We start from the raw sequence: 57,671 nt of genomic DNA on the forward strand, positions 1-57,671 counted from the left end.
CACGCGCCGCAACGACACGCACAGAAAAGCCGATCACGGCCACCGTCAACCATCAGCTGGGATCGAACTGTCAAGCATCACCCGGGATCGGACAGCGTAGGCCAGCGCGAGCTGTTACAGGTTTCTCTACATCATCAAGTGCCCGCGCGAGCGCGGGCTGGCCCTTGGGCTTTGGCCCCTCTGCGCCTTCGGCGCCGGGGCCAAGCCCCGGGCCGCAGCGAGTGCGGGCCCGAGTCGAGAACGGTAACCACGCTGTGGGCCGGTCGGCTCCGAGACTTTAGGCAGCCACCATGGGGCGAGCCTCGAAGATCATGGCCCCAACGTCGTGCTTTAACGGGCAGGTCCACAGACTGCCCGACTCGCCGGAAGCTTACGGGGCCATGATCACTCGCCCCATGGCAGCTCCCGCCCAAAGTCTCGGAGCCGACCTCTCGACATCGTCAGCAACAGGCCAACAGCCCTACTCGCCCGTGCTCCCCTTGCTAGTCGCGGGCTTGGTCTGCTGGTAAATATCGGCTCCGAACCCTTGCCAATCGACGGTCATGGCGTCCTTGGTCAGCCCGTACACCCGCCCCACAGTCCGGTCGGTATTGCCGTCATCGCACTTAACCCTGATGACGTGCAGTCCATCCTCTTTGGAGGCTTTGCCTCGACAGCGGTGCTTGCCGATCAGTTCGACTTGCCGGCCATCGATGAGGAGCTTCACGAAGCCTCCGCGGTCGAGATAGACCCAGCTGCCAGTGAGCGCCGGATCGGCTTCGCCGTTGGTCCCCGCAGCGCTGGACGTGTCGGTCTGGCTGTCAGAGCTTGCAGTCGCAGTCGCTCTATGTGTCGAGGGGGGCTTCGCTTCTTCGGACTTCGTACCGCCGCATCCGGACAAGGCGACGGCCGCCACCAGGACCATCCCGGCGACGCTTTGTACTCGCTTGATCACGTAATCCCCTCGAAAGACCCGCCTGTACGCACGAGAGGCGGCAGGTCGGCAGCGGATCATAGCTTTCGAGGAAACCCATGGCACAGCCTCAGCTCACCAGGTCAGGACCGCCACGCGCTGACATCAGCGGCTGACACCAACAAGCACGAACAACGGCGGTCGAGGCCGGACCCCAGGCGCCGATCAGGCAAGGCGCCCAGGCGGTTGACTGGCGCTGATAGGCCCCTGTGATCGACCTGATAAGGATGAGGCCACAGGTTCAAGTCGCCGTGCCCCTACATCCCAATCAGGTGGCATCCGTAGCCGTGCTCACTACAGTGCGGATCACCACTACGAGGGGGGACAATGCCGGACTACGAGACTCACGCGAGCAAGGCCCAGGAACTCTTGGACACGGTTCACGCCAAGGACTTCCAGCGCTCCGGAACACTCGCCATCGCCGCAGCTCAGGTGCAGGCAATCCTCGCCTTGGCTGCAGCGGTCGACCACCAGAGCCGCGTCGACAGGGGCGGGGCCAGGTGATGGCACGCCCCCGCAGCGTTCCACTCTCGCGCCAGAACGGACGGGGCAAAAGGTGGCCACGGCCCGGATTCGAACCGGGGTTTCTGCGTCGGGTGAACCCGAGCGCAGGGTCTTAGGCCGCTAGAGGACTCATGGCCAGGCGGACCATACCAACTCGAAGACAGGCCAGCCCAGTTTTTCCCGGGCGCCACCTCAGGCCACCCGGCACGGGACGGCTGAGAACGAGTCCGAATCGCGACCTACTCGAATCCGGTCGGAATCAACCACACTTGAACACATGGGGGGTTTATCCGATCAATCCCAGTTCGCATGTGATCGTTGTGGTGCCGCCGGCTCCACCGTGCGCGAGCGAGGGCGCATCGACCTCATGGCCAAGCTGTGCGATGTCTGCTGGAACACCATCGCCAACGAGATGGCCGAAGTCGACGGGGCCACGGCTGCCCCTCGACCCGATCCCGACCCGGACGACGTGTCATGGATCGAGCCACCCACTTGCCCAACATGCGGCGCATTGGTTCAGGTATGTCCCACGAACTACGACCGCTGGGTCAGCCTCGCCACCGTGGAGTTGCCCGCCAAGGACGTCCCAGAGCCCTTCCGGTGGCGTTTGACGAAGCTCCCGGCCCTATCCCCCATCGTCACGGACATCGTCGCCGTACGGGTCCGTGGAGTCGATCCGCTCCCGGGTGAGCCCGTCGTGCCGGCCCACCGCATGATGTGCGTCCCCGAGTAGCGTGAGACGTCGATCACAACGCGAGGGCCGCGGACTGCCGTGCCCGCTGCGTGCCCGATCGAGCGGCGACCGGCGGGGAGTCACGGGGAACGTCGGCGAGCGGCGTGAGATCCCGCACGTCAGGGTCTCGCCAGCTCAGCCCGGACCCTCGTACGCGATCTTCCAAACTAGCTACGCGGGTTCGATTCCCGTCGCCCGCTCCAAAAGACGTAGAGCCAGGCCGGGGAACGGATTCCCCGCCTGGCTCTCGTCGTTTCCGGGGGCGTTCCGGTCCGCCCGGGTTTCGGGCCGGTCCGCCGGAGTTCCGGGCGCGGGGATCTCCGCGGGCGGCGCGCGGTCGACGGCGCGCGCCCGGCGTGGACCGTGCGGCGCCCGTCCCCGATCCGGCGAAGGGCGCTTTCCGTCGCGTCCCGTTCAGAAGCTGATCGAGTTGATGGTCTCCGCTATCGAGTCGAGGAACCGGTTGATGGAGGGAGCCATACCGGTCGACGCGAGGAAGAAGCCGAAGAGCACCGCCACGATGGCGGGTCCCGGCTTGATGGATCCCCCTCGGATCAACACCACGAGGATGATCGCCAACAGCAGCACCACTGACAGCGAAATGGCCACAACTGATCACACCCTACGGTCGGTCCGCTCTCCCGGCCCGGGGGTGCAGCCCCGCACACCCCCGCCAGAACCATCGTGCCACCAACCGGCCACTCGTATGCGACAGGTGACGCATCGTCGGCCGACGCCCGGCACCGGAGTGGGCCGGCGCCCCACCGGAGCCACGCCGCACCACCGCGCCCGGGCCGCGCGGGAACACAGCGGGGACACTGCCCCGTGGCGCAATTCGAAGGCGTGCCGTACAGCGAATTCCCGGCGACGGTTGCCATGTCCACACATCCTGTTCGCAAGCAATTCGAATTGTTGCCACAGGCACACCGCGACCATGCCGCACGGGTCACCAAAAACCCTTGAATCGGACATATCTCCAGAGTCGCCCGCGGGCGTTATGCGCCGCTAAGTCAGTATGAATCAGGACAGAACGGCCTTCGCCGGTAAGCGAATCGATATACGGAACCACTTGCGGATCGGCAGGCACACATCTCCGAATCCGGGGTACGCGCAGGCGATAAGCAGGAATCACATCGGGCGTTTTACGAGAACGCACAGACGACGCTAGGGTGCCTCAGATGTTCCACGCCGCCACGCCCCCCGATCGCGCAGCGAGGTCCAGAAACATCTCCCGGAGTTCCTGGCGGGAGGGCCTGTGACCAACTCGCTCCGACCCCACGACCACCACAGATCACCACTCCCCCCGGCCCAGCGGCCGGCGGACGGAGTGCCGAGTCCGCGCTCGCCCCGGACGTCCGCCACGGCGGTCGCGACCACGGGCACCGCACCGGGCGGCAAGCCCGCCAAGCAGCGCGACGCCTTCTTCGACAACGCCAAGTACCTGGCGATCGTGCTCGTGGCCATGGGTCACGCGTGGGAGCCGCTGAAGGGCCAGAGCCGCGTCCTGGAAGCGATGTACACGGTCGTCTACACCTTCCACATGCCGGCCTTCATCATCATCTCCGGCTATTTCTCGCGCAGTTTCGACATGCGCCCCGACCGCCTGAAGCGGCTGGTCACCGGTGTCCTCGTCCCGTACGTCCTGTTCGAGACGGCGTACTCGCTCTTCGACCGCTTCGCCGGGGGCGACCCGGACCAGGCGATCAGCCTGCTCGACCCCTGGTACCTCACCTGGTTCCTGGTCGCGCTGTTCATCTGGCGGCTGACGACCCCGCTGTGGAAGCTGGTCCGCTGGCCGGTCCCGGTGGCGGTGTGCCTCGCGCTGCTCGCGTCCGTGTCCCCCGAGATCGGTGACGACCTGGATCTCCAGCGGGTGCTGCAGTTCCTGCCGTTCTTCGTCCTCGGCCTGTTCATGAAGCCCGAGCACTTCCAGATGGTGCGCCGCCGCGCGGTGCGCGTCCTGTCGGTGCCGGTCTTCGCCGCCGCGCTGCTCGTGGGCTGGTGGGCGGTGCCCCGGATGAACACGGCCTGGTTCTTCCACCGCGACAGCGCGCAGGAGCTGGGCGCCCCCTGGTGGGCCGGCGTCGTCATGACGCTCGCGCTCTACGGCTGTTCGCTGGTGCTCACGGCCTGCTTCTTCGCCTGGGTGCCGCGGCGCACGTTCTGGTTCACGGCGCTGGGCGCGGGCACGCTGTACGGCTACCTGCTGCACGGTTTCGTCGTCAAGGCGTCCGAGTACTGGGGCTGGTTCGACCACGGGTGGCTGCACAAGCCGGTCGGCGAGATGCTCGTGACGGTGTTCGCGGCCGCGCTCGTCACCGTCCTGTGCACCCGGCCGGTCCAGCGGATCTTCCGGTTCTCGATGGAGCCGGAGATGGCGTGGGCGTTCAAGCGGGACCCGGCGGAGGCCGCCCGGGAGCGGGCCAAGGCCACCGCGTAGGCGGCCGGCGGGCGAGAAGCGTGCGAGAAGGGCGGGACCGGACACTCCGGGCCCGCCCTTCTCGTGTGCCGGCGTTCAGTCCGGCGGCAGCCCCAGCAGGGCGCGCATCGTCTCGTACTTCCTCGTCAGCCGGGCCCGGGTGAGTTCGTCGAGGACCGCGAGGCGCCGCGGGTCGGAGTTGTGCGCCAGGTCGGACGCCTTGACCAGCAGGGCGCCCCGGGTGGTGCGGACGCGTCGCGCGTACGCCTCCGGGGCCTCGCCTTCCGCCTTGGTGAGCGCCCGCACGATGTCCTTCGTACGGGGGCTCAGCGCGGCCTCGTCCAGCCACTCCCCGGAAAGGGCGTCGTCCTCGACGGCGTCGTGCAGCCAGGCCGCGGCTATCTGGTCGTCGTCGCCGCCGCGCTCGCGGACGCCGTCGGCGACGGCCTGGAGGTGCTCGGCGTAGGGCCGGCCGGCCTTGTCGGTCTGGGTGGCGTGCGCCGCGCGGGCGAGCGCTTCGACTTCGGCCAGGGTCAGGAGAGGTCGGGTCACGCGATCAGTGTCTCCTCGGTACGGGCCGCCGCCTGCGTCGCGGGAACCGCGGGGGCGGTCAGCGTACCGGGGCCAGGGCGTCGCGGCAGATGAGCAGGAGGGCCCGGTCGTCGTTGACGTCCCTGGCGACCGCCTCGATGAGGTGCCAGGCGGCGCCGTGGAAGCCGCCGGCGACATAGCGGTCGGCCTCGCCGGTGAGCCGGTCGATGCCTTCGACGATGTCCCGGTCGGCCGTCTCGACCAGACCGTCCGTGAACAGCATGAGCACGTCCCCGGGCCGCAGCGAGCCCTTCACCGGGTCGAACTGGGCGCCGTCGTACACACCGAGCAGGGGGCCTTCGGCGGCCTTCTCCTCCCAGCGGCCGCTGCCCGCGCTGAGCTGAAGGCCCGGCGGGTGTCCGGCGGAGAAGAGTTCGTAGTCGCCCGAGTCGAGGTCGAGCACCAGGTGGATCGAGGTGGCGAAGCCCTCGTCCCAGTCCTGGCGGAGCAGATAGCCGTTCGCGGCGGGCAGGAAGGCGTGCGGGGGCAGGGAGCCGAGGAGTCCGCCGAAGGCCCCGGACAGCAGCAGGGCGCGGGATCCCGCGTCCATTCCCTTGCCGGAGACGTCGGTGAGGACGACTTCGAGGGTCCGGCCGCCGTTCGTCCGGGCGGCCACGACGAAGTCCCCGGAGAAGGACTGGCCGCCCGCCGGGCGCAGCGCCATCTCGCGGTGCCAGCCCACCGGCAGCTTGGGCAGCTTGCTCTGCACGCGGATGCGTTCGCGCAGGTCGAAGAGCATGGTGCCGCCGCGCCGCCAGGGCACGCCCACGCGGCTGCGGAACTGTGCGATCAGCAGTCCGAAGAAGCCGCAGGCCGCGACGACCAGGACCACGCCGGGTGTCACCCGGGAGGGGCCCTCGGTGTACGGGCCGAGCTTCACGGACTCCACTATCAGCGCGGTGGCGGCGGCCGCGTACAGCCCGAGCAGGCTGGCGGGCCGCAGGAGCAGGCCGCCGGCCACGATCGGCAGGACCAGGGCGGCGGGTGAGCACCACACCGAGTTGACCAGGGTCGTGGAGGCGATCACCGGGATCATGATCAGCAGGCCGGCCAGCGCGATCCAGTCGGAGCCGTCCCCGCGGAAGTAGTCGACGGCGGATCTGCGCAGCGCTGTGCGGGCCCGGTGCCATTGCATCTTCAACCGGGCCGTGAACGTATCGGCTTCAGCGCGCCGCTCTCGTCCTGCTGCCATTAGTTCGGGACCCTATCCATCGGACCAGGCGCTTGGCACGGGAGGTCCTACTTGTCCCCCCTCCGAGCGCTCAACTTCACAGAGAACCACGCCGGCACCTGCGTGCCGGGGCCCCGCGGACGGGCGAAATTCCCTCGCTCGTACCGCATTGCCCTGGTAGGCATGGGCTATGACGACTGACGTTCGGGTGCTGCGGCAGGCCGACTGGGACGAATGGTACGAGAACCTGATCCGCGCGTTCGGAGGTGTGGCGGAGTCGTCCGAGGAGCGCGAACTGTGGAACGCGCTCACAGAGTACGACCGTTCGCTGGGCGTGTGGGACGGGGAGAACTGTGTGGGCACCGCGGGGGCCTTCTCGTTCCGTGTGACGGTCCCGGGCGGCGCCCCGGTGCCGGCGGCGGGGGTCACGATGGTGAGCGTCGCGGCCACGCACCGTCGCCGCGGGGTGCTGACCGCGATGATGCGCCGCCAGCTGGACGACGTCCGCGCCAGGGGTGAGGCGCTGGCCGTCCTGGTCGCCTCGGAGCCGGTGATCTACGGGCGCTTCGGCTACGGCATCGCGAGCTCGTCGGTCAGCGCGGAGATCGACACCGCCCGGGTCCATCTGTCCGTACCGCCCGGTACCGACGACGTACGGCTGCGCTACGCGGTTCCGGCGGAGGTGCTGGACGCGTGCGAGGCGGTGTACGCGCGGCTGGTACCGCTGCGGCCCGGGATGCTGGAGCGCAGGCCCGGCTGGGAGCGGCTCATGCTGCTCGACCCGGAGAGCGAGCGCGGCGGTGCCTCGCCGTTGCAGTGCGTGGTCGCCGAGCGGGACGGCGAGATCGTCGGGTTCACGCGGTTCCGGGTCAAGCCGGAGTGGGGCCCGGCCGGGCACAACGGCGCGGTGTCGATGGTGGATCTCGAGGGGCTGGACCCGGCGGCGCGGGCCGCGCTGTGGCGGTTCCTCTTCGACGTGGACCTGACGTCCACGCTGCGGACCCGGGGGCGCCCGCTGGACGACGCCTGGCAGCACCTGGTCTCGGACATCCGCCGCTGCCAGCTGCGGGTGAAGGACTCGCTGCACGTGCGGCTCGTCGACGTCGGCGCGGCGCTGGAGGCGCGGACCTACCAGGCTCCGGTGGACGTGGTGTTCGAGGTCGAGGACTCCTTCTGCCCCTGGAACGAGGGGCGTTGGCGGCTCACCGGCGACACCAAGGGAGCGGTGTGCGTGCGGACCGAGGACGCCCCCGATCTCGCCCTGACCGTACGGGAGTTCGGGGCCGCCTATCTGGGCGGTGTCTCCCTGGCCTCGCTCGCGACCGCCGGCCGGGTGCGTGAACTGCGGCAAGGGGCGCTGGCGGAGGCGTCGACGGCGTTCTCCTCGGCGCTCGCCCCCTGGCTGCCGCACGGGTTCTAGGCCGGACACGACCCGGGACCCGGCGCTCCCGCGGGGGCGCTCAGGCCTTCTGGCAGGCCGGGCACCAGAAGAGATTGCGGGCGGCGAGATCGGCGGTGCTGATCTCGCCGCCACAGATGTGGCAGGGCAGATGGGCCCTGCGGTAGACGTAGACCTCGCCGCCGTGGTCGTCCACGCGCGGCGGACGGCCCATGGCCTCGGGGGTGTGCTCCGGCCTGACCGTGTCGATGCGGTTGTTGCGGACGCCCTCGCGCATGAGGTCCACGAGGTCGGCCCAGATCGCGTCCCACTCCGCGGCGCCGAGATCCTTGCCGGCGCGGTACGGGTCGATGCCGTGCCGGAAGAGGACCTCCGCGCGGTAGACGTTGCCCACGCCCGCGACGACCTTCTGGTCCATCAGCAGCGCGGCGATCGTCGTACGGCTGCGGGACACCCGGCGGTACGCCGCGGCGGGATCGGCGTCCGGGCGCAGCGGGTCCGGGCCGAGGCGGTCGTGTATCGCGCGTTTCTCGTCGTCCGTGATCAGCGCGCAGGTGGTGGGACCGCGCAGGTCGACGTACGCGGTCTCGTTGACGAGTCGCAGGCGGACGGTGTCGGTGGGCGGCGGGGCGGGTGTGCCGCCGAATCCCACCTTGCCGAAGAGGCCGAGGTGGATGTGGATCCACCGCCCGGGACGGAACCCCAGGAAGAGGTGCTTGCCGTGGGCCTGCGTCTCGGTCAGGACCGATCCGTCGAGGAGGACCGCGGCGTCTTCGAACCGGCCCTGGGGGCTGGTGACGCGGACGCCGCGGCCACCGAACGCGGCGAGGTAGTCCTCCGCGAGCCGGTGAATGGTGTGCCCCTCGGGCACCGTTCCTCCTGCTGTCTCTCACGTCCGACGGCCGGCGGCCCGGCGGCGCGGCGGTTCACCGGCCCCCGGGTCCGCGGCACGCGGTCCGTCGGTGTCAGGCCTGCGGCTGCTGCGGGTGGTGGGCCGGGATCGGGGGGAGTTCCCGGGTCTTCTCGTAGTCCGCGAGCATCTCGATGCGGCGGACGTGGCGCTCCTCGCCGGTGAAGGGCGTGCCCAGGAAGGTCTCGACGAACTTCGTCGCCTCTTCCTCGGTGTGCATGCGGGCGCCGACGGAGATGACGTTCGCGTTGTTGTGCTCGCGGCCGAGCGCTGCGGTCTCCGCACTCCAGGCGAGGACGGCCCGTACGCCGGCGACCTTGTTCGCGGCGATCTGCTCGCCGTTGCCGGAGCCGCCGATGACGACGCCGAGGGCGCCCGGGTCGGCCACCGTGCGCTCCGCGGCGCGGAGGCAGAACGGCGGGTAGTCGTCCTGGGCGTCGTAGATGTGGGGCCCGCAGTCGACGGGCTCGTGGCCGGCGGCCTTGAGCCACTCGACGAGGTGGTTCTTCAGTTCGAGACCGGCATGGTCGGATCCGAGATACACGCGCATGGTCCGAGTGTGACACGGCCGTTTCGGGGCAGTCGCGCCGGGTCCCGCCGCACAAAACTGTGACTCAGCCTACAGAACCTCAAGGAAACCTCAAGTAACGATCTGGATTCAAAGGTTCACGAATCCGATCGCCTCCGTTTCACTGGACCAACTTGTACGCCGCCCCTCACATCGGGGTCGGTGCGCGCCCCGTACACCGCTCGTACGGGTCGGGCGCTTCGTACGGGAATCTGCTCATCCGGCGCAAAGGAACCCACCTCATGACCTCGCAGCCGACCCCCACTAAGGCCGCACAGGCCACCGGAGGCCCCGGAGAACCCGGTGGCGGCCTCCAGGCCGGACTCAAGAACCGCCATCTGTCGATGATCGCCATCGGCGGCGTCATCGGAGCCGGACTCTTCGTCGGCTCCAAGGCCGGCATCGCCACGACGGGCCCCGGCATCCTTCTCTCGTACGCCCTCGTCGGCACGCTCGTGGTGCTGGTGATGCGGATGCTCGGTGAGATGTCCGCCGCCAACCCGACCTCGGGCTCGTTCTCCGCGCACGCCGACCGCGCGCTCGGCCGCTGGGCCGGCTTCTCCATCGGCTGGCTGTACTGGTTCTTCTGGGTCGTGGTGCTGGCCGTGGAGGCCACCGCAGGCGCGGACATCCTCGAAGGCTGGATCCCCGCGGTACCGCAGTGGGGCTGGGCGCTCATCGTGATGGTCGTGCTGACGGCCACCAACCTGGTCTCCGTCGGCTCGTACGGCGAGTTCGAGTTCTGGTTCGCCGGGATCAAGGTCGTCGCGATCGGCGCGTTCATCGTCGTCGGCGGTCTGGCCATCTTCGGGCTGCTGCCCGGTGTCGACGCCGAGAAGGCGGGACTGGGCAATCTGACCGACCACGGCGGATTCCTGCCGCACGGACCCGGCGCGGTCCTCACCGGTGTGCTCCTGGTCGTCTTCTCCTTCATGGGCAGCGAGATCGCGACGCTGGCCGCCGGCGAGTCCGAGGACCCGCAGCGGGCCGTCACCAAGTCGACGAACAGCATCATCTGGCGTATCGCCGTCTTCTACCTGGGCTCGATCCTCGTCGTCGTCACCCTGCTGCCGTGGAACGACCCGGCCATCGAGGACAAGGGCTCGTACGTCGCCGCCCTCGACTCGCTCGGCATCGCGCACGCCGGCGAGATCATGAACTTCATCGTGCTGACGTCCGTGCTGTCCTGCCTCAACTCGGGCCTGTACACCGCCTCCCGCATGGCCTTCTCGCTCGGTGAGCGCGGGGACGCGCCGAAGGCGTTCGCCAGGACCACCCGGCGCGGTGTGCCGATGACCGCCATCATCGTCTCGGTCGTGTTCGGCTTCGTCGCCGTCTTCTTCAACTACAAGTTCCCGGACTCGGTGTTCCTCTTCCTGGTCAACTCCTCCGGTGCGGTGGCCCTGTTCGTGTGGCTCGTCATCTGCTTCTCGCAGCTGCGGATGCGGAAGATCATCCAGCGCGAGGCGCCGGAGAAGCTCGTCGTGAAGATGTGGCTCTACCCGTATCTGACCTGGGCGACGGCCGCGATGATCGTCTTCGTGCTCGGCTACATGCTGACCGACACCGAGCACGACGGCCGCGAGACCGTGCTGCTGTCGCTGCTCGTCGCGGCGGTCGTGCTGGTCATCGCCTTCGTCCGGCAGAAGACCGGCGCGGGCTCCCGTTCTTCCGCGCAGCAGCCGGTCGCCGGCGACTCGCGCGAGGAGGCCCGGGCCGAGGTCGGCGCCTGACCCGCCCCCGAAGCCCGAGTGAGGAGGGGCCCGCGGCACACCGCCGCGGGCCCCTCCTTCCTTTCACAGCACGGTGAAGCTGTCCTTGACCCGGTCGTAGACCGTGAGGGCCCGGTCCTCGACGTCCTGGTGGTACCAGGTGCTGATCTGGAACGACTTCCCGTCGGTGTCGAAGCCGAGCAGCCGGGCGTGCCAGCTCACCCCCCTGAGCGTGAAGGTGTACTCCCAGACGACCGCGGTCCGGCCGCGGAACATCGTCTGCTCCAGCCGGATCTTCCGGTAGTCCCGCCCCTGGTGGGCGTTGCGCTCGGAGGTCGTCCAGGTGGCCAGGAGATTCCCCCTGGCGATGGACGACTTGGCCGCCAGTTCCTGGGTGCCGTCGGGCGAGGTGTAGTGCACCTCGGAACCGGTCTGCGGATCGCGCCGCCAGCCCTTGGGCGTCACCCAGGCGTAGCCGCCGGCCTCCCGGCGCGCTCCCGCGGGCAGGCTGGGCGGACGGGAGGTGCCGGCGACGGTGGGCGCCGGGGACGAGGGGTCTTCGGTACCGGAGGCGGACGTCGGGGACGAGCCCGCGGCGGCACCCGCGCCGCCCGGTGATCCGCCGGTCATGGCCACGACGGCCCAGGCGACGGCCGCCGCGGCGACGACCCCGGCGGCGGCGAACGCGATACGACGCCGGGCACCGGACAGACTCCTGTCCCGGTGCCGGTCCCGACCCTGGCCCCGGTCCCGGCCCTGGCTCTCGCTCCGGCCCCGGCCTTCGCTCCGGCTCTCGCCCCGGCGCCGGCCGGTACTCCGGCGTCCGCCGCCCGCGGAGCCTGGAGGCACGCCGGAGCCGGACGGTACGGAGGAGCCGGACGGCACGGCGGGCTCCGGGAGTTCGTCCGGCTCCGGCACCACGGGCACGGGCACCGTGGGCAGCCGGGAGGGTACGCCGGAGCCTGGCTCCGTACGCGGTCCGGAGGAGGACTCGGTGGATGCGTTGGCCGCTCCGGACGCCCCGGGCTCCGGTGCGGCGACTTCGGTTCCGGGGTCCGGATCGCGCGGCGGGCCGGGTTCTCGGCGCGGGTCGGGCACGGTGGGTTGCGGGACGGGCGCGCGTTTCAGGACGGGGCGCGGGTCTGGGGCGGGGCGCGGGTCGGGGACGGGGGCGGGACGCGGGTCGGGGACGGAACGCGGGTCAGGGGCGGGCGCGAAGGCGGCGAGTGCCGCTTCCAGGTCCTCCAGGCCGGGCCGCGCGGCCGGGTCCTTCTTCAGGAGGGCGGTCAGGATCTCCCGCAACTCCCCGGCTCCGGAGGTGAGTTCGGGTTCCTCGTAGAGAACCGCGTGCAGGGTCGCGAGGGTCGTGGACCGGGAGAAGGGGGAACGGCCGCCGAGGGCCGCGCAGAGCGTGGCGCCCAGCGACCACACGTCGGAGGGCGGCCCCTGGGGGCGGCCGGAGACCCGCTCGGGCGCCATGTAGTCGGGGGAACCGACCAGCATCCCGGCCATGGTGAGCGCCTCGGCGTCCTGCAGTGCTGCGATGCCGAAGTCGGTGAGGACGACACGGTTCCGTCCGGCGCTCTCGACCAGCACGTTGCCCGGCTTGATGTCGCGGTGCAGCACCCCCTGCGCGTGCACCTGCCGCAGCGCCCCGACCAGTTCGAGGCCGACGCGGGCCGCCTCGCGCGTGTCCAGCGGTCCGTCCTCGGACACGATCCGTTCGAGCGAGCGGCCGGCGACGAGTTCCATGACGATCCACAGCCGCTCGCCTGCGTCCACGACGTCGTAGACGCGGACGACGCCGGGATGGTCGATCCGGGCCGTCGCCCTCGCTTCGCGCAGGGTGCGTTCCCGGCGGGTCCCGGTGTCCTCGGGATCGAATCCGTCCATGCGCATTTCCTTGACCGCGACCTGCCGGTCGAGCATTTCGTCGGCGGCTCGCCACACCCGCCCCATTCCCCCCTGCCCAATACTCTCGACCAGCCGATAACGTCCGGTCACCAATAATCCCGGAACACCACCCTGTACGTTCGCCGACATTTTCCGCACCCCCCTCACCATCAGCCACGATCGCCCGTCACAACAGAGCCACAATGGTCACGCTTCAGGCCGTACCAGCATAGTGCGGAGAAATCTTGTGGTACCTCTTCAAGTACTGCGAATTCAGGCGCAGCCAAGGGGGCGAACATGAGTTCTCGTCGGGCGACCACCATTACGGGATCCCTGCTCACGGCATGTTTCTCGACCGTGATGATCCTTTCCTACTCCGCCGTCGCGGACGACCAGGGGCCGGGGAGCGGCAAGGGCGGAAAGGCGGTGGACGAAGCCCCGGCGGGCGTGAAGGTGACCACGCTGCTGCCGGAGAAGATCTCGGTCGACAACAGTACTCAAAAGACGGCCTTTTCCGCCACGGTGAAGAACGAGGGAAACAAGGAGAGCGGCGATATCAGGCTGCTGGTGGTCGGATTCGACGGCCTGAAGGTCAAGAACGTCGAAGGCTGCACCGCCATGGCCGAAAAGAATCTCCCCGCGGGTTCGAACAGCGGTTTCATCTGTTCCACGGGGAATCTCGCGGCCGGTGAATCGAAATCGTACGACGTCGAGGCGACGTTCGATCCGAGCCGGACGGGCAAGATCTGCCTTCCGGTCCAGACCCGCGACGGGAAGAAGACGTACTGGCAGCAGGGCCCGGTCCCGTTCGGTACGACGAACCCGTCCCCGAACGCCCCGGCGACCCCGCTGCTGCTGGGCACCGACAACAAGCCGGTGGCACCGGGCGGCGACGAACTGCCGAAGACCGGGCCCGGAGCCGGTGCCGTGCCGCTCGGCCTCGCGGGCGCGGCGCTGATGTCGGCCGGCGCGGCGGGGCTGTGGTGGGCCGGCCGCAGGCCGCGACGGGAACACTGAGCGCCGGGCACGGTCCCGGCCCGGAACACGCGAAGGCCCGCCGGGTGCGGTCGGAAACCGACCCGGCGGGCCTCGACGTCATCGCCTCGACGGCGTGGACGTCACTTCTTGTCGACGAGCTTCCACGCGGTGGGCAGGATGCCCATCGCCAGGGCGGCCTTGAGGGCGTCGCCGATCAGGAACGGGGTGAGGCCCGCCGCGACGGCCGCGCTCGCCGACATGCCGGTGGCCAGGGCCAGGTAGGGGACGCCGATCGCGTAGATGATCGCCTCGCCGAGCAGCATCGTGCCCGCCATGCGCAGCACGGAGCGGTCGGCGCCGCGGCGGGCCAGGGCACCCACGACGGTCGAGGCGAGCAGCATGCCGAGGATGTAGCCGAAGGACGGGGCCGAGGCGCCGGAGCTGCCCTGCGCGAACCACGGGACGCCGGCCATGCCCACGAGCGCGTACACCGCGAGCGACAGGAAGCCGCGGCGGGCGCCGAGCGCCGTGCCGACGAGCAGCGCGGCGAAGGTCTGGCCGGTCACCGGCACCGGGGAACCCGGGACGGGCAGCGAGATCTGGGCGGCGAGACCGGTGAGCGCGGCACCGCCGAGCACGAGGGCGGCGTCACGGACGCGGGAGGCCGGGAGAAGGTCGGCGAGGACCTCGCCGGGGCGGGAGGGCGTGGCGACAGCGGTGCTCATGAGGACTCCGGCGAACAGGGGTTGCCCCCTCGGCCCATGGAGAGCCCGGGGGAGGACAAGGTCGGAACACGGCGACGCTATCCCAGCGGCCCGCGGGTGATCACCGTCAGCGCTCGACAAAGCGCGGATCAACGGCTTGGTGGGCTCCTTACAAAGAGTGCCTGGTACACCCGCCCGAAGGTGATGCTGGTCACTGAGGTGAAGTCGTTTTCGCTACGGGAGACTTCGGGGCCGGGACTGTGGAGACTCACCAAAGACTCCGCCGGGCGTTTCCCCGCCGGGCGGACCCGGTGTCCGGTCCGTGGGCGCATCTGGCAGGTCCCCCCGGCCAGCCCCTACCCTTCACCCCATGGTTCCCCAGGCCCTGAACTTCTCGTCGCGTCGCTATGTCGACCTGCGACGCCAGGGCACGGCCACCTGTCGCCGGCCCTCCTGAGGCGGGGCGGAGCGGATCCGGCCCGCCGGGACGAGACCACAGCGGACCACACCAGGCCCTGTCGCACCCGCTGCGGCGTGGCGTACGTGACGGCGCTCGGCCGGACCAGCTCCCGAGGATGAACTCCATGGCCAGTACGGTGGCACCCCCTTCCCTGTCCCTTCCCTCCCCCGTTCTCGACCGGCGCCGGGCGAGCGCCAGCGTGATCCTGCGGTCGGTGCTGGAGCACGGGCCGGTCGCCCGCAGCACCATCTCGCGGCTGACCGGCCTGTCCCCGGCGTCGGTGACCGACTACTGCGCCCGCTTCACCGAGCGGGGCCTGATCCGGGAGGCCGCCGCACCCCACCGGTCGGGCGGGGTCGGGCGGCCACATCTCCCGGTCGACCTGGACCGCTCCCGGTTCGTGGTCGGCGGGGTGCACGTGGCCGTGCCGTACACGACCGTCGCACTGCTCGACCTGCGCGGACGGGTTCTCGCCGAGAGGCGGCTTCGGCACGACCGCACCGAGCCGGGCCCGGTGCTCGCGAACGCCGCCGACGCGATCACCGCGCTTCTCGCCGGTGTCCCCGGCCGTACCGCTCTCGGCATCGGTGTGGCGGCCGGTGGCTGGGTGGACGCCGAGTCCGGCACGATCGTGGAGCACCCGCTGCTGGGCTGGCGCGACGTGGCCGTCCGTGAGGCCGTCGGCGCGCGCACGGGACTGCCGGTCCATGTGGACGGCCACGCGCGGGCGCTGGTCAACGGTGAGCGGCTGTTCGGGCGGGCCAGGGGCAGCCGGAGCGTGCTGCATCTGTTCGCCGGCAATGTGGTGGACGCCGCCTTCGCCACCCACGACCAGGTGCACCACGGGCCCCGCTCACAGGCCGGTGCGATCGCCCATCTGCCCCTGACCGGCGGGTCGGAGCGGTGCGACTGCGGCCGGACGGGGTGCCTCCAGGCCGAGCTCAGTGAACGGACGCTGAGCCGGCGGGCGCGGGAACTCGGTGTCACGGACGGCTCGAACCCGATGCACGTGGTGTCCGCGGCGGCCGCCGGCGACCCGGTGGCCGTGCGGCTGCTGACGGAGCGGTCCCGGATGGTGGGGCGGGCGGCGGCGCTGCTGCTCGACGTGCTCAACCCGGAGACGGTCGTCGTCACCGAGATAGGCGCCATCCACCGGGAGGACTGCCTGGGGGCGCTGCGCGAGGCGGTGGGACCGGAGCGGGCGTCCGCCGTCGTCCCCACGAGCTTCCCCGATTCGGTGCTCGCCGTGGCGGGCGGATCGGTCGTGCTCGACGTCCTGTACCGCGACCCGCTGGGTTCCCCGGGCCGCTCACCGGCAGTCATTTAATTCAGAAAGTCGGAATGTTGACAGGGCTCGTTCCCGGACAGGAGCATCGAGGGCATGAGCAGCGCGCGGGTGCAGGTTCCGCTCACCAAGTGCCGTGTGGTCGACCTGATGCGGGTCGCACGCACACGTTGTTGCTGACCTCCTGTCGCTGACCGGTCGCCGCCGGCCCCATCGTCACCGGCACCGTGTCACCGAATCCTTTGAGACGCCGATCCGCTGACGCGCCGGTCCGCTGACACGCCGGTCCGCCGGCCGGGCGGGCCCTTCTCCGGCCGATCCGCCGGCGGACGGGGTTCGCCCGGCGGCGCCGCCCGAGGGGCACCCGGCCGCCGTCACGCCCCTCACGCGTCACACCGCCGTACGCGGGACCGGCCGGCCGACGCCCTTCGCGGCGCGGGCCGTCCGGCCGTCGTCATCCCTGGTCGCCCGTCTCTTCAAGCACGCCACCGGCGTGTGTCCCTCCGGCGCGCCCGCGTCCCCTCCGGCTTCGCCCTGCCCGGAACCCGGCGCGCCCTCCCGCCACTTGGAATCCCCGGAGTCCTTCCATGCCACCACTGTCCGCACGGTCAACGCGTTCCTCCTCTCCCCTGTCCACGTCCGGTGTCGACCGGCGCGTGTTCCTGTCCTCCCTCGCCGGTGTCGCGGCCGCCGCCGGGCTGAGCGGCTGCGCCGGTGCGAGCGCGGCCGGCAGCCGGTCCCAGGGGGATCTGTCGGCGCCGCTGTCCGACAAGGTCCCGAAGGGCACCGAGCTCAAGATCGCCTCCTACCAGGGCGTCCAGGAACTCCAGTTCAAGCTGGCGGGGCTGGCCGGTCTGCCGTTCACCGTCTCCGACTGGGTGAACATCGGCGCAGGACCCGATGTCATCAACGCCTTCCGCGCCAAGTCCCTGGACGTCGGCAACAACGCGGGCATCCCGCCGATCCAGGCGCACTTCCAGGGATTCGACGCGAAGATCGTCGCGATCAACATCACCCGCAAGCCCAACTACCTGTTCGCCACGAAGCCCGGCAGCGACATCAAGGACGTCCAGGACTTCAAGGGCAGGAAGCTGGCCTTCTCCCAGGGACAGGCGCAGGGAGTCGTCCTGCTGCGGGCCCTGAAGCAGGCCGGCATCGCCTACGACGACGTGAACCTCGTACCGCTGACCAGCAATCAGTTCCTCACGGCGCTCCAGGCGGGCCAGGTGGACATCGCCCCGCTCGCGAACAGCCAGGCGCCGGCCTATCTCAAGCAGTACGGGCCCAAGGGTGCCCACACCATCACCACCGACGTGGTGGACCTGCTCAATCTGCTCTGGGCGCCGACGTCGGTACTGGCCGACAGGGCCAAGGCGGCCGCGGTCGCCGCGTACATCCCGCGCTGGGCGAAGGGCCAGGTGTGGGCGTACGAGCACCCCGACGCCTGGAACGAGGAGTTCTACGTCAAGACGCAGAACCTGACCCTCGCGCAGGCGCAGGCGATCACCGCCCTGGCCAACAAGCCGCTGTTCCCGCCGAACTGGGACGAGGCCGTCAAGTGGGAGCAGGAGACCGCCGATCTGCTGGCGGAGGGCGGCTTCGTGAAGGGTTTCAAGGTCGGCTCGCTCTTCGACCGGCGCTTCGAGGCCATCGCGGCCAGGGCCGTCCCCGCGGAATACCGGAAGTGACGGCCATGACGACAAGGACCACGACCACGGCTCCGGCCGCACCGGGGACAGAGCCCGCGGCCCCGACGGCCCCCGGGAACGGAACCGCGGCTGCCGCCACACCAGCGAACGGGACCACAACCCCGGCCACACCCGGATCCCGGACCACCCACCCGGCCACGGCAGGCACCGAGACCGCCGGTCCGGCCTCGACCTCACCCGGGCCCGGAACCGGAACCGCGGCTGCCGCCACACCCGCGAACGGGATCACAATCCCGACCACACCCGGGACCCGGACCACCCACCCGGCCACGGCGGACACCGAGACCGCCGGCCCGGCCGCGACCGCACCCGGGGCCACGGCTCCGGTCGCACCGGGGAGCGGGTCCACCGACCCGGCCACGGCACCCGCCGAGGCCACGGGCCTGACCTCGTCCGCGGTCGCGGACGCCTCGGGCACGGCCACGAGCACGAAGGGTGCCGGGCCCGGCGGCCGGTGGTTCGGGCGGGCTCCCCGTGCCCGGCGCCGGGGGCTGGCGCCCGGCAAGCGGCTGCCCGCCTCCCGGCTCATCGGTCCGGCGCTGTTCCTCGCCCTGTGGGCCGCCGCGTCCGCCGCCGGACAGCTCGATCCCGGCGCGATCCCCGCGCCCTGGACGGTGCTGCGGACCACCGGTCACCTGTGGACCGACGGCACCTTGCCCACCGACGTGCTCACCTCCCTGGAACGCGCGGCGTACGGCTTCGCGTTCGGCCTGACCGCCGGCGTCCTCCTCGCCCTCGCCTCCGGGCTCAGCCGCGTCGGCGAGGCGCTGATCGACGGGACCGTGCAGCTCAACCGGGCGATCCCGACCCTCGGTCTGATCCCGCTGTTCATCCTCTGGCTGGGCATCGGCGAGACCTTCAAGATCGCGATCATCGCCATCGTCGTCTACATCCCGATCTATCTGAACCTGCACTCCGCACTGTCCGGCATCGACCACCGGTTCGTGGAACTCGCCGAGGTACAGGGGCTGTCGAGGCTCCGCTTCATCCGGGAGATCGTGATCCCCGGCGCGCTGCCCGGCTTCTTCGTCGGGCTGCGGCTCGGCGTGACCGGCTCCTGGCTCTCCCTGGTCGTCCTGGAGCAGATCAACGCCACCAGCGGCCTCGGCTACATGATGTTCCAGGCCCAGAACTACGGCCGGACCGACATCATCCTCGTCGGCCTGCTGATCTACGGCATCTTCGGGCTCGTCTCCGACAGCGCGGTTCGTCTCGTCGAACGAAAGGTGCTGTCATGGCGACGCACGCTCAGCAGCTGACCCGCCCCCACACGGTCCGACTGCGCGGCCTCACTCGGTCGTTCGAGGGCCGCACGGTGCTCGACGGAATCGACCTGGACCTCCCCGCGGGCCAGTTCACCGCCCTGCTGGGCCACAGCGGCTCCGGCAAGAGCACCCTGCTGCGCGCCATCGCCGGCCTCGATCACGGCGTCGCCGGGAGCGGGGAACTCGCCGCCCCGGAAAGGGTGTCGGTCGTCTTCCAGGACTCGCGGCTGCTGCCGTGGCGCCGCGTCCTCGACAACGTCCTGCTGGGCGCGGACGGCCGGGAGGCGGCGGAGAGGGGCCGCTCGGCCCTGGCCGAGGTGGGACTCGCGGGGCGTGAACGGGCCTGGCCCAACGAGCTGTCCGGCGGTGAGGCACAACGCGCCGCCCTGGCCCGCTCCCTCGTCCGCGAACCCGAATTGCTTCTGGCAGACGAGCCGTTCGGGGCGCTGGACGCGCTCACCCGGATCCGCATGCATGTGCTGCTGCGCGAACTGTGGGAGCGCCACCGGCCGTCCGTGCTGCTCGTGACGCACGACGTGGACGAGGCGATCGTGCTCGCCGACCGGGTGCTCGTGCTCGACCACGGCCGTATCGGCGTCGATCTGACCATCGACCGTCCGCACCCCCGCTCGTACCGCGATCCCCTGCTCGGCGAGTACCGCGAGCGGCTGCTGAACGCCCTCGGGGTGACCGAGGACCTGACAGGAGCGCCGGACAACGGCGCGGCCGGGCCGGACGCGTCCGCGCACCAGAAGGAGAAGCACCTGTGACCAGCCCGCGCCGGCTCCATCTCAACGCCTTCCTGATGAGCACCGGTCACCACGAGGCCTCCTGGCGGCTCCCGGAGAGCGACCCGTACGCCCACGTCGACACGGCCCACTACGTGCGGCTCGCGCGGATCGCCGAACGCGGCACCTTCGACTCCCTCTTCCTCGCCGACGGCCCGGTCCTGTTCAACAGCGTGGGCCAGCGCCCCTCCGGCGCGCTCGAACCCATCACCCTGCTCACCGCGCTGGCGACCGCGACCGAGCACATCGGCCTGATCGCGACGGCTTCCACGTCCTACAACTCCCCCTACAACCTGGCCCGCAGACTCGCCTCCCTCGACCACATCAGCGGCGGCCGCGCGGGCTGGAACATCGTGACCACCGCGGGCGCGGAGGCCGCCCGCAACTTCGGCCTGGACGACGAGCCTGCCCACGCCACCCGCTACCGCCGCGCCGCAGAGTTCCTGGACGTGGCGCTCAAGCTCTGGGACAGCTGGGAGGACGACCTCGTCGTCGCCGACAAGGCGGCGGGCGTCTGGGGCGACCCCGGCAAGATCCATCCCGCGCGCCACAGGGGCACGTACTTCAGTGTGGAGGGCGCCCTCAACGTGCCCCGCACACCCCAGGGTCACCCGCTTCTCGTGCAGGCGGGCTCCTCGCAGGACGGCAAGCACTTCGCGGCCCGGTACGCGGAGGCGGTGTTCACCGCCCAGCAGACCCTCGCGGACGCCCAGGACTTCTACGCCGACCTCAGGTCCCGTACCGAGCGGGCCGGCCGGAACCCGGACCACGTCAAGGTCCTGCCCGGCATCGTCCCGGTCATCGGCTCGACCGAGGCGGAGGCGCGCGCCCACGAGCGCGTCCTGGAGGACCACATCGTGTACGAGCACGGCGTGAGCCACCTGGAGCGTCTGCTGCGCCTGGAGCCCGGCACGCTCGGCCTCGACGCGCCGCTGCCCGACGATCTGCCTCCGGAGAGCGCGATCGAGGGGGCCAAGAGCCGCTACACCCTCGTCGTGGAGCTCGCCCGGCGCGAGCGGCTCACCGTCCGCGAGCTGATCGGCCGGCTCGGCGGCGGGCGGGGTCATCTGACCTTCGCCGGGACGCCCGAGCAGGTCGCCGACACGATCGAGGAGTGGTTCCGCGGCGGCGCCGCCGACGGCTTCAACATCATGCCCGCCGTGCTGCCGTCCGGCCTCGACCTGTTCGTCGACCACGTGGTGCCGATCCTGCGCGAGCGGGGTCTGCTCCGTCGTGAGTACGGGCCCCGGCAGACCCTGCGGGAGCGCTACGGGCTTCCGCGCCCGGCCAACCGGTACACGGCGGCGGCCGCGACGGCGACGGCGGCCACGCTCCCGGCGGCGGCACCGGCACCCGCACCGGCGGCCGCGTCCGCCCTCTCCTGAACCGGCTCGCACCGCCAGGACCGTCCACCCCCGAGCCGCCGGATGTCCGAACCTCCGGCCTCCGAACGCCCGGCCTCCGAACCTCCGAACGTGCATTCCAGAACGCCGCATTTAGAACCGAAAGGACCCGTACCCATGTCGGACATCGAGATCCAGAAGGTCACCGCGCACATCGGTGCCCGCGTCCTGGGCGTCGACATCTCCAAGCCCCTGGACGACATCACCGCCGCCGCCCTGCGCACCGCCCTCAACGAGCACAAGGCGCTGGTCTTCGACGACGTCGACCTGGACGACGAGGGCCAGCAGGCCTTCGCCCGCCACTTCGGCGACCTCACCACGGCGCACCCCACCGTTCCCGCCGTGGACGGCGCCCCGAACGTACTGCCCGTCGACAGCGAGCGGGGCCGCGCCAACCACTGGCACACCGACGTGACCTTCGTGGTCAACCCGCCGCAGGCCAGCACCCTGCGCAGCATCACCGTGCCGCCGTACGGCGGCGAGACGCTGATCGCCAACTCCGCGGCCGCCTACCGGGATCTGCCCGAACCGCTCCGCGCGTTCGCCGACACCCTGTGGGCCGAGCACACCAACGACTACGACTACGCGGTGCCGGACGAGAGCATCGACGAGGAACAGGCCGCGCAGCGCGCGCAGTTCACGTCCATCACGTTCCGCACCGCTCACCCGGTCGTCCGGGTGCACCCGCTGACCGGTGAACGCGGCCTGTTCATCGGCGGGTTCGCACAGCGGATCGTCGGTCTGTCGGTGTCCGAGTCCCGCAAGATCCTCGACCTGCTCCAGGCGTACGTGACACGGCCCGAGAACGTCCTGCGCTGGCGCTGGTCTCCCAACCAGCTCGTCCTGTTCGACAACCGCATCACCCAGCACTACGCGATCGACAACTACGACGGCCTGCCGCGGCGGCTGCACCGGGTGACGGTCGCCGGTGACGTGCCGGTCGGCGTCGAGGGGAAGGAGAGCCGTTCGATCGAGGGAGACGCCTCGCACTACACGCCGGTGGCCTCGTGACGCCGTACCGGCTCGGGTGACGGACGGCGGACGAGGAACGACGGACGACGGACGACGAACGACGGACGACGGACGACGGGAAGGCCCCCGCGAGGATCCCCCTCGCGGGGGCCCTCCGTCACGGCCCGCACGGCACGTTGAGCGAGAGCAGGGCCACGGTCCCGTCCTCCACCCGGAGTTCGCTGATCGCCGCGTTGCGCAGGGCCGGCAGGACACGGCGGTACTCGCCCAGCGGGATGGACAGCGCGGTGCACAGCACCAGCCGCAGCAGGGTGTTGTGGGCGACGACCAGGACGCGTTCGCCCGGGTGGGCCTCGGCGATGCGGCGCAGGGCGCGGGTTCCCCGGGCCGCCGCCGTGCGCGGATCCTCCGCCTCGGGGAACGGGTAGGACACCGGATCGGCGCGGAACGCCTTGGCCCGGACCGGGTTCTCCCGCTCGAACTCGGCGAGCGTGCGGCCCTCCAGCACCCCGAAGTCGCACTCGCGCAGGGCGGGTTCACGCCGGGCGACCAGCCCGAGGGCCCGGCACGCGGGCTCGGCGGTGGCGACGGCGCGGGACAGGGTCGAGGTCCAGATCGCGTCGACGGGGTGCGCGGCGGCCCAGCGGCCGAGGGTCTCGGCCTCGGCGCGGCCCTCCTCGGTGAGGTGGACGTCGCTCACTCCGGCGTAGCGGTTCTCCGCGTGCCAGACGGTCTGCCCGTGCCGGGCCAGGAGGAGGGCGGTACTGCGGCTCGTAGTACTCATGAGGCCGCAGTATCCAGGTCGGGCCGGGCCCGCGGGCGCGCCACGACGGGTCCGGTACGGGGCCGGGTAAGAAGCGCCCGGCGCGCGGGCCCGGCGCGCGGAACGGGCCGGCGCGCCGGGGTCCGCGTGGACTACAGGTTGCTGAAGTCCGGTCCCGCCGTACGCGTGCGCTTGATCTCGTAGAAGCCCGGCACCGAGGCGACCATGAGCGTGCCGTCCCAGAGCTTGGCGGCCTCCTCGCCCTTGGGGGCGGGGGTGACGACCGGGCCGAAGAAGGCGATCTGCTCGCCGTCGGCGCCGGGGACCGCGATGACGGGGGTGCCGACGTCCTGGCCGACCTTGTCGATGCCCTCCTTGTGGGAGGCGCGCAGTTCGGCGTCGAACTCGAAGTTCTCCTGGTCGGCGTAGTCGATCAGGTCGGCGGGCAGTCCCACCTCTTCGAGGGCGCCGGCTATCGCCTCCTTGGTCGGGCCCGCGCCGTCGTTGTGGAAGCGGGTGCCGAGCGCGGTGTACAGCGGGCCGAGGACGTCGTCGCCGTGCTTCTGCCAGGCGGCGGTGACCACCCGGACGGACTGCCACGCCGTCGTCGCGAGCATCTCGCGGTACTGGTCGGGAAGCTCGTCGAGCTTGGGCTCGTTCAGTACGGCGAGGCTCATGATGTGCCAGCGGACCTCGATGTCGCGGACCTTCTCCACTTCCAGCACCCATCGCGAGGTCATCCAGGCCCAGGGGCACAGCGGGTCGAACCAGAAGTCGACGGGGGTCTTGCCGGAACTGGTCTGAGCGGTCTGCTCGGGCATGGCTCTCCTCGGAACGCGGTGTTTCCCGTGGCAACACCGGCACGCGTCCGCACCATTCCCGCGCATCCGTGCGATTCCAGGGTCGCCATGGGGATTCCCCTGTGTCGCCGTCGCCGCGCTGCCCACCGTAAGGAGCACATGGCAGGATCGGCCCTGTTCGCACATGTCTATGACGCCATGAGGGAGTGCCGCCGTGCCCGGTGAGAATCTGTCCCGCGACGAGGCCCAGGAGCGGGCGGCGCTGCTGTCCGTCGACAGCTACGACGTCTTCCTCGACCTGCGCTCGGCCGTCGGGGAGACGGAGCCCGGCGGAGCGGCCGGGGAACCCCGCACCTTCCGTTCGGTCACCACGCTCCGCTTCCGCTGCGCCGAGCCGGGCGCCGCGAGCTTCGCGGACCTGATCGCGCCGGGTGTGACGGCCGTCTCCCTCAACGGGCGGGACCTGGACCCGGGTGAGGTGTTCGACGGCTCCCGGATCCGCCTGGAGGACCTGGCGGCGGAGAACGAGCTCGTCGTGGACGCCCTGTGCGCCTACTCCCGGACCGGCGAGGGCATGCACCGCTTCGTCGACCCCGAGGACGGCGAGGTGTACCTGTACACGCAGTACGAGCCCGCCGACTCGCGGCGCGTCTTCGCGAACTTCGAGCAGCCGGACCTCAAGGCGCCGTTCCGCTTCGAGGTGCGGGCTCCGGAGGGCTGGACCGCCTGGAGCAACGGCGCCGGCGAACTCGTCGACGGCGTGTGGAAGTTCGCCGAGACCAAGCCGATCTCGACGTACATCACCGCGGTCGTGGCGGGCCCGTACCACTATGTGACGGACTCCTACGCGCGCACCTTCGACGACGGTACGACGCTGGAGATCCCGCTCGGCGCGATGTGCCGCAAGGGCCTGGCCCCGTACTTCGACGCCGACGACGTGTTCCTGGTGACCAAGCAGGGCCTGGACTTCTTCCACGACCACTTCGACTACCCGTACCCCTTCGGGAAGTACGACCAGGCGTTCGTGCCCGAGTACAACCTCGGCGCGATGGAGAACCCGGGGCTCGTCACCTTCCGTGAGGAGTACATCTTCCGCGGGAAGGTGACGCAGGCGTCGTACGAGGCGCGGGCGAACGTCATCCTGCACGAGATGGCGCACATGTGGTTCGGCGACCTCGTCACCATGGTCTGGTGGGACGACCTGTGGCTGAAGGAGTCCTTCGCCGACTTCATGGGCACGTTCGCGAACGTCGGCGCGACCCGCTTCACCGACGCCTGGATCACGTTCGCCAACCGCCGCAAGGCCTGGGCCTACCGCGCGGACCAGCTCCCGTCCACCCACCCGATCACGGCCGACATCCGTGACCTGCAGGACGCCAAGCTCAACTTCGACGGCATCACCTACGCCAAGGGCGCGTCCGTCCTCAAGCAGCTGGTGGCGTACGCCGGGCAGGACGCCTTCCTGGAGGGCGCCCGCCGCTACTTCAAGCGGAACGCGTACGGGAACACCCGCCTCGGCGATCTGCTGTCGGCCCTGGAGGAGACGAGCGGACGGGACATGACCTCCTGGTCCCGGTCCTGGCTCCAGACCGCGGGCGTCAACTCCCTCACCCCGCAGGTGATCCTGAGCGCGGAGGGACGGATCGCCGAGCTCGCGGTGCTCCAGGAGGCGCCGGAGTCGCACCCCGAACTGCGCCCGCACCGGGTGGCCGTGGGCCTGTACCACCGTGCGGACGGCGACGGCCCGCTCGTGCGGTACGCGCGCGCCGAGGTGGACATCGACGGGCCGCGCACGGTCATCTCCGAGCTGGCGGGAGCGGAGGCACCGGCGCTCGTCCTCGTCAACGACGACGACCTCACGTACTGCAAGATCCGCTTCGACGAGGGTTCGCTGGCCACGCTGCGCGACGCGCTCGGCGAGATCACCGACCCGCTCGCGCGGGCGCTGTGCTGGTCGGCGCTGTGGAATCTCACGCGCGACGCGATCGTGCCCGCCCGGGACTTCATCGCCCTGGTGCTGCGTTTCGCGGGCCGCGAGTCCGACATCGGCGTCCTGCAGATGCTGCAGGCCTGGACGAACTCCGCGCTCGTGAACTACGCGGCGCCCGACTGGCGCGAGGAGGGCGGAGCGCTGCTGGCCGAGGGGGCGCTGGCGGAACTGCGCCTCGCCGAGCCGGGCGGCGAGCACCAGCTCGCCTGGGCCCGCTTCTTCGCCACCGTCGCCTCCGGCGAGGCCGATCTCCAGCTCCTCCAGGGTCTGCTGGACGGGACGGCGAAGATCGACGGCCTGGAGGTCGACCAGGAGCTGCGCTGGGCGTTCCTGGAACCGCTGGCCGCCCGGGGCGCGGCCGACGAGTCCGTCCTCGCCGCCGAACTCGCCCGTGACGACACTGCGTCCGGCAAGCGGCACCAGGTCCGCTGTCTGGCCGCCCGGCCCTCGGCCGCGGTCAAGGCGCAGGCCTGGGCGGCCGTCGTGGAGTCCGACGCGCTGTCCAACGCCCTCGTCGAGGCGACGATCTCCGGCTTCGGCCAGCCGTCCCGGCGCGACCTGCTGGAGCCGTACACCGCGAAGTACTTCGCCGCCATCGAGCGCGTCTGGGCGGAGCGTTCCATCCAGATCGGCATGGACGTGGTCAGGGGCCTGTTCCCCTCGCTCCAGGACTCCCCGGAGACCCTGGCCGCGACGGACGCGTGGCTCGCGGCGCACGAGGACGCGCCGCCGGCGCTGCGGCGGCTGGTGCTGGAGTCGCGCGACGATCTGGCGCGGGCGCTGCGGGGGCAGGCCTGTGACATCGCCGCCGCGGGCTGATCACCCGTCCTGAGCGGACCCGGAGGGAGAGGGCACCGGCGCCACGGGCGTCGGTGCCCTCTCCCGTGAGCCGGGCCGGGCCGGGCCGGGCGACGGCGTCTCCGGCGGACCGGGGCCGCCGCCACGCCCGCGGTGTCGGGAGCCGGTGGGGTCTCCGGTGCGCTGATCCGATCCAGGATCGGCCGGTTGATCCGATCCACGCATCGGCCGGTTGATCCGATCCGCCCATTGGTCGACTGATCGGATGCCCGCACTGATCGACTCATCCGATGCGCGCATTCGTCGACTGATCCGATGCGCGCACTGGTTACAAAATGGAGGTATTCACACCCGTAACCCCTATGAACACGCACGCGGACCAGCACCGTTCTCCGGTCGAACGCGCGTGCTTTCGGGAGAGGTTGTCCCGATTCGCCGACGGACGGGTAACAGCCGTTAGAAGTCGGCTTCCCGGCGGAAAACCCCGGACCATGAGTCACAGCGCCCCCATCTCCCCCCGCACCCTCCGCACCTCGTCCCCCGTACGGGAGCGGGTCCTGACCGCCGCCCAGTTGCGCGTCCGCGGCGTGACCGCCGCGGACGCCAACGAGCGGTGCCGGCCCGGCGGACCCTGGCAGCGGATCCTTCCCGGCGTCTTCCTGCTGCGTCCAGGGCCGCCCACGCCCGAGGAGCGGCTGCACGCGGCGCTGCTCTACACGGCCCGGCCCCCCTCCGCCCGCACGGCACCCCGCATCCCGGCCCAGCCCCGCTCCGCGGAACCGCGCGACGACCGGCCCGTCGCGGACGCGCTGATCACCGGCCTGGCCGCGCTGGCCCTGCACGGCTTCTCCTGCGCTCCGCCGCTGTCCTCCCTCGACACCATCGACGTGCTCGTCCCCCGGCTGCGCCGGCTGCGCTCGGCAGGCTGCGTCCGCATCGTGCGGACGACCGTGCTGCCGGCGCCCGCGTACGTGGCCGGGGTCCCGGTCGCCGCCGTCCCCCGCGCGCTGGCCGACGCGGTCGCCGGGCTGACCGACGCGGAGGCCGTGCGCGCGCTGCTGACGGAGGCGGTGCGCCGCGGCTACTGCGAACCCCGCTCGGTGGTGGAGGAGCTGACGGCGGCCCGGCTGCTCGACCGCCCGCACGTGGTGGACGCCGTGGACTCGCTGGTGGCGGAGGGCAGGGCGATCGCGGAGAACCGTCTGTACCGGATGGTCTTCGAGCACGGCCTGCCCGACCCGGTCTGGAACGTCGACCTGCGGCTGCCCGGAGGCCCCCACCTCGGCACGCTCGACGCCTACTGGCCCGAGCAGGCGGTGGCGGTCGAGCTGGAGACGCGGAGCCCGCTCCAGGAGGCGGACGACGCCCGGGCCTGCGAGCGGACCCGCAGGCGCGAGCATCTGGAGCGGCTGGGCGTCACCGTCGTCCACATCACCCCGCGAAGGCTCAGGGACGCGATGGAACAGCAGGCGGCGGTCGTACGGACCGCGCTCATGGCCGCGAACGACCGCGATCCGGCCGCTTATGTCGTGGTGCTGCCCAGGTCGTGACGGACAGGGCCGCGCCCGGAGGGGAGGGAGGGGGCCCACGAGTCGTTCTCGCGGGCCTCCTCCCGGGTTCCGGTGGCGTTGTCAGTGCCCGCATCTACTGTGGGGCGGGCAGGGGCTTCCCGGCCGGACGCTTCTGCCGTGACGAGCCGGACCAACGACAGGAGAGTGTGATGACGACCCTGCCCGACCGCCCGAACACGGCGCTGCTGGTGATCGACATGCAGCACGGAGCGGTGGACGGCGCCCACGACCTCGCGGGCGTGATCGCGAACATCGAAAAGCTCGTCGCCAGGGCCCGCGCCGAGGCGGTGCCGGTGATCTGGGTGCAGCACTCCGACGGTCAGATGAAGTACGGCAGCGAATCCTGGCAGTACGTGCCGGAACTGGTCCGCGAGGAGGCGGAGCCCGTCGTCCACAAGAACTGGGGCGACTCGTTCGAGGCCACCGACCTGGAGGACCTGCTCGCCGAGCGTGCCGTCGGCCATGTCGTGGTCACCGGCGCCCAGACCGACATGTGTGTCCGCTCCACACTCCACAGCGCCTTCACCCGGGGGTACGACGTCACGCTGGTCGGCGACGCCCACACCACGGAGGACCTCACCGCGTACGGCGCTCCCGCCCCGGCCGACGTCGTCGCCCACACCAACCTGTACTGGAGGGAGCAGCGCGCGCCCGGCCGGCGCGGGGACACCGTCGAGACGGCGGACGTGACCTTCGCCGCGAGAGTCGCCGGCTAGAGCCGGTCGGACAGGCTCCGGGAGGGGCCCGCGGCCGGGGTTCCGGTCAGACCCCGGGGCGGGTTCCTCTCCGCGAGCTAGCCCTTCTTCAGGATCAGCTCGGTGTTGCGGTCGCGGGAGGTGCCCGACAGGTCGGTGCGGGCTCCGGGGGCGTTGAAGGAGAGCTCGCGGTACAGCGCCGCGAGGCCCGTCTGGGTGAGGTCGGAGAAGTCCGTGGCGTGCGGGGCCGCGGACTCGATGAGGGTGGTGAACAGCGAGAGCGTGCCGTCCTTGTTGTCCACCAGCTCGATGACCCGGGCGAGCTGGGGGAAGTCGACGTGGGAGGCGGTGCAGACCTCCCAGAAGGAGCGGTTGCCCGGGGCGGCGTGCGGGATGATCTCGTTCTTGTGGGTGTGTCCGTTCACCCACGCCAGCGTGTTGCTGAAGCGGGCGAGCAGCGCGACGACCTCGTCACCGCCGTGCCGCCGCTCGGCCGGGTGGGCGGGGTCGGGGTGGGTGTTGCGCATCGTCTTGCTGGTGTGGTGGCTGAAGACGATGACGTAGGAGTCCGCGTTCTCGCTCAGGGTCCGCTCCAGCCAGCGCAGTTGCGCCGTGCCGATGGAACCCTCGTAGTGACCGCCGGGGTCGGTGGTGTCCAGGCTGACGCCGATGACGTCCTCGGCGATCCGGAACGTGTAGTACTGGGTGCCCGCGGACAGGTTCGCGGAGGAGTAGCCGTGACCGATCGGGCCCGGTCCGGTGTACGCGGGGTCGAGGTGTGCCTTGACGTACTCGGCGGGGGTGAACGGGGCGCGCTTCTCGTCCGGCGTGACCGAGCGCATCTCGCGGCTGTGCGCCATGAGCAGATCGTGGAACGCGGCGCCCTTCGGGCTGCTGCCGTTCTTGATGCTCTTGGCCAGGGCGGCGGCCTCCGCCGAGCCCAGCGACATCAGCTTCTTGCCGCCGACGGCGAACTCGGTGAGGTAGGAGTCGCCGCGCGATCCGTAGCAGCCGAGCGGCAGTGCGTCGTGGTTGCCGACGGTGGAGTACCAGGGCAGCTTCAGGCCGGGGCTGCGCAGCTCGCGGATCGCCGCCTCCAGGAAGCCCTGGACGCGCGGGAAGCCGAGCTGCTTGTCGGCGTCGCGCAGGGCGGCGTCGGGCTGCCAGTAGGTCTTCAGGCCGCTGGCCTGGACGCCCTCGTAGTGCCGCGGGTCGCCGCTGTTGGGGGTGATGCGACCGCCGCTCATGACCTTCAGGAACCACTCCAGCTCCGTCTTGGAGTTGTTGTCGGTGTTGTCCCCTGTGGTCATGACGAAGTGCAGCGGGGTTCCGGTGGCGGGGGCTCCGTGCAGGGAGTTGACCCGCTCGATGAGGGAGACGGCCCCCGCGACGGTCAGCGTCTCCTGCGGGCGCCAGGCGCTCTTGTTCTGGGAGCGCAGGTACTCCAGGCGCAGCGGGTGCTGGGCGTCGATCAGGTGCAGGTCGGTGAGCTGCACGAACGCGGCGAGCGCGGTGCGCCGGTCGGCCCGGCCCGTCTTGGGGGCGGCCAGTTCGTCGCGCACGACGCGCTTCCAGCCGGCCCCGTCACCGAGCCGGCGGTATCCGGTCGAGCCGGAGCGCGGGGTGGCCACGGAGCCCAGCGTCGTGCCGCGGGTGTACGGGGCGAGCGCGGCCGGCCCCTTCGGACCGGCGGTGGCCAGGCGGCCCTCGGCGTGGGCGACGGAGTCGGCGACGGGCGCCTGGGCGGCGGTCGCCGCGTGCGCGGGGGCCTGCGGGCGCAGGGCCAGACCGATCCCCGCGGAGAGGGACACCGCTCCGGTGGCGGCCAGCAGGGTACGGCGGTTGAGGGCGGGTGCGGTGGCGACAGAGCGTATGCGCGGCATGGCGCGGTCTCCCCGAGTGCGAACGCGTCGACAGTGGCCGCGGGGCGCTCGACCGGCGAACTCCCCGCTCGTACTGGATCGTTGGCATTGGGGATGACCTGCGCGTTAACTGGGAAGCAACGGGCGACGCCGATCACCGTACGTCGATCTTCGCGCACCCTGGGCGTCCATGGAGTCCTGTCCGAACGGCCGGTGGACGGTCACTCCGTGTTCACTTTGCGGGGTAGGGGAAGTGGATCCGGGTGCGCGGCCCGGCCGTTCAGGGATGCGCCCGGCCCTTCGCGGATTCCTCCGCCCGTTCACGGATTCGCCGGCGAGTAGGCGGGCGCGGACCAGCGCAGCGGGCTGGCGCCGGGCGTCTCGACGGCCTCGGAGAGGGTGAAGCGGACGGTCCGTTCACCGTCGGGGGCGAACTCGGTGCGGGCCGTGCCGGTGAGCTGGAGCACCGACCCCGAGGTCCAGTCCAGGAAGAGCAGACCGGCGCGCGGATCGGCGGTGAGGTTGCCGAGGGTCAGGAACATGGAGTTCCCGGGGTAGTCGGGCCAGCTCAGTTCGCGGGGGGTGTCGACGCGCACGAATCCGGGGTTGCCGCCGCGGTGGCTCGCGTCGGCGCCGTGCGGGTGGACCGTGGCGACGAAGAAGGTGTCGGCCGCCGCGACGAACTCCCGCTGCGACGGGGTGAGTTCCGTGCCGCGACTGGGCACGCCCGGCGTACGGCCGGTCACCCTCTCGTACGTCTGCCGCTGCTGGAGGTACTTGGGGCAGTTGGCGAAGACCTGGTCGGCCTCGACGGCGAAACCGCGCGGGGTCGGCCGGACCCGGCCGTCCAGGCGCATACGGCGACGGGTGCGCGGGTCGAGCGCGATGGTGCCGACGGCGGTGCCCGGTTCGGCGAGCGCGGCGGTGAGCGGGTCGCCGGCCGGGAGGCCGCCCACGACCGAGATCTGCCGGGCGCCGGTGGCCCGCACGAAGCCCGGCTCGCCCGTGAGCAGCGAGGCCCACACGGCGCCGCCGCCCGCCGGGCCGGCCTCGCCCTCCCGTCGCGTGCCGCCGTCCGGGGCCGCCGCGCCGACGATCAGCATGGGCTGGAGTTCGAGGAAGGCGGCGGCGACGGGCCGGATGCCCTGGCCGACGGCCCGGCCCACATGGTCGGCGAGGTCCCGGACGCCCACCCGGTCCTGGATCGTCCGCGAGCCGGAGTGATACGTCATGACGACTCCAGGTGACTGGGTGACTGGGTGACTAGAAGAAACCGCAGGTCGGTGCGGACGCGTTCGGTGCCGGCGCCTCCTCGGCGCCGCTCAACGCGAAGATCTCCAGGCGGGTGCCGTCCGGGTCGTGGAAGAAGACGCCGCCCGAGGCCGCGCCCTCCCGGTGGGCGACGACACCTTCGTAGGCGAACGTGACGCCGTAGTCGCGCAGGGCGCTCTCGTACTCCCTGACCTGCTCGACGGAGTCGGCTTCGAGGGCGAGGTGGTGCAGGCCCGCCAGGCCCGTGTCGTGGGCGCCGCGCGCCTGCTGCCAGAGCGTGAGCGCGGGGCGGCCGTCGCCGGACAGGGATCCGAGGAACGCGTACCGCCGCTCCCCGTCGTCGCCGTCCTTGCCCTCGCCGAGCACCCCGAATCCGAGGACGTCGCGGTAGAAGGCGAGCGAGCGGTCGAGGTCCGTGACGTTCAGGCCGACGTGGCCGGTGCGCAGCGTCATGACAGGTGCCCTTCTGCCGGTGGCCGCCCCATTGAAGAGCTAACCCTTGTAAACGACATTAAGGGTTAGAATCGAGAGCGTCAACCGGTGACCTACTCTTGAGCGGTTAGCAGCGAAGGGAGACCCCCGTGTCCAGCAGCCCCGATCCCCGCCCCCTCACCGGCGAGCCGGTCTCGCTCGACCTGCTCAACACCCGCTGGGTCCAGGAGGGCGCGGTACGGGACCTGCTGGCCGACACCGAGGGCCTCGCGGTGTGGCTGGCCGGCAACGACTTGGACTTCCCGGCCGACGACACCGTCCTGCGGCACACGCTCGAAGCCCGCGACGCCCTGCGCGCCGCCGTCGACGCACCCCACGACCAGGAGGACGGACGAGACCTCCGCTTCCCGGCCGGGGCCGCCGCCCGCGTCGACGCCGTCCTCGCGCACGGACGCGTCCGGCTGACCCTCACGGACCGAGGGCCGGGCGGGACGCCGGAGTTCGACGACCCCTCCTGGGGCCCGGCCTGGCTCGCCGCACGCGACTACCTGGAACTGCTCCGGGCCGCCCCGGACCGCATCCGCCGCTGCGCCCACGAGGCCTGTGTCCTGCACTTCTTCGACACCTCGCGCAACGGCACCCGCCGCTGGTGCTCGATGGCGGCCTGCGGTAACCGCGCGAAGGCGTCCCGCCACTACGCGCGCACAAAAGAGAGCTGAATCGACAAAGAGAGACATCCGAGCCGTCCGGGATATCCCTTCATAGCCCGTCATCGACGGCATGACGCATGGCGGAAGTACGCCATGCGTCCATCCGCACTTGGTCAACTCTCCCCAAACAACTGCCCCTTGGGTAAAGCTGAGCGGTCATCCGGGTTCACATTCCGGACTGATGCGACCGGCGCCGGAAGAACCACCGGAATCGGCCGTTCCACGCTCGTTCCTTTACCTACAAGGGATGCAGATGACCTCCGAACCTCAGCGCGCACCTATATCGGGCGCGAGACGCGTGGCCCGACTGGCCATGGCAGCGGGCCTGGTGGCCGCGCTCTCCGCGGCCGGGCCGATACCCATGGCCTTCTCCGCGGACTCGGACGTGCCCACGGCCGATCCCGGCACCAAGTCCGCCACCGCCAAACTCGGTTCGGACGACGCCGACCTCCTCGCCGACGCCAAGGCCGACGGCGACAAGAACGTCACGATGATGATCGCGACGGCTCCCGGCCAGACCGAGCAGGTCGCCGAGGAACTGGACGCCGTCAAGGGCGGCTCGGTGGGCCGCAGTTACGACAAGCTCGGCTACGTCCGCGCCACCGTCCCGACGAGCAGGGCGGACGCGGCCATCGCCGCCGCCGCGAAGCTGTCCTCGGTGCACGGGATCGACCTGCGCCAGGAGATCGCGCTGGACGACCCGACCCCGAGCGCCGACACGGCCAAGCACGGAAGCAACACCTCCACGGCCGCCACCTACTCCGGTCCCGGCAAGAACACCCCCGCCGAGAACCCGTACAACCCGTCCTTCGAGACGGGTGCGGTGGACTTCGTCAAGGACCACCCGAAGGCGGACGGCCGGGGCATCACCATCGGCATCCTCGACTCCGGCGTCGACCTGGGTCACCCGGCCCTGCAGAAGACCACCACCGGAGAGCGCAAGATCGTCGACTGGGTCACCTCGACCGACCCGATCCTCGACAGCGACGGGACCTGGCGGCGCATGACCAACCCGGTCAGCGGCCCGACCTTCACCATCGCGGGCGCCACCTGGAAGGCCCCCGCGGGCAACTACCAGTTCAACCTGTTCCGCGAGTCCGCCACCGCAGGCGGCGACGCGGCGGGCGACGCGAACCGCGACGGTGACACCACCGACGTGTGGGGCATGCTCTACGACCCGGCTGCCGGCACGGTCACCGTCGACCTGAACAACAACAACGACTTCACCGACGACACGCCGATGAAGCCGTACAAGGACGGTTTCCAGATCGGCTACTTCGGTACCGACAACCCGGCGACGGACGTCGTCGAGCGGCAGCCGTTCGTCGTGGAGATCCGCAAGGACGTCCCGACGGACCCCTACGGCGGCGACTGGGTCGGCAAGAAGGCCGACTTCGTCAACATCGGCGTCATCGAGTCCGAGCACGGCACCCACGTCGCGGGCATCACCTCCGCCAACGGCCTGTTCGGCGGGAAGATGAACGGCGCCGCCCCCGGCGCGAAGATCGTCTCCTCCCGTGCCTGCACCTGGACCGGCGGCTGCACCAACGTGGCGCTCACCGAGGGCATGATCGACCTCGTCGCCAACCGCGGCGTCGACATCGTCAACATGTCCATCGGCGGCCTGCCCGCGCTCAACGACGGCAACAACGCGCGCGCCGAGCTCTACACGCGTCTCATCGACACCTACGGCGTCCAGCTCGTGATCTCCGCGGGCAACTCGGGCCCCGGCGCGAACACCATCGGCGACCCGGGCCTGGCCGACAAGGTCATCTCGGTCGGCGCGGCCATCTCCAAGCAGACCTGGGCCGCCAACTACGGCTCCCAGGTGGAGAAGAAGTACGCGATGCTGCCCTTCTCCTCGCGCGGCCCGCGTGAGGACGGCGGCTTCACGCCGACGCTGAGCGCGCCCGGCGCCTCCATCAACTCCACCCAGACCTGGCTGCCGGGCTCCCCGGTCGCCGAGGCGGGCTACACCCTCCCGGCCGGCTACTCGATGCTCCAGGGCACCTCGATGGCCTCCCCGCAGGCCGCGGGCGCCTCGGCGCTGCTGCTGAGCGCGGCGAAGCAGAAGGGCATCAGCCTCACCCCGGCCACCCTGCGCACCGCGCTGACGTCGACGGCCGACCACATCAAGGGCGTTCAGGCGTACGAGGAGGGTGCGGGCCTCATCAACATCGTCGACGCCTGGGACTCCATCCGGGACGGCGCCACCGCCCACGACTACACCGTCAAGGCGCCGGTCGACACCGCGATCGACTACGCGCTGAAGACGCCGGGCTTCGGCACCGGCCTGTACGACCGCGAGGGCGGCCTCAAGGCCGGGCAGCGCAAGACGTACGACATCACCGTCACGCGCACCTCGGGCGCGGACCGGCCGGTCCGGCACGAGCTGTCCTTCGCGAACAACGCCGGGGACACCTTCCGCATCCTCGGCAAGGACGAGGTGAACCTCCCGCTGAACCAGCCGGTCACCGTCAAGGTCCAGGCCGCGCCGGAGTCGGCCGGGCTCAAGAGCGCGATCCTCGAGGTCGACGACCCGCGCACCGAGGGCGTCGACAAGCAGATCCTGTCGACCGTCGTGGTCTCCTCGCCGCTCAAGTACACCTACAGCAAGTCGAGTTCGGTGCAGCGCAACAGCACCACCTCGTACTTCGTGACGGTCCCCGAGGGCGCCACCTCCCTGGAGGTCGCGATCGGCGGGCTCAAGGACAAGAGCCAGACCCGGTTCATCGCGATCCACCCGTACGGCGTCCCGGTCGACAACACCAGCACCCCGTACTGCTACAACAACTACCTCGACGGCAACGGCTGCAAGCCCGACGTGCGCGCGTACGCCGACCCGCAGCCCGGCGTCTGGGAGATCGAGGTCGAGGCGCGCCGCACCTCGCCGCTGCTCGACAACCCGTACAAGCTGGACGTCGCCGTGCTCGGCGCGGCCTTCGACCCGGCCGTCGTGACCGTCCCCGAGGCCAAGGTCGGCACCCCGGCCACCGCCTCCTGGAAGGTGACGAACAACTTCGCCGCGATCGACGGCAAGCTCAAGGGCGGTCCGCTCGGTTCCTCCAAGAACGCGCGGCCGACCATCACCGAGGGCGCGACGCAGACCACCACGGTCGACGTGCCCGCGGGCGCCGCGTCGCTCGACGTGGTCATCGGCAACGTCTCCGACAACGCCGCCGACCTCGACCTGACGGTGAAGAACGCCGCCGGGACCGTCGTCGGGCAGTCGGCCGACGGCGACTCGGAGGAGGCCGTCTCCATCGCCAACCCCGCCGCCGGGACGTACACCATCGAGGTCGCGGGCTACGCGGTCCCGTCGGGTTCGACCGCCTACGACTACCGGGACGTGTTCTTCTCGAGCGCGCTCGGCACGGTCTCGGTGGACGACTCCACCCCGGTCAAGCTCGCCACCGGCGCCTCGGCCACGGTGTCCGGCTCGGTCACCGCCGCCGCGGCGGCGCCCGAGGGACGCGAGTTCTTCGGTCAGGTCCAGCTGGTGAACGCGCGCGGCACGGTCGCGGGCCTCGGCAGCGTGAAGATCGAGAAGGTCACGCCGTAGCGGTGTGACCCCCGGCCGCGCGAGCGGCCCGGGAACCCGGGGCGGGCGTCCGGAAACGGACGCCCGCCCTTTCCCGTGCCCCCGTGCCCGGTGTCACTGCTCGCACCGCATGCCCCGGGACTCGGGCAGCGCCTTGACGATCCAGGAGCGGTCCCGGGCGATCTCCTGCTCCCCCGTCGTCCAGATGTCGGGCGTCGAGGCACGCCGCTGGATGGCGACCAGCACCTCGTCCCCCCGGTGCAGCCGCGGGTCGACGTCCTCGTCCATCAGGAAGGTGACCTCCTTCTCGCCCGTGGCCGGCTTGTAGTAGTGGAAGACGTCCAGGGTGATGCGGTCCTGCGCCGTGCCGGGGACGGCGGCCACCTTGGTGACCGTGCCCTCCGCGATGAGCCGGGAGCACGCGATGTAGCCGGGGGCGCTGAGCGAGGCCGTGCTGCCGCTGTCCGCCTTGGCACCCGCGGCGCTCTTCTCGTCCGCCCCGCCCGCTCCGCCCTGCGTGGCCAGCCAGCCCAGCCCGAGGACCATCGAGGCCACCGCGGCCGCGGCCAGGCCGACGGCCCCGACGACGAGCGCCCGCCGGTACCCGGAGCGCCTGCCCGGAGTGCCTCCAGGGCGCCCGTCGCCCGACCTCCGCGGCCCCCGGGGCCGCCCGGCGCCCCTGGGGCCGCGGAACCCGCGGGCGGGCTCGGCCGTCCTCCCGGCGTCCGCCAGCGCGTCCCCGATGACGACCAGTTGCTCCCGGAGCACGTCCACGTCCGCCACGGCCGCCCCGTGCTCGGCCATGAACAGGACGTCGTAGCGAGCGCCCTCGGGCAGTTCGTCGCCCGTGATCGCGGCCGTCAGCGCGTCCACACCTTCGTACTCGGCCACGTCACACCACCTCGTCCTCGTGCAGGCGGGCGCGCAGCGCGCGGACCGCCGTGTGCAGCCTGCTCTTGACCGTGCCCTCGGGTATGCCGAGCTCGTCGGCGATGTCCCGCACCGGCAGGTCGGCGTAGAACCGCAGGACGAGGACCTGGCGCTGGGCGTCGGGCAACTCGTCCAGGCCCTGGGCGACGGCCAGCGAGAGCACGCTGGACTCCTCGTCCGAGGGCTGCGCCGGCTGGCGCAGCGAGGCGAGCCGCTCCCCCAGCCGCTCCTGCCGGCGTTTGGCCCGGTGCCAGTCCATCGCGAGGTTCGAGGCGACGACCGCCGCCCACGCCGACACGTCGCGCGGCGCCTCGTCCCCCTTGGCGGCCCGCTCCAGCAGCCGCAGCCGGACCTGCTGTACCCCGTCCGGCAGGTCCGCCTGCGGCACACCGCCGAGCGCGAGCACCGCCCGCACCCGGCGTTCCTGCGTCGCGTCCAGGGGATCGTCCGCCCCCGGTGCCCTGCGTGGCTTTCTGCGCAGCACAGCCACCCCTCCCCTCCCCGCGTCCCCTCTACGACGCCGGGGCGGGTGAAAACGTTCGGCCGCGTTCGAGGCGTACGTCACACCGGGCCCGGATCGAGGACCGGGACGCACCGTACGGCTTGCGGCCGCCCCGTGTCGCCGGGCGATTTCTTCGTACCCGGGCGCCCGGCCGCCGCAGGATCGGGCCCCCGCGCGCGGGCGGGCGCGTCCCACGCTGTGAGCCGCGCGACGAAAGGATTGGACACGCGGGCCCGGGTGAGACGCATGATGGAAGCGCTGGACCACGAAGAACGCACGTCAAGGGAGTCGCCGTGAGGGTCGGAATCGTCGGAGCCACCGGTATGGTCGGCACAGCCATGCGCAAGATCCTCGTCGAGCGGGACTTCCCGGTCGAGGAGCTGCGTCTGTTCGCCTCGGCCCGTTCGGCCGGGACGGTCGTCGACGGAGTGACGGTGGAGGACGCTTCGACGGCGGACTACTCGGGCCTGGACATCGTGCTGTTCTCGGCGGGCGGAGCCACCTCCAGGGCGCTGGCCGAGAAGGTCGCCTCGCAGGGCGCCGTCGTGATCGACAACTCCTCGGCCTGGCGCAAGGACCCCGAGGTCCCCCTCGTCGTCTCCGAGGTGAACCCGCACGCGATCGCCGACCGCCCCAAGGGCATCATCGCCAACCCGAACTGCACGACGATGGCCGCGATGCCGGTCCTCAAGCCGCTGCACGAGGAGGCGGGCCTGGCGGCGCTCGTCGTCGCCACCTACCAGGCGGTGTCCGGCTCGGGTGTCGCCGGTGTGGCGGAGCTGCACGGCCAGGCGCTGAAGGTCGTCGGCGAGGCCGACGGGCTGACCCACGACGGCGAGGCCGTCGACTTCCCCGAGCCGCAGGTCTACAAGCGCCCCATCGCCTTCAACGTGCTCCCCCTCGCGGGTTCGATCGTCGACGACGGTCTGAACGAGACGGACGAGGAGCAGAAGCTGCGCAACGAGTCGCGCAAGATCCTGGAGATCCCCGCCCTCAAGGTCTCCGGCACCTGTGTCCGCGTCCCGGTGTTCTCCGGCCACTCCCTCCAGGTGAACGCCCGCTTCGACCGCCCGATCTCCGCCGAGCGCGCCACCGAGCTCCTCGGCGGCGCCCCGGGTGTCGTCCTGTCGGACATCCCGACCCCGCTCCAGGCCGCGGGCAAGGACGCCTCGTACGTCGGCCGCATCCGGCCGGACGAGACGGTCGAGCACGGCCTCGCGCTCTTCATCTCCAACGACAACCTCCGCAAGGGTGCCGCGCTGAACGCGGTCCAGATCGCGGAGCTGGTGGCGGCCGAGCTGAACGAGGGCTGACGCCCGCGTCCACGGCCCGCCCCCTGCCGGGCGCGCGCCCACCGCACGCCCGAGGGGGCGGGCACCGGCCGGTGCCCGCCCCCTCGGGGTATGTCCGTTCCCTCTCCTAGGCGGTGGCCGCCGCCGCGTCCGCCGCCTGCGCCTTCAGGGCCCGCTCGACGCCCGAGCGGGACTCCGAGACGAGGCGCCGCAGGGCGGCGTTGGGCTCGGCCGAGGCCAGCCAGGAGTCCGTCTTGGCGAGGGTCTCCTCGGCGATGTGGATGCCCGGGTAGAGGCCGGTCGCGATCTGCTGGGCGATCTCGTGCGAGCGGGCGTCCCAGATCTCCTTGACCACGGAGAAGTACTTGTCCGTGTACGGGGCGAGCAGCTCACGCTGGTCGGCCTGCACGAAGCCGCCGATGACCGCTTCCTGCACGGCGTTCGGGAGCTTGTCGGACTCGACGACCGAGGCCCACGCCTCGGCCTTCGCCTCCGCGGTGGGACGGGCGGCGCGGGCGGTGGCCGCGTGCCGCTCGCCGGCGGCGGTCTTGTCACGCTCGTACTCGGCGGCGATCTCCGCCTCGTCGAAGCGTCCGACGGCCGCGAGCCGCTGCACGAACGCCCAGCGCAGCTCGGTGTCGACGGCGAGGCCCTCGATGGTCTCGCGGCCTTCGAGCAACGCCTCCAGGAGGTCGAGCTGCTCCGGGGTGCGGGCGGTCGCCGCGAAGGCGCGGGCCCAGGCGAGCTGGTGGTCGCCGCCGGCCTCGGCCGCGCGCAGGTGGGCGAGCGTCGCGTCCGTCCAGCGGGTCAGCAGCGCCTCGCGGGCGGCCGGGTCGGCGTACAGCTCGATCGCGAGCTTCACCTGGCGGTGCAGCGACTGCACGACACCGATGTCGGACTCCTTGCCGATGCCGGACAGCACCAGGGCCAGGTAGTCGCGGGCGGCGAGTTCCGCGTCGCGGGTCATGTCCCAGGCCGAGGCCCAGCACAGGGCGCGCGGCAGGGAGGACTCGAAGTCGCCGAGGTGCTCGGTGACGAAGGCGAGGGAGTCCTCGTCGAGGCGGACCTTGGCGTACGACAGGTCGTCGTCGTTGAGCAGGATCACGGCGGGGCGGCGCTTGCCGACGAGCTGCGGTACGGCGGTCAGCTCGCCGTCCACGTCCAGCTCGACACGCTCGTCCCGGACGAGCTTGCCGCTGTCGGCGTCGAGCTCGTACAGGCCGACCGCGATGCGGTGCGGGCGCAGCGTCGGCTCGCCCTGGGCGCCCGCGGGCAGTGCCGGGGCCTCCTGGCGGACGGCGAAGGAGGTGATGACGCCGTGGGCGTCGGTCTCGATCTCGGGCCGCAGGATGTTGATGCCGGCGGTCTGGAGCCACTTCTGCGACCAGGTGCCGAGGTCGCGTCCGGAGGTCTCCTCCAGGGCGCCGAGCAGGTCGGACAGGCGCGTGTTCCCGAAGGCGTGGGCCTTGAAGTACGCCTGGACGCCGCGGAAGAACTCGTCCATGCCGACGTAGGCGACGAGCTGCTTGAGGACGGAGGCGCCCTTGGCGTACGTGATGCCGTCGAAGTTGACGAGCACGTCGTCGAGGTCGCGGATCTCGGCCATGATCGGGTGGGTGGAGGGCAGCTGGTCCTGCCGGTACGCCCACGTCTTCATGGAGTTGGCGAAGGTGGTCCAGGAGTGCGGCCACCGGCTGTCGGGGTGGTAGGCCTGACAGGCGATGGAGGTGTAGGTGGCGAACGACTCGTTCAGCCACAGGTCGTTCCACCACTCCATGGTCACGAGGTCGCCGAACCACATGTGGGCCAGCTCGTGCAGGATGGTCTCGGCGCGCAGCTCGTAGGCGGCGTCGGTGACCTTGGAGCGGAAGACGTACTGGTCGCGGATGGTGACCGCGCCCGCGTTCTCCATGGCGCCCGCGTTGAACTCGGGCACGAAGAGCTGGTCGTACTTGCCGAACGGGTAGGCGTAGTCGAACTTCTCCTGGAACCAGTCGAAGCCCTGCCGGGTGACCTCGAAGATCGCGTCCGAGTCGAGGAACTCGGCGAGCGAGGGACGGCAGTAGATGCCGAGCGGCACGGTCTGCCCGTCCTTCTCGTACACGCTGTGCACGGAGTGGTACGGGCCGACGATCAGCGCGGTGATGTACGTCGAGATCCGCGGCGTCGGCTCGAAGACCCAGACGTCGTCCTTGGGCTCCGGGGTCGGCGAGTTGGAAATGACCGTCCAGCCAGTCGGTGCCTTCACCGTGAACTGGAAGGTGGCCTTGAGGTCGGGCTGCTCGAAGGACGCGAAGACGCGCCGGGCGTCCGGCACCTCGAACTGGGTGTAGAGGTAGGCCTGCTGGTCGACGGGGTCGACGAACCGGTGCAGGCCCTCACCGGTGTTGGTGTAGGCGCAGTCGGCGACGACGCGCAGGACGTTGCGCCCCTCCAGGAGTCCGGGCAGCGCGATCCGCGAGTCCTCGAAGACCTCGGCCGCGTCGAGCGCGTCGCCGTTGAGGGTGACTTCGTGGACGGCCGGGGCGACCAGGTCGATGAAGGACTCCGCGCCGCTCTCGGCGGAGTCGAAGCGCACCGTGGTCACGGACCGGTAGGTGCCGCCCTCCTGCGCGCCGGAGAGGTCGAGTTCGACCTCGTACGAGTCAACGGTGAGCAGCTTCGCCCGCTGCTGCGCCTCTTCGCGGGTCAGGTTTGTGCCAGGCACGCGGTCATCTCCTCGTTATGTGTGGGTTGCGCCATCCTTCCACGGGACCCGCACACAGCGCGATGTCCGTTTCCCGCCGGTGCCGCGCCGTCGCGGGCGTGAGCCTTGGGGCATGACGACGTACAGCGCACGGCCCATCGGCGCGGCCGTTCTGAAGGAGCTCCGCGACACCGACGACGCGGGCCGCCGGCCGGTCCCGCTGACCGACGAGGAGGGCGGGTCCCCCTTGCGGTGCTGTCTGCGCCGCAGCGAGCCCGGAGAGCGCCTCTGCCTGGTCTCCTACGCCCCGTTGCGCCGCTGGGCGGCACGGACCGGCGCGGAGCCGGGTCCCTACGACGAGACGGGCCCGGTCTTCGTCCACGCGGACGCGTGCGCGGGCCCGGCCACGGACGCCCTGCCGTTCACGAACGCCCACCGCACGGTCCGCCGTTATTCGGCCACGGGACGCATCCTGGGCGGACGGCTGGTGGAGACACCGTCCGGCACACCGTCCTCGTCCGGCGAGGCGTTCACGGAGGCGTTCGCGGAGGCGTTCGCGGATCCCGAGGTGGCGCTGGTGCACGTACGGGCGGTGGAGTACGGCTGCTTCCTGTACGAGGTGCGGCGGGGCTGAGGGCGGCGGGGTCCCGGGAAACACGTCGAGGGAGTCCGCGTACCCGTGGGTGCGCGGACTCCCTCGACGGAGAGTCGGTGTGCGGGGCTCAGCCCTGCTTCGGCTGCTTGTGGGACTTGTCCAGGACCATCACGAGGGCCGTGATGCCCGCGAACAGCACGAGCGGCAGCGCGACGTAGAGGCCGAGGGTCTCGATCACGCTCAGGCCGGACCCGGGGTCGTCGCCGTCGTCGCGGCTGAGCGCGAGCGCGGGGGACGACATGAGCAGCATCATCAGCGTCGTGCCGGCCGCCAGGGCACCGGCGCGCAGGGCGTTCTTCTTGTCCACGGTGCAAACGTAGCGAACACCCGGCGGGGCCGCGCGCCCGGGGTGCCGTACGGAGGTCACGGGGCCCGGGGCGGCTGTCGCGGAGGGCTCCCGGAGTCGTCCGCGCGGTCGCCGCTCTCCGCCCGCACCACGTCGACGAGGGCGTGCAGCCGGGGCGAGGCGGCCAGTTCCTCCAGGGTCACGGGGCGGCCCTCGGCGTCGGCGACGGGCAGCCGCCAGTTGGGGTACTCGTCCCAGGTGCCCGGGAGGTTCTGCGGGCGGCGGTCGCCGACGGCGTCCGGGAGCCAGACGCCGATCAGCCGGGCCGGGGTGCGCAGCAGGAAGCGGTGCACGGCCTGGATCTCGGCCTCCTCCACCGAGGCGGGCGCCCCGCCGCTCGGTCCGCGCAGCAGCCCGAGCCGGGAGAGCAGCGCCAGCCACTCCCGGACGTCCGTGGCGGCGGCCGCCCGTTCCTCGTCGAGGGAGCCGGTCAACAGGCCGAGCCGGTCGCGGAGTTCGACGTGCTCGCCGGTGAACCGGGCCGCGGTGGACGGCAGGTCGTGGGTGGTGGCGGTGGCCAGGCAGTCGGCGCGCCAGGCCTCGGGCGGCAGGGGCAGGCCGTCCCCGTCCCAGTCGCGTTCGAACCACAGCACAGAGGTGCCGAGCACGCCGCGTTCCTGGAGCTTCTCGCGCACCCCGGGTTCGACGGTGCCGAGGTCCTCGCCGATGACCAGCGCTCCGGCCCGCGAGGCCTCCAGGACGAGGATCGCCAGCATCGCCTCGGCGTCGTGGCGGACGTAGGAGCCCTCGGTGGGCGGCTTTCCCTCGGGGATCCACCAGAGCCGGAACAGGCCCATGACGTGGTCGATGCGCAGGGCGCCCGCGTGGCGCAGGAGCGCGCGCAGCAGCCGGCGGTAGGGGGCGTAGCCGGAGGCGGCGAGCCGGTCGGGCCGCCAGGGCGGCAGGCCCCAGTCCTGGCCGCGCGCGTTGAAGGCGTCCGGGGGCGCGCCGACGGACATGCCGGCGGCGAAGTACTCCTGCTGGGCCCAGGCGTCGGCCCCGTCGGGGTGGACGCCGACGGCGAGGTCGTGCACGAGGCCGATGGACATGCCCGCGTCGCGCGCGGAGCGCTGGGCGCGGGCGAGCTGGCCCTCGGTGAGCCAGGCGAGCCGGCTGTGGAAGTCGACGCGGTCCATGAGTTCGGCCCGTGCGCGGACGGTCGCGGAGGAGCGGGGGTCGCGCAGCGCCACGGGCCAGTTCCGCCAGTCGGAGCCGTGCACCTCGGCGAGCGCGCACCAGGTGGCGTGGTCCTCCAGTGCCCGGCCCTCCTCGGCGAGGAAGTCGGCGTACGCGGCCTGCCGTCCGGGCCCGAGCGGCACGTCACGCACCGCCGCGAGCGCCTCGCGCTTGAGCTCCCAGACGGCGTCGCGGTCGATGAGGGCGCCCTTGCGCAGAACGGAGTCGCGCAGCCGTCCGGCGCGCTCCCGCAGTGCGCGCAGCCGGTCCTGGTCCTCGGCGTAGGGGTATTCGGGGATGTCCTCGACGCGCAGGTGGACCGGGTCGGGGAAGCGGCGGGAGGAGGGCCGGTACGGGGAGGGGTCGGTGGGCTTGCCGGGGACGGCCGCGTGCAACGGGTTGACCTGGACGAATCCGGCGCCGAGCGCCCGCCCCGCCCAGGCGGTCAGCTCGGCGAGGTCGCCGAGGTCGCCCATGCCCCAGGAGTGGCGGGAGAGCAGGGAGTAGAGCTGGACGAGCAGGCCGTGGGCGCGGCCGGGCGGCGCGGGCAGCCGGGTGGGGGCGACGACGAGGTGGGCTTCGGCGGCGCGGCCGTCGGGGGCGGTGGCATGCAGCGTGTGGACGCCGGGCGGGAGGTTCTCGGCGGACGTGCGGGACTCGCCCTGTTCGGTGGTGACGCTCAGGCGGGTGCCGTCCGGCAGGGCGGCGAGCTCGGCGGGCAGGAGGCCGCCCCAGCAGACCAGGGTCGGCGGCAGCAGCCGTCGCGCCGCCTCGGCCTCGTGCAGCGCGAGGGCGGCCAGGACGGCCTCCGGGGTGCTCGCGTCGACGCCGAGCGACGCCAGGATCGCCACGAGCGCGGTGTCCGGCGCCGCGACCGTGCGGCCGGGGGACGGGCTGTACTCGGGGGCGACGCCGTGCAGTTCGGCGAGCTGGGACAGGGGCGTCCGCGGCGCCGGCCCGGATGCCGTCCGCGGCGGGTCGGCGGGCCCGGTGGGTGCCATCAGGCCCCCGACGCGGCGCCGGTCGAGGTGGGCTCGCTCGTCAGGTGCGCGGCGTCCGCGAGCGGCGGCTCACTGGTCAGCGGCTCGGCGTCGGGCAGCGGGGGTTCGCTGGTCAGCGGGGCCGCGGAGCAGACGCTTTCCGAGCCGAGCGGGCACGGGTGGACGTCCTCGGGCTCGGCGGACGCACGGCCCGCGCGCGGGCCGGGAACGGCCGCCTCCGCCGCGCGTTCGGACAGGGCCGTCAGGAGCAGGTGTGCCGATGCGGCCACGAGGGCCTCCTTGTCGAGGTCGGATACGGCGACCGGGGGCATTCCGGTGGTTCGTGCCGGAAACGGATGCCCCGGGCGGTCATCGCAGCCCTACCCCGTGGGCGCGACGGCAGACGTTCACGGACGGACAACGTGCTCCTGGTCACATTCCGTCGCCGTCCCGAGAGGGCGGGCCGCGCCTCCAGGCTGGGGTAATCCCGGCACTTCGGCCACTCTCGTTGACACCCTCACCACCCGAATGGTGGGCTCGACGGCACACCGAAGCCGCAGCCGGGGTGGCGGGCTACGAGGGGGAACCGTGCGACTCGGGCGTGGAAAAGGAGCGGCCGCACTGGCGTTCGCCGTGGTCGCGAGCACGTTCGTCACGGCCCCCGCGGCCCTCGCGGCTCCCCCTGGCCCGGCGGCCTCCGCGGGCGACCGCGAGCCCGCCGGGAGCACGGGGCCCGCCGTCTGGCCGCGCCCCCAGTCGCTGCGCGCGAACGGCACCCCGGTCACGGTCACGGACGAGGTCGTCCTGGTCACCCCGGCGCCGCGGACGGCCGGCGGCCCGGGCCCGGGCGGCTCGTACGCCCCGGGCGTCCCCCTGAACCCGTACGCCCCCGGCGTGAGCGTCGACGCGTACGCCCCGGACAGCGATCTCGACCCGTACGCCCTCGAAGCGTTGCGCGCGCTGCTGCGGCGGGCCGGCGCGCGCACGATCACGACGGCGCGCGACGGTGACGCGCTCCCCGCGCGCGCCCTGGTGGTGCGTCTGGGGACGGACGCGGCGGACACCGGCGGGCGGGGCGCGGGACCCTTCGGCTTCACGAGCGCCGCTACGGACCCCCTTGAGCGGGCGCTCACGGCGCTCGGCGCGGCGCCCCGCGCCGACCTCCCCTCCGGCGGCTACCGGCTGGCCGTCGGCCGCGCCGACGGCCGGGACACGGTCGCGCTCGCGGGAGTCGGCGAGGACGGCCTGTTCCACGGAGTGCAGACCCTCGGCCAGCTCCTCGGTGCCGACGGCCGGATCGCCGGGGCCGTCGTCCGCGACTGGCCCGGCACCGCCGCGCGGGGCGTCACCGAGGGGTTCTACGGCAGCCCGTGGACGCCCGAACAGCGGCTCGCGCAGCTCGACTTCATGGGCAGGACCAAGCAGAACCGCTATGTGTACGCCCCCGGTGACGACCTCTTCCGGCAGGCGCGCTGGCGCGAGCAGTACCCGGCCGGGGAGCGGGCCCGCTTCCGGGACCTGGCGGAACGGGCGCGCCGCAATCACGTCACGCTGACCTGGGCGGTCGCCCCGGGACAGGCGATGTGCTTCTCCTCGGACGCCGACGTGCGGGCCCTGACGCGCAAGCTCGACGCCATGTGGGCGCTCGGGTTCCGCTCCTTCCAGCTCCAGTTCCAGGACGTCAGCTACACCGAGTGGCACTGCGACGCGGACGCGGACGTGTTCGCCTCCGGGCCCGAGGCGGCGGCGAAGGCGCAAGCCCGCGTGGCGAACGCCGTGGCCCGGCATCTCGCCGCCCGTCACCCGGAGGTGGCCGCGCTGTCCCTGATGCCGACGGAGTACTACGAGGACGGCTCGACCGACTACCGCCGGAAGCTGGCGAGTGCCCTGGACGACGGCGTCGAGGTCGCCTGGACCGGTATCGGCGTCGTGCCGAAGACCATCACCGGAGGCGAACTGGCGCGCACCCAGGCGGTGTTCGGCAGCCACCGGCTCGTCACCATGGACAACTACCCCGTCAACGACTACGCGCAGGACCGGGTGTTCCTCGGCCCGTACCAGGGGCGCGAGCCGGCGGTGGCCGCGGGCTCGGCGGCGCTGCTCGCCAACGCGATGCCCCAGGCGGAGGCCTCCCGCATCCCGCTGTTCACGACGGCCGACTACGCGTGGAACCCGCGGGACTACCGGCCCCAGGAGTCCTGGGAGGCCGCCATCGAGGATCTGGCGGGCGGGGACGCCCGGGACGCGGACGCGCTGCGCGCGCTGGCCGGCAACGAGGCGTCCTCCGTCCTCGGCGGCGAGGAGTCGGCGTACCTGCGCCCGCTCATCGAGGCGTACCGGCGGGCGAGGACGGGCACGGACCGGGCCGCGGGCGAACGGGCGGCCCAGCGGCTGCGCGCCGCGTTCACGGTGATGCGCGAGACGCCCGAGCGGCTGGCCGGCCGCCCGGTCGCCACCGAGGTGAAGCCCTGGACCGAGCAACTGGCGCGCTACGGCGAGGCCGGCGAGACGGCCGTCGCGCTGCTCGAGGCCCAGGCGAGGGGCGACGCGACGGCGGCGTGGACGGCGTACCGCACGCTGAACCGGCTGCGCGGCGAACTCGCGGCGAGCGGGGTGAAGGTCGGCACGGGCGTGCTCGACCCTTTCCTGACGCGGGCCCGGACGGCGTACGAGAAGTGGGCGGGCCTCGGCAACGAGTCCTCCACGGGACACGGCACCCCGAAGGCCCCCGGCGGGACGGGGACCGGCGGCGGAGGCACCGCGGACGCGGGCGGACGGGGCGACGGCGGAGCGGCCGGCGACGGGGCCGCGACGGGCGACGGCCCGGCGGAGGACGGCGCGAAGGCGGACGGCGGCGGGCGGGACGGCCGCGAGGTGCTGCTCCCGCGCCCCCGCACCCTCACCGACGTCAGCGTGCTCACCGACCCCGGCGCGACGGGCTTCGTCGAGGCACGCGTGCCGGGCGAGGGCTGGCGGTTCCTCGGCGCCCTCAGCGCCGGGGGCGCGACGGAGCTCGGCGCGGCGGAGATCGGCGCGGCGGGCGTGCGCGTGGACGCGCTGCGGGTCGTCGGACCCGGGCGTTCCCAGGTCCGCCATCTGGTGCCGTGGTTCGCCGACACGCCCGCCGCCGCACTGGACCTGGCCCGCTCCACCACGGACGTGGAGATCGGCGGCACGGAGCGGATCACGGCCCGGCTGACGTCCTTGCGCCCGACCGGCGTCCGCGGCGAGCTGACCGCGCGGGCCCCCGAGGGCATCCGGGTCAAGGTCTCGCGGCCCTCGCCGACCCTGGCGCGCGGAGCGGTGGTCGACAGCCTCGTGGAGGTCACGGTCCCGGCCGGCACGCCGTCGGGCACGTACGAGGTGACGGTCGCCTTCGGGGCGCAGACCCGCACCCTGACCGTCCGCGCCTTCCCGCGCACGGCGGGCCCCGACCTCGCCCGCACCGGCACCGCCTCCTCGTCCGCCGACGAGACCCCCGACTTCCCGGCCCCGGCGGCCAACGACGGCGATCCGGCGACCCGTTGGTCCTCGCCCGTGGACGACGGCGCCTGGTGGCAGGTGCGGTTCGCCGAGCCGGTGCGCCTCGGCCGGCTCGTGCTGACCTGGCAGGACGCCCACCCGTCCGCTTACCGCGTCCAGGTCTCCGCCGACGGACGCGTGTGGCGCACGGCGACGACCGTGACGGACGGCCGCGGCGGCCGCGAATCGCTCCGCTTCGACGAACACGACGTCCGCTACGTGCGCGTCCAGGGGATGCGCCGGGCCACGGCGTACGGGTACTCACTGTGGTCGGCGGAGGCCTACGCGGTCGCGGACTGACACCGCTCCCGCCGGTTCCCCTTCGGTCCTCGTTGCTCCTCACCGGGTCCCGACGCTCCTCCCCGGCGGTCCTCGCCGGGGACCCGGCACTCACCCTGGCGGCTCCCGGGCGCTTCGGCGGCTCCCGGGCGCTTCGGCGACTCGCGGGGCTTCCGCGAAGCGCGGGGTTTCCTGGATGCGCGGCGGGCTTTTTCGGCTCCGGCTATTCACTCAGTACATATCTTGAGTGCATACTGATCTTCATGAGCACCCGTCACATCCTGTTGGGGCTGCTCGCCGGAGGGCCCAGCCATGGGTACGACCTCAAGCGACGGCACGACGAACGTTTCCCGCAGGCCCGGCCGCTGGCGTACGGGCAGGTGTACACGACCTTGCAGCGGCTGGTCCGCGACGGTCTCGCCGCGATCGACGGCACCGACTCGGACGGAGGCCCCGAGCGGACCCTGTACCGCTCGACCGGCGAAGGATCGCTCGAACTGACCCGCTGGGCGGGCGAGATCGCGCCGCCCGCGCCCTTCGTGACGAACGAGATCTTCGCCAAGGTCGTCGTCTCGATCCTCGCCTCGGCGGACCCGGCCGGCTATCTGCGGGCGCAGCGCGCCGCGCACATGGCGCGGATGCGCGAGCTCACGGCGGTGAAGACCGCACCCGGCGCGGGTCTCGCGACCGTCCTGTCGGCCGACTACGCCCTCAACCACCTCGACGCCGATCTCCGTTGGATGACGACGACGGCGGCCCGGCTCACCACCCTGACCGCGGAGGTCGACACAGCATGAGCACCCCCCTTCTGACCGCCAGGGACCTGGTCAAGGCCCACGGCCCGAACCAGGCGCTACGCGGCGCCTCGCTGGACCTGAGCGCGGGCGAGGTCCTCGCCGTCACCGGGGCCAGCGGGAGCGGGAAGTCCACCCTGCTCCACTGTCTGGCGGGCATCGTCAGGCCGGACGGCGGAACCGTGGAGTACGGGGGCGAGCGCCTCGACCTGCTCCCCGAGAAGCGGCTCGGCGAGCTGCGCCGCACGGACTTCGGCGTGGTCTTCCAGTTCGGTCAGCTCATCCCCGAGCTGACCGCGGCCGACAACGTGGCCCTGCCCCTGCTGCTCGCGGGCGCCTCCCGCGCGGCGGCACGCGAGCGGGCGGGCGAGTGGCTGGAGCGGTTCGGTGTACGGGGCCAGGAAGCGCTGCGGCCCGGTGAGATGAGCGGCGGCCAGGCCCAGCGGGTGGCCCTGGCGCGAGCCCTGGTCACGGACCCGAAGGCCGTCTTCGCGGACGAGCCGACCGGCGCGCTGGACTCCCTCGCCGGAGAGCAGGTGATGACCGCGTTGATCCACTCCGCCCGCGAGGCCGGCACGGCGGTCCTGCTGATCACGCACGACGCCCAGGTGGCGGCGTACGCGGACCGCGAGGTCTCGCTGCGGGACGGGGTCGTGACCGGCTCCGGCGCCCTGCCGGCGGACCAGGTCTCCCTGACCGCGGGGGAGGCCCGATGAGGACCGACCTGCGGATCGCCCTGCTCCTGACCCGCGGCTCGGACCGGCGCGAGGGGTGGCGGGTCGCGCTGACGGCCGTCGGGGCGGCCCTGGCCACCGGCCTCTGCCTGGCCGCCGTCGCCATCGCCGCGCTCCGGGGCCAGTACTCCATCCCCCTCGCCCACGGGCTGCTCGGCCAGCCGGGCCAGCGGGCGGGCGCGGTCCTCACCCTGCTGCTCCTGCTGGTGCCGGTCTTCGGTTTCCTCGGGCAGTGCGCCCGTGTCGGGGCCGTGCACCGCGACCGGCGCCTCGCCGGGCTGCGCCTCGCGGGGGCCGGCCCCGCGCAGGTGCGGCGGATCGCCGCCCTGGAGGCGGGTCTCGCGTGCCTGGTCGGCTCGGCCGTCGCCACCGCCGTCTCCGCCGAGGTCCTGCAGCGCCAGTGGCAGAGTCCGTCGGCCGTCGTCTGGGCCGGCTTCGCCGCGGTCGCGCTCGCCGTGCCCGTGCTGGGTGCGCTGGTGAGCGCGCTCGCCCTGCGCCGGGTGGTGACCTCGCCGCTCGGCTGGGTGCGCCGGGTGCGCCCGGACGCCGGACGACGTCCGGGTCTCGCCGTCCTCGCGGCCGCTCTCGTGATGCTTCTCACCGGGATCGTGCTCGCTCCGCGCGGCCACGGCGGGCTCGGAACCGCTCCGGTGCTCGTCTTCGGCGTGGTGATTCTCACGGGCCTCGGAGCCGTCTGGGCCGTCGGAGCGAGCGCCCGGTTCACCGGCCGCGTGCTCGCGGAGCGGACCGGGGACCCGGCGGTCCTGATCGCGGCCGAGCGGCTGCGGGACGATCCCTGGGCGGGCGCCCGCACCCATGCGGCGGTGCTGCTGGTGACCGTCGTGGGGACGGGCTTCGTCGGCGTGCGCCAGGTGTTGCTCCACATGTTCGAAGGGCATGACCGTGACGAGTTCGCCACGGACCCGGCCTTCTACACCACCGGTATCGACCTCACGGGCGCCGCGATCCTGGTCGCCCTCGCCATCGCCCTGTCCGCGCTGGCCGTGGGGACCGCGGAATCACTGGCCACCCGCCGCCGCGGTCTCGCCGCGCAGACCGCCGCCGGGGTGCCGCGGGCGGTCCTCGGCCGCGCCCTGATCCTGGAGACGGCCCTGCCGCTCGCCCCGGCGATCGCGCTGGCCGGCGTCGGCGGTCTCGGGATCGGTTTCTGGTACGGACAGCTCGCGGGCGACGGATTCGTGCCGGTGCTGCCGCTGGTCGTCCCCGTGCTCGTCTACGCGGCCTGTGTGCTGGCCGCGGCCACGTCGCTGCCCCTGCTGCGCCGCTCGGTGCACCCCGCGGAGCTGCGTCACGTGTGACCGGGCCCCGCGGGCGGGGCCGAGGGCCCGTGGGGCATGCGGGCCCGGCGCCGCCCGGCGGGCGGGCGGCGCCGGGCAAGCCGGAGTGCCCGTGCGGCACGGGTGCCGGCGGCCGGGAGGCACGGGGGTCCTCCCGACGCCGGAGGCGGTGACGGCCGGGGGCGGCGCCGCCAACGCGAAGGCCCGGATCGTCAGGCTGAGATGCCGTCGATCCGGGCCATGGCGTCGTCCGCGCCGTACGGTTGCAGGTAGGGCATCCAGCGCGGGTCCCTGTGCCCGGTTCCGATGATGCGCCAGGCGAGCCCCGTCGGCGGGGCGGGTTTGTGGCGCAGGCGCCAGCCGATCTCGACCAGGTGCCGGTCGGCCTTGGTGTGGTTGCAGCGGCGGCAGGACGCCACCACGTTGTCCCAGGCGTGCTGACCCCCGCGGGAGCGCGGGATGACGTGGTCGACGCTGGTTGCGACGCCACCGCAGTACATGCACCGGCCGCCGTCGCGGGCGAACAGAGCTCGCCTGGTCAGCGGGACGGGCCCTCGGTAGGGAACCCGTACGAACCTCTTCAGCCGGACCACGCTGGGTGCGGGGACAGTAACGGTCGCGCTGTGCATGAAGGCGCCGGATTCCTCGAGACAGACGGCTTTGTTCTCGAGGACGAGGACGAGCGCGCGGTGGAGCGGTACGACGCCGAGCGGCTCGTACGACGCGTTGAGGACCAGGACATGCGGCACGGATGCCTCCTTGTACGCCGGCGGCGCGTGGCTCGCGCCGGGACGATCTGCAGTCAGTCTCCCCTCATGCCTGGTGACGGCGCCACCATGTCCCGGTAACGGGCTGGGAGTGTTTTCGACCACACCCCCTACATCCCCAGGTGAGCACGGTCTCTCCCCCGAAGATGACAACGATCCACACACGATGCCCCGTTAGTGTGGTGGTTCTGCCCGGACGGCACCCCCTCCCATGTCCCCCGCCGCGGGCAGACCGCTACGCCTGGAGGTACCCGCTGTGTCCCTGCCCGTCCTATCGGCCCTGGCCGCCGGTCCGGCCCCGTCGCCGTCCCCCTCGACGACCGGTTCGGTGACCCCCACGCTTCAGGACGCCCAGGAGAAGGCGACCCACGCGGCGAGCTGGGTCGAGGAGAACTGGTCGACCTGGCTGGCCATAGGTCTGCGCGTCCTGCTGGTGGTGGTGATCGCGGCGATACTGAGAGTGTTCGTGCGCCGGGCGATCACCAAGCTCATCGACCGGATGGGCCGCACCGCCGAGGCCGTCGACGGCACGGCGCTCGGCGGTCTGCTGGTGAACGTGGAGCGCCGCCGTCAGCGCTCCCAGGCCATCGGCTCGGTCCTGCGTTCCGTCGCGTCCTTCCTGATCATGGGCACGGCCGCGCTGATGATCCTCAGCACGTTCGAGATCAATCTGGCCCCGCTGCTCGCCTCGGCGGGTGTGGCCGGTGTCGCGATCGGTTTCGGCGCCCGCAACCTGGTCACGGACTTCCTCTCCGGCGTCTTCATGATCCTTGAGGACCAGTACGGCGTCGGGGACGTGATCGACGCGGGTGTGGCCTCCGGCGAGGTCATCGAGGTGGGGCTGCGCGTGACCAAGCTCCGCGGCGACAACGGTGAGATCTGGTACATCCGCAACGGCGAGGTCAAGCGCATCGGGAACCTCTCCCAGGGCTGGGCGACGGCCGGTGTGGACGTCACGGTCCGTGCCTCGGAGGACCTGGACCACGTCCGGTCCGTCATCGGCGAGGTCGCCGAGACCATCAGCAAGGAAGAGCCCTGGAACGAGCGTCTGTGGGGCCCGATCGAGATCCTGGGCCTGGACAGCGTCCTCCTCGACTCCATGGTGGTCCGGGTCTCCGCCAAGACGATGCCGGGCAAGGCCCTGTCCGTGGAGCGCGAGCTCCGCTGGCGCATCAAGCGGGCCTTCGACGCCGCGGAGATCCGCATCGTGGGCGGCCCCACCGCGGCGGCGGAGGACGAGCCCGTCGACCCGTCGGCCGCCGTGGCGGCCCCGTCGGTCTTCGCCAACACGGAGTCCGCGCAGTCGGTGGCCACCGCGCCCATCCCGGCCCCGGCTCCGTCGAGCGTGCCGAAGTAGAGCCCGACCGTACGAGGAAGGGGGCGGCGCCCGGACTGTTCCGGGCGCCGCCCCCTTCCTCGTACGCCCCCCGGCTTCCCGGACACAACACCCGGACCCGCCGGAACGCTTCAGCACGCTCGTTCGCCGCCCCGTCCCCCCGAGGCCACGTACGACCACGCCCAAGCCAAGCCCCAGACCAGGACCCCGCCCGGCCCGCCACGAGACCGCCCCCGCAGCAGACGGACCCGTCCGCCGCCGGGGCGGTCTCGTGGGTTCCGGGGACTGCTCCGCGGCCCGGACGGCGGCTGCTCTTGACGCCCGCACCCCGTCCGGCCTACTTTCCTCGCACCAGCAATAGGAAACTTTCCTAACAATGATCATGGGTGGACTTCCAGAACGCACCCCTGGGAAGCTGGTCGGTCGAGAAGGGCAGGTGGCGACAGACATGGCAGGATCCGCCGGCACGCCGGGCACCCCGCGCGTCCTGCGCGCGATGAACGACCGTGCCGCCCTCGATCTGCTGCTCGCGCACGGACCGCTCTCGCGGACCCGGATCGGGAAGCTCACCGGGCTGTCCAAGCCCACCGCCTCCCAGCTCCTCGCCCGCTTGGAAGCCGCCGGACTCGTCCTGGCCACCGGCACCAGCGAGGGCCGGCCGGGCCCCAGCGCCCAGCTCTACGAGGTCAATCCGGGCGCCGCCCACGCCGCGGGCCTCGACGTCACCCCCGAGCGTGTCCTCGCCGCCGTCGCCGACATCACCGGCCGCACGATCGGCACGTACGAACTGCCCACCCCCGGCCGCCGTCCGGCCCTGCCCGTCGTCCGCCAGGTCACCGACGCCCTCGACGGCGCGGTGAAGGCCGCCGGGCTCGCCCGGGACGACGTGCGGCGTCTGGTCATCGCGACCCCCGGCGCCTTCGACCCCAACACCGGCCGGCTGCGCTACGCCTCCCACCTGCCCGGCTGGCACTCCCCCACCCTCCTCGACGAACTGGCGGCGGCGCTGCCGATGCCCGTCGAGTACGAGAACGACGTCAACCTCGTGGCCATCGCCGAACAGCGGCTCGGCGCCGCACGGGGGCACGAGGACTTCGTCCTGCTGTGGAACGAGGGCGGTCTCGGCGCCGCCCTGGTCCTCGGCGGCCGGCTGCACCGCGGCTGGACCGGCGGCGCGGGCGAGGTCGGCTTCCTGCCGGTGCCCGGCGCGCCCCTGGTGCGCCAGGTGACCCGGGCCAACAGCGGTGGCTACCAGGAACTCGCCGGCTCCCAGGCCATCCCCGCGCTGGCCCGCGAACTCGGCATCCAGGACCTGCCCTCCGGCCCGTACACCGAGGTCGCGGCCACCCTCGTCGAACGCGCCGCCGCCGTCGAGGCGGGCCCCTACCGGCAGCTCCTGGAGAGGTACGCGACCGGACTCGCCACCGGTCTGGCCTCACTCGTCTCCGTGCTCGACCCCGAACTGGTCGTCCTCAGCGGAGCCTCGCTCACCGCGGGCGGCGAACCGCTGCGCGCCCTGGTCCAGGCCGAACTGGAGGAACTGGCCGCGTCCCGGCCGCGCCTCGTCGTCGGCGACGTCCACGAACACCCCGTGCTGCGCGGGGCGCTGGAGAGCGCCCTGGCGGCCACCCGCGACGAGGTCTTCGACACCTCCCGCTGAGTCCGCACCACCCGCCGCTCCCCTCCTTCCCGAGCCCACACCCCGCCATGTCCCGCCCCGTCCTTCGCAGGGAGATCCCGCCATGCCCGGAATGTCACGAAAGGCGGCCGTCGCACTCGCCGCCTCCGCCTCGATAGCCCTCCTCGCCACCGCCTGTACCGGCCAGTCCGACAGCGGCGGGAGCGACGACGCCTCCAAGGAACAGACGATCAACTTCTGGCACGGCTGGAGCGCCCCGAACGAGGTCGCGGCCGTGAAGTCGCTGGTCGCGGGCTTCGAGAAGGCGCACCCCAACATCCACGTGAACGTCGTCGGCAACATGACCGACGACAAGATCAACCAGGCGCTGCGCGCGGGCGGCGACAAGGCACCGGACGTGGTCTCGTCCTTCACCACCAACAACGTGGGCAAGTTCTGCTCGTCCGGCGCCTTCGTCGACCTGAACCCCTTCTTCAAGAAGGCCGGCATCGACCCGGAGACGACCTTCCCGAAGGCCATGAACGAGTACACCCAGTTCGACGGCAACCGCTGCACGGTGCCGCTCCTCGGTGACGCGTACGGGCTCTACTACAACAAGGACGCCTTCGAGAAGGCCGGCATCGCCTCCCCGCCGAAGACCTGGTCCGAGTTCGAGAAGGACGCGAAGAAGCTCACGATCGCCCAGGGCGACTCGTACTCCCAGCTCGGCTTCATGCCGAACTACCACGGCTGGGAGTCCACCACCGAGCACTACTTCGGGCAGTTCTCGCCGACGTACTTCGACGGTGACGGCAAGTCGAACATCGCCAAGGACCCCGCCTTCACGGCCGGGTTCACCCTCCAGAAGAAGCTCGTCGACGAACTCGGCGGCTTCAAGAAGCTGGAGACCTACCGCTCCAAGCTCGGTGACGAGTGGGGCCCCAAGCACCCCTTCCACACCGGCCAGGTGGCCATGCAGCTCGACGGCGAGTGGCGGCTCGGCATGGCCGAGGAGGCCAAGCCGGACTTCGAGATCGGCGTCGCCCCGCTGCCCGTCCCGGACGACCGGGCCGACCAGTACGGCAAGGGCTACATCACCGGCACGATCGCGGGCATCCCGTCCACCAGCAAGAAGCAGAACACGGCCTGGGAGCTGGTCAAATACATGACCACGAACACGGACGCGGTGGTCGGCTTCGCCAACGACATCCACAACGTGCCCTCGACGCTCGACGCCCTCAAGTCGCCGAAGCTGAAGTACGACCCGCGCTTCAAGACGTTCCTGGACATCGCCTCGAACCCGAACTCGACGACGACCCCGCCGTCCGTCAACGGCGGCACCTACCTCGTGACGATCCAGCAGTTCGGATACGACTACGAGAGCGGCAGGGCCAAGGATCTGAAGGCGGGCCTCGCGGCCACGGCCCAGCAGATCGACACGGACATCGCGCAGGCGAAGTAGCCACAGGACATGAGTACTGTCACGCTCGCCTCGAAGCGCCGCAGGTCGGCGCTGCGGACCCTCGCGTTCATGTCGCCCTGGCTGATCGGCTTCGCCGTCTTCTTCGCCTACCCGCTCATCTCGACCGTCTACTTCTCCTTCATGCACTACGACGGCTTCAGGGCGCCGACGTGGAGCGGGACGCAGAACTGGCGCTACGTCTTCGAGAACTACCCGCTGTTCTGGCCCGCGCTGCGCAACACCCTGTGGCTGGTCCTCGTCATGGTGACCCTGCGGGTGGCCTTCGGGCTCGGCGTCGGACTGCTGATCACGAAGATCAAGACGGGCACGGGGGTCTTCCGGACCCTCTTCTATCTGCCCTACCTCGCCCCGCCGGTGGCCGCCACCATGGCCTTCGCCTTCCTCCTCAACCCCGGTACGGGACCGGTCAACTCGATCCTGGAG

47 protein-coding genes and 1 tRNA gene (1 of these 48 running past the window's edge) are annotated in these 57,671 nt (G+C 71.8%); 27 read left to right on the forward strand and 21 right to left on the reverse strand.

The window, feature by feature from the left end; genetic code table 11:
* Positions 1-460 precede the first annotated feature (460 nt).
* Positions 461-934 (reverse strand): hypothetical protein, encoded by a 474-nt coding sequence (locus ACFYYF_RS24745; protein WP_388779229.1) that lies wholly within the window; start codon positions 932-934, stop codon positions 461-463.
* A gap of 345 nt (positions 935-1,279) precedes the next feature.
* Here ACFYYF_RS24745 and ACFYYF_RS24750 point away from each other — a divergent pair, with 345 nt between their 5' ends.
* Positions 1,280-1,456 carry a hypothetical protein gene (locus ACFYYF_RS24750; RefSeq protein WP_388779231.1) on the forward strand — a complete coding sequence of 59 codons (177 nt, stop codon included), beginning with the start codon at positions 1,280-1,282 and terminating at the stop codon, positions 1,454-1,456.
* Between the two features lie 53 nt (positions 1,457-1,509).
* Here the strand turns inward: ACFYYF_RS24750 and ACFYYF_RS24755 are convergent.
* Positions 1,510-1,593: transfer RNA gene (locus tag ACFYYF_RS24755), tRNA-OTHER, on the reverse strand.
* Positions 1,594-1,868: 275 nt separating this feature from the next.
* On the opposite strand from ACFYYF_RS24755, the gene ACFYYF_RS24760 reads away from it, so the two are divergent.
* Positions 1,869-2,189, forward strand: a complete 321-nt coding sequence (locus ACFYYF_RS24760; protein ID WP_388779938.1) for a DUF6083 domain-containing protein — start codon at positions 1,869-1,871, stop codon at positions 2,187-2,189.
* 414 nt (positions 2,190-2,603) lie between these two features.
* On the opposite strand, the gene ACFYYF_RS24765 is transcribed toward ACFYYF_RS24760, so the two are convergent.
* Positions 2,604-2,798 carry a hypothetical protein gene (locus ACFYYF_RS24765; RefSeq protein ID WP_189314022.1) on the reverse strand — a complete coding sequence of 65 codons (195 nt, stop codon included), beginning with the start codon at positions 2,796-2,798 and terminating at the stop codon, positions 2,604-2,606.
* 646 nt (positions 2,799-3,444) lie between these two features.
* On the opposite strand from ACFYYF_RS24765, the gene ACFYYF_RS24770 reads away from it, so the two are divergent.
* The gene (locus ACFYYF_RS24770; protein WP_388779234.1) at positions 3,445-4,629 is read left to right on the forward strand and encodes an acyltransferase family protein; all 1,185 of its coding nucleotides are present in this window, start codon (positions 3,445-3,447) and stop codon (positions 4,627-4,629) included.
* A 75-nt stretch (positions 4,630-4,704) separates the two neighbouring features.
* On the opposite strand, the gene ACFYYF_RS24775 is transcribed toward ACFYYF_RS24770, so the two are convergent.
* Both ACFYYF_RS24775 and ACFYYF_RS24780 read right to left on the reverse strand, forming a co-directional pair.
* Complete coding sequence (locus tag ACFYYF_RS24775; RefSeq protein ID WP_388779237.1) at positions 4,705-5,160, reverse strand: HD domain-containing protein; 456 nt, start codon at positions 5,158-5,160, stop codon at positions 4,705-4,707.
* 58 nt (positions 5,161-5,218) lie between these two features.
* Complete coding sequence (locus tag ACFYYF_RS24780) at positions 5,219-6,391, reverse strand: PP2C family protein-serine/threonine phosphatase (protein ID WP_361693567.1); 1,173 nt, start codon at positions 6,389-6,391, stop codon at positions 5,219-5,221.
* 169 nt (positions 6,392-6,560) lie between these two features.
* Here ACFYYF_RS24780 and ACFYYF_RS24785 point away from each other — a divergent pair, with 169 nt between their 5' ends.
* Positions 6,561-7,790: a GNAT family N-acetyltransferase gene (locus tag ACFYYF_RS24785; protein ID WP_388779240.1), complete on the forward strand. Its 1,230-nt coding sequence runs from the start codon at positions 6,561-6,563 to the stop codon at positions 7,788-7,790.
* A gap of 40 nt (positions 7,791-7,830) precedes the next feature.
* Here the strand turns inward: ACFYYF_RS24785 and ACFYYF_RS24790 are convergent, their stop codons facing one another.
* A complete protein-coding gene (locus ACFYYF_RS24790) occupies positions 7,831-8,640 on the reverse strand; it encodes an Fpg/Nei family DNA glycosylase (protein ID WP_388779242.1) in 810 nt (269 codons plus the stop codon).
* Positions 8,641-8,734: 94 nt separating this feature from the next.
* Complete coding sequence (locus ACFYYF_RS24795) at positions 8,735-9,229, reverse strand: ribose-5-phosphate isomerase (protein WP_355976662.1); 495 nt, start codon at positions 9,227-9,229, stop codon at positions 8,735-8,737.
* Between the two features lie 260 nt (positions 9,230-9,489).
* Between ACFYYF_RS24795 and ACFYYF_RS24800 the strand changes: the two genes are divergently transcribed.
* On the forward strand, positions 9,490-10,980 hold the full coding sequence (locus tag ACFYYF_RS24800; RefSeq protein ID WP_388779244.1) for an amino acid permease: 1,491 nt from the start codon (positions 9,490-9,492) through the stop codon (positions 10,978-10,980).
* A gap of 63 nt (positions 10,981-11,043) precedes the next feature.
* Here ACFYYF_RS24800 and ACFYYF_RS24805 read toward each other — a convergent pair whose 3' ends face one another.
* Positions 11,044-13,023, reverse strand: coding sequence for a serine/threonine-protein kinase (locus tag ACFYYF_RS24805; protein ID WP_388779247.1), 1,980 nt, complete (start codon positions 13,021-13,023; stop codon positions 11,044-11,046).
* Positions 13,024-13,149: 126 nt separating this feature from the next.
* Between ACFYYF_RS24805 and ACFYYF_RS24810 the strand changes: the two genes are divergently transcribed.
* A complete protein-coding gene (locus ACFYYF_RS24810) occupies positions 13,150-13,869 on the forward strand; it encodes an LPXTG cell wall anchor domain-containing protein (protein ID WP_388779249.1) in 720 nt (239 codons plus the stop codon).
* A 101-nt stretch (positions 13,870-13,970) separates the two neighbouring features.
* On the opposite strand, the gene ACFYYF_RS24815 is transcribed toward ACFYYF_RS24810, so the two are convergent.
* Positions 13,971-14,555 (reverse strand): biotin transporter BioY, encoded by a 585-nt coding sequence (locus tag ACFYYF_RS24815; protein ID WP_361693579.1) that lies wholly within the window; start codon positions 14,553-14,555, stop codon positions 13,971-13,973.
* 563 nt (positions 14,556-15,118) lie between these two features.
* Between ACFYYF_RS24815 and ACFYYF_RS24820 the strand changes: the two genes are divergently transcribed.
* From ACFYYF_RS24820 to ACFYYF_RS24845, 6 genes are all read left to right on the forward strand, one after another.
* Entirely contained in the window at positions 15,119-16,321 is a 1,203-nt protein-coding gene (locus ACFYYF_RS24820; RefSeq protein WP_388779253.1) for an ROK family protein, read from the forward strand.
* A gap of 545 nt (positions 16,322-16,866) precedes the next feature.
* A complete protein-coding gene (locus tag ACFYYF_RS24825) occupies positions 16,867-17,967 on the forward strand; it encodes an ABC transporter substrate-binding protein (protein WP_388779256.1) in 1,101 nt (366 codons plus the stop codon).
* 404 nt (positions 17,968-18,371) lie between these two features.
* Positions 18,372-19,247 carry an ABC transporter permease gene (locus ACFYYF_RS24830; protein ID WP_388779940.1) on the forward strand — a complete coding sequence of 292 codons (876 nt, stop codon included), beginning with the start codon at positions 18,372-18,374 and terminating at the stop codon, positions 19,245-19,247.
* A complete protein-coding gene (locus tag ACFYYF_RS24835; protein WP_388779259.1) occupies positions 19,223-20,023 on the forward strand; it encodes an ABC transporter ATP-binding protein in 801 nt (266 codons plus the stop codon). Before ACFYYF_RS24830 ends, ACFYYF_RS24835 begins: the two co-directional genes overlap by 25 nt.
* On the forward strand, positions 20,020-21,426 hold the full coding sequence (locus ACFYYF_RS24840; RefSeq protein ID WP_388779261.1) for an LLM class flavin-dependent oxidoreductase: 1,407 nt from the start codon (positions 20,020-20,022) through the stop codon (positions 21,424-21,426). The genes ACFYYF_RS24835 and ACFYYF_RS24840 overlap by 4 nt, the downstream gene beginning before the upstream one ends.
* Before the next feature lie 135 nt (positions 21,427-21,561).
* A complete protein-coding gene (locus ACFYYF_RS24845) occupies positions 21,562-22,455 on the forward strand; it encodes a TauD/TfdA dioxygenase family protein (RefSeq protein ID WP_388779263.1) in 894 nt (297 codons plus the stop codon).
* 118 nt (positions 22,456-22,573) lie between these two features.
* On the opposite strand, the gene ACFYYF_RS24850 is transcribed toward ACFYYF_RS24845, so the two are convergent.
* Entirely contained in the window at positions 22,574-23,200 is a 627-nt protein-coding gene (locus ACFYYF_RS24850; RefSeq protein WP_388779265.1) for a histidine phosphatase family protein, read from the reverse strand.
* 131 nt (positions 23,201-23,331) lie between these two features.
* Positions 23,332-24,000: a DsbA family protein gene (locus ACFYYF_RS24855; protein WP_361693593.1), complete on the reverse strand. Its 669-nt coding sequence runs from the start codon at positions 23,998-24,000 to the stop codon at positions 23,332-23,334.
* Positions 24,001-24,193: 193 nt separating this feature from the next.
* Here ACFYYF_RS24855 and pepN (ACFYYF_RS24860) point away from each other — a divergent pair, with 193 nt between their 5' ends.
* From pepN (ACFYYF_RS24860) to ACFYYF_RS24870, 3 genes are all read left to right on the forward strand, one after another.
* Complete coding sequence (gene pepN / locus ACFYYF_RS24860; protein ID WP_388779269.1) at positions 24,194-26,788, forward strand: aminopeptidase N; 2,595 nt, start codon at positions 24,194-24,196, stop codon at positions 26,786-26,788.
* Between the two features lie 470 nt (positions 26,789-27,258).
* Positions 27,259-28,317: a hypothetical protein gene (locus tag ACFYYF_RS24865; protein ID WP_388779271.1), complete on the forward strand. Its 1,059-nt coding sequence runs from the start codon at positions 27,259-27,261 to the stop codon at positions 28,315-28,317.
* A gap of 170 nt (positions 28,318-28,487) precedes the next feature.
* Positions 28,488-29,054: a cysteine hydrolase family protein gene (locus ACFYYF_RS24870; RefSeq protein WP_388779274.1), complete on the forward strand. Its 567-nt coding sequence runs from the start codon at positions 28,488-28,490 to the stop codon at positions 29,052-29,054.
* Between the two features lie 77 nt (positions 29,055-29,131).
* On the opposite strand, the gene ACFYYF_RS24875 is transcribed toward ACFYYF_RS24870, so the two are convergent.
* From ACFYYF_RS24875 to ACFYYF_RS24885, 3 genes are all read right to left on the reverse strand, one after another.
* Complete coding sequence (locus ACFYYF_RS24875; RefSeq protein WP_388779277.1) at positions 29,132-30,916, reverse strand: TIGR03767 family metallophosphoesterase; 1,785 nt, start codon at positions 30,914-30,916, stop codon at positions 29,132-29,134.
* 299 nt (positions 30,917-31,215) lie between these two features.
* Entirely contained in the window at positions 31,216-32,127 is a 912-nt protein-coding gene (locus ACFYYF_RS24880) for a pyridoxamine 5'-phosphate oxidase family protein (RefSeq protein ID WP_388779280.1), read from the reverse strand.
* A 31-nt stretch (positions 32,128-32,158) separates the two neighbouring features.
* Positions 32,159-32,620 carry a VOC family protein gene (locus ACFYYF_RS24885; protein WP_388779283.1) on the reverse strand — a complete coding sequence of 154 codons (462 nt, stop codon included), beginning with the start codon at positions 32,618-32,620 and terminating at the stop codon, positions 32,159-32,161.
* A gap of 128 nt (positions 32,621-32,748) precedes the next feature.
* On the opposite strand from ACFYYF_RS24885, the gene ACFYYF_RS24890 reads away from it, so the two are divergent.
* A complete protein-coding gene (locus ACFYYF_RS24890; RefSeq protein ID WP_388779286.1) occupies positions 32,749-33,318 on the forward strand; it encodes a CGNR zinc finger domain-containing protein in 570 nt (189 codons plus the stop codon).
* 244 nt (positions 33,319-33,562) lie between these two features.
* Entirely contained in the window at positions 33,563-36,871 is a 3,309-nt protein-coding gene (locus tag ACFYYF_RS24895; RefSeq protein WP_388779942.1) for a S8 family serine peptidase, read from the forward strand.
* 93 nt (positions 36,872-36,964) lie between these two features.
* Here the strand turns inward: ACFYYF_RS24895 and ACFYYF_RS24900 are convergent, their stop codons facing one another.
* Both ACFYYF_RS24900 and ACFYYF_RS24905 read right to left on the reverse strand, forming a co-directional pair.
* Complete coding sequence (locus ACFYYF_RS24900) at positions 36,965-37,741, reverse strand: hypothetical protein (protein WP_388779289.1); 777 nt, start codon at positions 37,739-37,741, stop codon at positions 36,965-36,967.
* Between the two features lies 1 nt (position 37,742).
* Positions 37,743-38,270 carry a sigma-70 family RNA polymerase sigma factor gene (locus ACFYYF_RS24905; protein ID WP_388779291.1) on the reverse strand — a complete coding sequence of 176 codons (528 nt, stop codon included), beginning with the start codon at positions 38,268-38,270 and terminating at the stop codon, positions 37,743-37,745.
* 305 nt (positions 38,271-38,575) lie between these two features.
* Between ACFYYF_RS24905 and ACFYYF_RS24910 the strand changes: the two genes are divergently transcribed.
* Positions 38,576-39,595, forward strand: a complete 1,020-nt coding sequence (locus ACFYYF_RS24910; RefSeq protein ID WP_388779294.1) for an aspartate-semialdehyde dehydrogenase — start codon at positions 38,576-38,578, stop codon at positions 39,593-39,595.
* 106 nt (positions 39,596-39,701) lie between these two features.
* Here the strand turns inward: ACFYYF_RS24910 and pepN (ACFYYF_RS24915) are convergent, their stop codons facing one another.
* Positions 39,702-42,281 (reverse strand): aminopeptidase N, encoded by a 2,580-nt coding sequence (gene pepN, locus ACFYYF_RS24915; RefSeq protein WP_388779297.1) that lies wholly within the window; start codon positions 42,279-42,281, stop codon positions 39,702-39,704.
* Positions 42,282-42,393: 112 nt separating this feature from the next.
* On the opposite strand from pepN (ACFYYF_RS24915), the gene ACFYYF_RS24920 reads away from it, so the two are divergent.
* On the forward strand, positions 42,394-42,894 hold the full coding sequence (locus ACFYYF_RS24920) for a DUF1203 domain-containing protein (protein ID WP_388779300.1): 501 nt from the start codon (positions 42,394-42,396) through the stop codon (positions 42,892-42,894).
* An 88-nt stretch (positions 42,895-42,982) separates the two neighbouring features.
* Here the strand turns inward: ACFYYF_RS24920 and ACFYYF_RS24925 are convergent, their stop codons facing one another.
* The 3 genes from ACFYYF_RS24925 to ACFYYF_RS24935 are packed head-to-tail and all read right to left on the reverse strand — an operon-like array spanning position 42,983 to position 45,707.
* Positions 42,983-43,222 carry a hypothetical protein gene (locus ACFYYF_RS24925; RefSeq protein ID WP_361683756.1) on the reverse strand — a complete coding sequence of 80 codons (240 nt, stop codon included), beginning with the start codon at positions 43,220-43,222 and terminating at the stop codon, positions 42,983-42,985.
* A 56-nt stretch (positions 43,223-43,278) separates the two neighbouring features.
* Positions 43,279-45,438 carry a 4-alpha-glucanotransferase gene (malQ, locus tag ACFYYF_RS24930; RefSeq protein WP_388779303.1) on the reverse strand — a complete coding sequence of 720 codons (2,160 nt, stop codon included), beginning with the start codon at positions 45,436-45,438 and terminating at the stop codon, positions 43,279-43,281.
* Positions 45,438-45,707 carry a hypothetical protein gene (locus ACFYYF_RS24935; RefSeq protein WP_361683752.1) on the reverse strand — a complete coding sequence of 90 codons (270 nt, stop codon included), beginning with the start codon at positions 45,705-45,707 and terminating at the stop codon, positions 45,438-45,440. The genes malQ and ACFYYF_RS24935 overlap by 1 nt, the downstream gene beginning before the upstream one ends.
* A gap of 298 nt (positions 45,708-46,005) precedes the next feature.
* Here ACFYYF_RS24935 and ACFYYF_RS24940 point away from each other — a divergent pair, with 298 nt between their 5' ends.
* From ACFYYF_RS24940 to ACFYYF_RS24955, 4 genes are all read left to right on the forward strand, one after another.
* Positions 46,006-49,239, forward strand: coding sequence for a beta-N-acetylglucosaminidase domain-containing protein (locus ACFYYF_RS24940; protein WP_388779306.1), 3,234 nt, complete (start codon positions 46,006-46,008; stop codon positions 49,237-49,239).
* A gap of 242 nt (positions 49,240-49,481) precedes the next feature.
* Positions 49,482-50,015 (forward strand): PadR family transcriptional regulator, encoded by a 534-nt coding sequence (locus ACFYYF_RS24945; protein ID WP_361683748.1) that lies wholly within the window; start codon positions 49,482-49,484, stop codon positions 50,013-50,015.
* Entirely contained in the window at positions 50,012-50,728 is a 717-nt protein-coding gene (locus ACFYYF_RS24950; RefSeq protein ID WP_365484074.1) for an ABC transporter ATP-binding protein, read from the forward strand. Before ACFYYF_RS24945 ends, ACFYYF_RS24950 begins: the two co-directional genes overlap by 4 nt.
* Positions 50,725-52,065, forward strand: coding sequence for an FtsX-like permease family protein (locus tag ACFYYF_RS24955; RefSeq protein ID WP_388779311.1), 1,341 nt, complete (start codon positions 50,725-50,727; stop codon positions 52,063-52,065). Before ACFYYF_RS24950 ends, ACFYYF_RS24955 begins: the two co-directional genes overlap by 4 nt.
* A 191-nt stretch (positions 52,066-52,256) precedes the next feature.
* On the opposite strand, the gene ACFYYF_RS24960 is transcribed toward ACFYYF_RS24955, so the two are convergent.
* Positions 52,257-52,793 (reverse strand): HNH endonuclease, encoded by a 537-nt coding sequence (locus ACFYYF_RS24960; protein ID WP_037618871.1) that lies wholly within the window; start codon positions 52,791-52,793, stop codon positions 52,257-52,259.
* A 229-nt stretch (positions 52,794-53,022) separates the two neighbouring features.
* On the opposite strand from ACFYYF_RS24960, the gene ACFYYF_RS24965 reads away from it, so the two are divergent.
* The 4 genes from ACFYYF_RS24965 to ACFYYF_RS24980 all read left to right on the forward strand — a co-directional run.
* Complete coding sequence (locus ACFYYF_RS24965; protein ID WP_388779315.1) at positions 53,023-54,168, forward strand: mechanosensitive ion channel family protein; 1,146 nt, start codon at positions 53,023-53,025, stop codon at positions 54,166-54,168.
* A gap of 427 nt (positions 54,169-54,595) precedes the next feature.
* The gene (locus ACFYYF_RS24970) at positions 54,596-55,807 is read left to right on the forward strand and encodes an ROK family transcriptional regulator (protein WP_388779318.1); all 1,212 of its coding nucleotides are present in this window, start codon (positions 54,596-54,598) and stop codon (positions 55,805-55,807) included.
* Between the two features lie 82 nt (positions 55,808-55,889).
* The gene (locus ACFYYF_RS24975) at positions 55,890-57,227 is read left to right on the forward strand and encodes an ABC transporter substrate-binding protein (RefSeq protein ID WP_388779321.1); all 1,338 of its coding nucleotides are present in this window, start codon (positions 55,890-55,892) and stop codon (positions 57,225-57,227) included.
* A 9-nt stretch (positions 57,228-57,236) separates the two neighbouring features.
* On the forward strand, positions 57,237-57,671 hold the 5' portion of the coding sequence (locus tag ACFYYF_RS24980; protein WP_388779324.1) for a carbohydrate ABC transporter permease. It continues 507 nt past the right edge of the window; only the first 435 of its 942 coding nucleotides appear in the window; its start codon is at positions 57,237-57,239; its stop codon lies beyond the right edge, outside the window.

It is taken from the genome of Streptomyces sp. NPDC001914 (genome assembly GCF_042891215.1).
Taxonomy (GTDB): domain Bacteria; phylum Actinomycetota; class Actinomycetes; order Streptomycetales; family Streptomycetaceae; genus Streptomyces.

Coding starts and splice junctions, on each gene's coding strand:
- ACFYYF_RS24885 (WP_388779283.1), bottom strand. CDS start 32,620: ATGACGCTGCGCACCGGCCACGTCGGCCTGAACGTCACGGACCTCGAC.
- ACFYYF_RS24800 (WP_388779244.1), top strand. CDS start 9,490: ATGACCTCGCAGCCGACCCCCACTAAGGCCGCACAGGCCACCGGAGGC.
- ACFYYF_RS24820 (WP_388779253.1), top strand. CDS start 15,119: ATGGCCAGTACGGTGGCACCCCCTTCCCTGTCCCTTCCCTCCCCCGTT.
- ACFYYF_RS24975 (WP_388779321.1), top strand. CDS start 55,890: ATGCCCGGAATGTCACGAAAGGCGGCCGTCGCACTCGCCGCCTCCGCC.
- ACFYYF_RS24955 (WP_388779311.1), top strand. CDS start 50,725: ATGAGGACCGACCTGCGGATCGCCCTGCTCCTGACCCGCGGCTCGGAC.
- ACFYYF_RS24870 (WP_388779274.1), top strand. CDS start 28,488: ATGACGACCCTGCCCGACCGCCCGAACACGGCGCTGCTGGTGATCGAC.
- ACFYYF_RS24785 (WP_388779240.1), top strand. CDS start 6,561: ATGACGACTGACGTTCGGGTGCTGCGGCAGGCCGACTGGGACGAATGG.
- ACFYYF_RS24965 (WP_388779315.1), top strand. CDS start 53,023: ATGTCCCCCGCCGCGGGCAGACCGCTACGCCTGGAGGTACCCGCTGTG.
- ACFYYF_RS24805 (WP_388779247.1), bottom strand. CDS start 13,023: ATGGTGAGGGGGGTGCGGAAAATGTCGGCGAACGTACAGGGTGGTGTT.
- ACFYYF_RS24855 (WP_361693593.1), bottom strand. CDS start 24,000: ATGCCCGAGCAGACCGCTCAGACCAGTTCCGGCAAGACCCCCGTCGAC.
- ACFYYF_RS24920 (WP_388779300.1), top strand. CDS start 42,394: ATGACGACGTACAGCGCACGGCCCATCGGCGCGGCCGTTCTGAAGGAG.
- ACFYYF_RS24880 (WP_388779280.1), bottom strand. CDS start 32,127: ATGACGTATCACTCCGGCTCGCGGACGATCCAGGACCGGGTGGGCGTC.
- ACFYYF_RS24875 (WP_388779277.1), bottom strand. CDS start 30,916: ATGCCGCGCATACGCTCTGTCGCCACCGCACCCGCCCTCAACCGCCGT.
- ACFYYF_RS24760 (WP_388779938.1), top strand. CDS start 1,869: ATGGCCGAAGTCGACGGGGCCACGGCTGCCCCTCGACCCGATCCCGAC.
- ACFYYF_RS24795 (WP_355976662.1), bottom strand. CDS start 9,229: ATGCGCGTGTATCTCGGATCCGACCATGCCGGTCTCGAACTGAAGAAC.
- ACFYYF_RS24895 (WP_388779942.1), top strand. CDS start 33,563: ATGACCTCCGAACCTCAGCGCGCACCTATATCGGGCGCGAGACGCGTG.
- ACFYYF_RS24780 (WP_361693567.1), bottom strand. CDS start 6,391: ATGGCAGCAGGACGAGAGCGGCGCGCTGAAGCCGATACGTTCACGGCC.
- ACFYYF_RS24845 (WP_388779263.1), top strand. CDS start 21,562: ATGTCGGACATCGAGATCCAGAAGGTCACCGCGCACATCGGTGCCCGC.
- ACFYYF_RS24950 (WP_365484074.1), top strand. CDS start 50,012: ATGAGCACCCCCCTTCTGACCGCCAGGGACCTGGTCAAGGCCCACGGC.
- ACFYYF_RS24865 (WP_388779271.1), top strand. CDS start 27,259: ATGAGTCACAGCGCCCCCATCTCCCCCCGCACCCTCCGCACCTCGTCC.
- ACFYYF_RS24750 (WP_388779231.1), top strand. CDS start 1,280: ATGCCGGACTACGAGACTCACGCGAGCAAGGCCCAGGAACTCTTGGAC.
- ACFYYF_RS24970 (WP_388779318.1), top strand. CDS start 54,596: ATGGCAGGATCCGCCGGCACGCCGGGCACCCCGCGCGTCCTGCGCGCG.
- ACFYYF_RS24825 (WP_388779256.1), top strand. CDS start 16,867: ATGCCACCACTGTCCGCACGGTCAACGCGTTCCTCCTCTCCCCTGTCC.
- ACFYYF_RS24850 (WP_388779265.1), bottom strand. CDS start 23,200: ATGAGTACTACGAGCCGCAGTACCGCCCTCCTCCTGGCCCGGCACGGG.
- ACFYYF_RS24945 (WP_361683748.1), top strand. CDS start 49,482: ATGAGCACCCGTCACATCCTGTTGGGGCTGCTCGCCGGAGGGCCCAGC.
- malQ (WP_388779303.1), bottom strand. CDS start 45,438: ATGGCACCCACCGGGCCCGCCGACCCGCCGCGGACGGCATCCGGGCCG.
- ACFYYF_RS24810 (WP_388779249.1), top strand. CDS start 13,150: ATGAGTTCTCGTCGGGCGACCACCATTACGGGATCCCTGCTCACGGCA.
- ACFYYF_RS24835 (WP_388779259.1), top strand. CDS start 19,223: ATGGCGACGCACGCTCAGCAGCTGACCCGCCCCCACACGGTCCGACTG.
- ACFYYF_RS24815 (WP_361693579.1), bottom strand. CDS start 14,555: ATGAGCACCGCTGTCGCCACGCCCTCCCGCCCCGGCGAGGTCCTCGCC.